Genomic DNA, 57,088 nt, shown 5'->3' with positions numbered 1-57,088 from the left:
CGGGCCGACCTTGCGCGAGCGCAACAGACGAAGCCAGGAGAACCGGTCCTCTTCCGTGGTGGGTGGGAGTGTGGGGTGATAGGAAGAAAGCTGCTCTTCGGTCATCCGTTGCTCCGCCTGATTGCAGAACTGGTTTACGACTGAGGGGGTTAACAGCTTGTAAATCTTGTCAAATTATTCAGAAAATTTCCCAGAATTGATGGCGTGTTTGGTGTAACCATCAGATAACAAACAGGAAAATAAAAATGCCTGCCCGAAGGAAATTCTCAGGCAGGCATCAATATCGATTGATCGTCCACACGTGGCGTTAACCTTGCTGGTGACCGATTCTGTGTCAGGCAGCTGATCCGCCGACGGTCAGGCCGTCCATCAGAACGGTTGGCTGGCCGACACCTACCGGCACCCATTGGCCGTCTTTCCCACAGGTGCCCATACCCGGATCAAGCGCCATATCATTGCCCAATCCCCGGATGCGGTTCAGGGCGGAGGGTCCGTCGCCGATCAGGGTTGCACCCTTGACCGGGGCACCAATCTTGCCGTTTTCAACGCGGTACGCCTCGGTGCAGGAAAACACGAACTTGCCGTTGGTGATATCCACCTGCCCACCACCAAAGCCCACGGCCCAGATACCGTCTTTGATTTCGGCCACAAGCGAAGCAGGATCGGCGTTGCCGCCCAACATCACCGTATTGGTCATTCGTGGCATGGGCTTGTGCGCATAGCTTTGCCGCCGCCCGTTTCCGGTGGGCGCAACATTCATCAAACGCGCATTCTGACGGTCCTGCATATACCCAGTCAGAACGCCATCCTCGATCAGCACTGTCCGCGAACTGGGCGTGCCTTCGTCATCTACAGTGATTGAACCGCGTCGGTCGGCAATCGTGCCGTCATCCACGACGGTGACGCCTTTTGACGCGATCTGCTGTCCCATCAGGCCCGCGAAGGCCGAGCTGCCCTTGCGATTAAAGTCGCCTTCCAGCCCATGTCCGATGGCCTCGTGCAGCAAGATACCGGGCCAGCCGGGGCCCAGGGCCACCTCCATCACGCCCGCCGGGGCAGGGATGGCGTCCAGATTGACCAAAGCGATCCGCAGCGCCTCGCGTGCTTTGTTCTGCCAGTCTGTCGGGTCGATGAGGCCATCCAGACCAACGCGTCCGCCACCCCCGGCCGAGCCGCTTTCACGGCGGCCGTTCTGTTCGACAATGACCGAGATGTTCAGGCGGGTCATCGGACGCACATCGCGCACCAGAACCCCGTCGGGGCGCAGAATCTCGACCTCTTGCACAGCGGCTGCGATCGTGGCGCTGACTTGCACGACGCGAGGGTCGAGGTCGCGGGAAAAGGCGTCGATTTCGCGCAGGGTTTCAATTTTCACCGGGAAACTTGCCGATTCGATCGGATCTTCGTCCGTATAAAGCCGCGTGTTGGTGGCGCGGGGCGCCTCGGCCAAGGTGCCGCCGCCGTCGCCAACAGCCAGACGCGCGGTTTCAGCGGCGCGCTTCAATGCCGGGATCGAAACGTCGGTAGAATGGGCATATCCCGCTACCTCACCTTGCACCGCGCGCAGGCCGAATCCTTCGGAGGCGTCATAGGACGCCGTCTTCAAACGCCCGTCGTCAAAGACCAGAGACTCGGATTTTCGCCGCTCGACAAACAGCTCGCCATCCACGGCCCCGGCGGTGGCCGACTGCAAAACTGCAAGCGCTTCGTCCTGCGGAAGAACGCTTTCAAACGGGCGAAACGGGTCGTTGGGCATCGGTTGGGACCTTTCCGGTTTGATCCAGATCAAAAATAGCGTCTGTTTGACGCAAGCATTTTGCTTTATCTACCCGCCGGAATATGGTTTTTAACGCGGCCAAAGACAACGGGAGAGGTGCGACTGATTCACACCTTTTCGCCAGAGAAGCTAAGATCAGACGATCAGGACAGAAAATGAAGAACGCTTTGATGCTTTCCGGGCTTGCAACAGCCCTCTCCAGCCTTCCCGCCATGGCTCAGGAGCTTGAGATTATTGGCAAGCCGGTTGCCGGCGGTGTAAATTTCCAGCCTGCAGCTACAGACCTTGCCGTGGGGATTCACAGACTGGACGCGATGATTCTGGTGATCATTACCGTCATCTGTCTGCTGGTCGCGGGCCTACTGGTTTACTGCATCATGCGTTACAATCAGCGCGCAAACCCGACACCGGCGCGATTCTCGCACTATACCCCGGTTGAAATTGCTTGGACCCTTGGGCCGATCCTGGTTCTGGTCTTTATCGGTGCGTTCTCACTTCCGGTTCTGTTCAAACAGCAGGAAATTCCCGAAGGTGACGTTGTCATCAAGGTGGTGGGCAACCAGTGGTACTGGACCTACGAATATGTTGATCACGATTTTGCGTTCGACAGCTATCTGCTGGGTCACCCCGCAACTCTGGACGAAGGTGCCCGCCCGGCGGATGCCGACGTAACGCCGTTCGTTCTGGATGATGCGATGCGCGCTAAGCTGGCCGATTCCGGTTACAGCGATGATGAGTGGCTGTTGGCCACCGATACGGCCGTTGTTGTGCCGGTCGGTAAGATCATCGTTATGCAGGTGACTGCGTCGGACGTGATCCACTCTTGGACCATCCCGTCCTTTGGCGTGAAGCAGGACGGCGTACCGGGTCGTCTGGCCGAGCTGTGGTTCCAGGCTGACAAGGAAGGCATCTATTTCGGTCAGTGTTCTGAACTGTGCGGAAAGGACCACGCTTACATGCCGATCACTGTCAAGGTTGTCAGCGAAGAAGCCTATGAGCAATGGCTGCAAGGCGCTCTGGAAGAGTACGCAGGTCAGCCTGCGGCCTATCAGGTTGCTTCGAACTGATCCGGGCATTGGCCGGATGAATACATGATGCAGGCTGCGCGGTGATCGCGCAGTTTTCGCCCCAAAAGGACCCGACATGAGCGACGCAAGCTTAAATGCCAGCACCGTGACCGCGCAGACCCGCGTGGACGAGGCCAGCTTTGGCGATTATTTCACCCTGCTGAAGCCGCGGGTCATGTCGTTGGTGGTGTTCACGGCGCTTGTCGGTCTGCTGGCGGCGCCTGTGCCGGTCCATCCCTTTGTCGGCTTCTGCGCCATCTTGTTCATTGCCATCGGCGGTGGTGCCTCGGGTGCGCTGAACATGTGGTGGGACGCTGACATTGACAAGGTGATGAAGCGCACCAAAGGCCGTCCGATTCCGTCCGGCAAGGTTGATGCGGGCGAGGCCATGGCCATTGGGCTGGCGCTGTCTGGCCTGTCGGTGATCATGCTGGGTCTGGCAACGAACTGGTTTGCCGGAGCCTTCCTGGGTTTCACCATCTTTTTCTATGTCGTGGTCTACACGATGTGGCTAAAGCGTTCGACGCCGCAGAACATCGTGATCGGTGGTGCGGCAGGGGCTTTCCCTCCGGTAATCGGTTGGGTCGCGGCCACGGGGTCGATGACGCTTGAGCCGTGGCTGATGTTTGCCTTGACCTTCATGTGGACTCCACCGCATTTCTGGGCTCTGGCGCTGTTCATGCGCTCGGATTACGACGATGCGGGTGTGCCGATGCTGACCGTGACACACGGCCGCCGCGCGACGCGCTGGCACATTCTTGTTTACACCGTACTGCTGGCGCTGCTGGCGGTTGGCACGTCCTTCTCGGGCATCGGTGGCCCGATCTATCTGACCGTTGCTGTCGTGATGAACGCCCTGTTCCTGCGCGGAGCGTGGCAGATCTCGCGCCGCACAGAGGATGACTCAGAGGCAGATAACTTCAAGGTCGAGCGCTCATTCTTTAAGCTGTCGCTGCTCTACCTGTTCCTGCACTTCGGCGCGATTCTGGCTGAGGCGTTGTTGAAACCCTATGGATTGGGAGGTTGGTCATGAGTCTGCGCAAAAGCCATGAACTGCACCAGCGCCGGTTCAACCGCAATCTGGGGGTGGGTCTGACGCTGGCTGCCTTCATTGTGATCATCTTTGGGCTAACGATCGTAAAAGTCTCGGGCACTGGCCTGGGTCAGCCGACACAAGAGGTTCAGAACTGATGGCCTTGTCCGGTCCGCAAAAAACAGTGATGCAGACGGTCAGTGTGGTCGTGCTGATGGGCGGTTTGGCCTGGGCGGCGGTGCCGTTTTACGACTGGTTCTGCCGGGTCACTGGTTTTGGCGGTACGGTTGGTGTGGCCGAAACCGCGCCCGAGGATATTCTGGACCGCAAGGTCACTGTCCGCTTTGACGCCTCGAAAGCCAAAGGCATGGCGTGGGAGTTCAAACCGGTCGAGCGTGAGATGGAAGTGCGCATCGGTGAGACCGGATTGGCCTTTTACGAAGCCCACAACCCGACCGACCGTCCGATTGCCGGGCAGGCGTCTTACAACGTCGCGCCGTATTCGGCCGGTGGGTATTTTCAGAAAATCGCCTGTTTCTGTTTTGAAGAGCAGGTGCTGCAACCCGGTGAGCGGGTACAGATGCCGGTAACCTTCTTCGTCGACCCGGAAATCGTCGAGGATCTGGAAGCCAAGTATGTGCATACGATTACTCTGTCGTATACATTCTACGAAATAGACCTGCCCGAGGGCTACGCCGCCCTGGATGAGCAGGCAGATACAAACACGAACTAACGCCTGTAGGTGAGGGACGCTGATGGCACACGCTAAAAACCATGATTATCACATTCTGGCCCCGTCGATCTGGCCGCTGATCGGCGCGATCGGTGGCTTTGTGATGCTGTTCGGGGCCGTCCTTTGGATGCACGGTGTTACACCGTTTGTGTTCTGGGCCGGTCTGGTGGCCGTTCTTTACACCATGTTCGCCTGGTGGTCCGAGGTTGTGGCCGAGAGCCGCGCTGGCGACCACACGCCGGTTGTGCGCATCGGTCTGCGTTACGGCTTTATCCTGTTCGTGATGTCCGAGGTGATGTTCTTCTTCGCCTGGTTCTGGTCGTTCTTCAAACACCGCATGTATCCGATGTACGACTATGCTGGCACCGAGTACATCCAGCCGGATATTCACGCGGTTGACCCCTTCCACCTGCCGCTGATCAACACGCTGGTTCTGCTGTTGTCGGGCTGTGCGATCACCTGGGCGCACCACGCGCTGGTGCATGACAATGACCGCAAGGCGCTGATCAACGGTCTGGCTATCGGTATCGTACTGGGTATCGCATTTACTGCCCTGCAGGGCTTTGAATATTATGAATTGCTGGCGCACGAAGGCTGGAAATTCGGCGACGATCAGTTCTATTCTAACTTCTTCATGGCCACCGGGTTCCACGGTTTCCACGTGATCATCGGTACCATCTTCCTTTCGGTCTGCCTGATCCGGGCGCTACGCGGTGACTTTACCCCTGAAAAACACGTCGGGTTTGAAGCGGCAGCCTGGTACTGGCACTTTGTGGATGTCGTCTGGCTGTTCCTGTTCTTCGCCGTCTACATCTGGGGTCAGGCCCCGCTGATTTAACGCCGGTCAGGCGATCCAATTGCAAAAGCCGCCCCAAGGGGCGGCTTTTTCTCTATCCAGGGCGCAAGATTGCGCCCGATACAATTGCGTGGTTGCAATCTTGCACGTGGCACCCTTAACAAGGCGCCGGTTCAACCCGAGCCTTTAGGTAACGAAATCTGGTCCCGATATGCGCCGCATCCTGTTCCTGCTGATATTTGGTATTGCCGGTGTGGCGATCCTGTTGTCTCTGGGCTTCTGGCAGATGCAGCGACTGACATGGAAACAGGGTGTTCTGTCCGAGATTGATACCCGCATCACGGCAGCACCGGTTGCCTTACCCGACAGCGTTTCTCCTGAGGATGACAAGTACTTGCCGGTAACGATTTCTGGTGAGATGGAGCCCGGGGAAATCCATGTTCTGGTTTCGGTCAAACTTGTCGGCGCAGGTTACCGCATTATTCAGCGTTTCAGCACTGAAGGCCGAACAATTCTTGTAGACCGGGGGTTTGTTCCGACCACTGCCAAGCAGGCTGAACGGCAGGTGGGTCAGATGGAGGTAACGGGTAATCTACATTGGCCCGATGAGGTCGACGGGTACACACCCGAACCGGACATGGAAAGCAATATCTGGTTTGCCCGCGACGCGCCCAATCTGGCCGCTGCTTTGGGGGCTGAACCGGTGCTTCTTATCGCCCGTTCACAAACTGACCCGGGCGTGACGCCCCTGCCTGTCGACTCTGCGGGTATTCCCAATGACCACCTGCAATATGCAATCACATGGTTTGGTCTGGCTCTGGTCTGGGCCGCGATGACCGGTTATTTCCTGTGGCGCAATCGCGCCCCTTCTGAAAGTGAAGAGCAATGAAATACATCTCGACCCGTGGCCAAGCGCCTGAACTGACCTTTGAAGAGGCGATGCTGACCGGGCTGGCCCGCGATGGTGGCCTGTACCTGCCTGCCGAAATTCCGGTTATGAGCCAGGAAGAGATCGCAGCATTGGCAGGGTTGCCCTATGAGGAAATCGCGTTCAGCGTGATGTGGCCCTATGTCAGCGGGTCCTTTGCCGAGGATGAGTTCAAGGCGATCATCGCCCGCGCCTACGAAGGCTTTGGTCATGATGCCCGTGCGCCACTGAAGCAGCTGAACGAAAACCACTTCCTACTGGAGTTGTTCCACGGTCCGACACTGGCGTTCAAAGACTTTGCCATGCAACTGATCGGGCAACTGTTTCAGGTGGCCCTGAAGCGGCGCGGTGAACGTGTGACCATCGTGGGCGCAACCAGCGGCGATACGGGCTCGGCCGCGATTGAGGCGTTCCGGGGGCTGGATGCCGTGGACGTGTTCATTCTGTTCCCCCATGGTCGTGTGTCCGAGGTGCAACGCCGCCAGATGACCACGCCGGCAGACAGCAATGTGCATGCATTGGCCGTTGATGGCGACTTTGACGATTGTCAGGCTGCCGTGAAGGACATGTTCAACGATTTCGAATTTCGCGATGGGGTGAAACTTGCGGGTGTGAACTCGATCAACTTTGCCCGCGTGTTGGCGCAGGTGGTCTACTATTTCTCGGCTGCGGCCAGCCTGGGGGCACCGCATCGCAAGGTCAGCTTCACCGTGCCTACCGGCAATTTCGGTGACATCTTTGCCGGTTATATCGCCAAGTGCATGGGGCTGCCCATTGATCGGTTGGTTGTGGCCACAAACCAGAACGACATTCTGCATCGCTGCCTTTCGGGGCAGGGGTATTTCAAGGGTGACACCATTCCCTCGATCAGCCCGTCGATGGATATTCAGGTCAGCTCGAACTTTGAACGTGCGCTGTACTATGCCTACGGTGAGGATGGCAGCGCTGTATCGCAGTTGATGGATGAGCTGAAGAATGGCGGCTTCAACGTCAGTCAGGGCGCAATGGAAGCACTGCGCGAGAATTTCGACTCGGGCCGGGTGTCCGAGGATGAAACACTGGCCACCATCAAATCCACACTGGCCCACAGCGCCGAGCTGGTTTGCCCGCACACCGCGGTCGGTATCAAGGTCGCCGAAGATCACCGTGTGGCTGACGTTCCGATGATCACTTTGGCTACTGCGCACCCAGCAAAATTCCCGGCGGCGGTTGAGAAGGCGAGTGACGTACATCCGCCTCTTCCCTCTCGCATGTCTGATCTGTATGAACGTCCGGAACGGGTGACCCGCATCGCCAATGATCTGGGTGCCATTGAGGATCATATCAAAAGGCATATTGCTGAGTGACTGTCAGACAAGACCAACTGAAGAACGGCTTTCGTATCGTCAGTGAACATATGCCGGGGCTGCAATCGGCGGCCATCGGCATTTGGGTAACCGCCGGTGGGCGGCATGAACGGATCGAGCAGAACGGTATTGCCCATTTCCTTGAACATATGGCGTTCAAAGGAACTGAGCGCAGGTCTGCGCTGCAGATCGCCGAAGCGATCGAGGATGTGGGCGGGTATATCAACGCCTATACCTCGCGCGAGGTGACGGCCTATTACGCACGCGTTCTGAAAGACGATGTGGCGCTGGCGATGGACGTGATCGGTGACATCGTTCTGAACCCTGTCTTTGACCCGCGTGAGATCGAGGTTGAACGCGGCGTGATCCTGCAGGAAATCGGTCAGGCTTATGACACGCCAGACGACGTGATTTTCGACTGGCTGCAAGAGCAGAGCTATCACGATCAACCGCTGGGACGCACCATTCTGGGCCCGACTGAGCGGGTCAGCGCGTTTTCGCGCGAGGACCTGTCGGGTTTTGTCGCCGAGCATTATGGCCCCGAGCAGATGATCCTGTCTGCCGCGGGTGCTGTGGATCACGATGCGCTGATGAAAATGGCCGAAGAGATGTTTGGCCATCTGCAACCGCGCAAAGGGCTGGTTCCTGAAACGGCCCGCTTCACCGGCGGCGAAGCGAGACAAGAGAAAGAGCTGGAACAAGCCCATTTTGCACTCGCGCTGGAAAGCCCCGGCTACCGCGACGATGAGATCTATACGGCACAGATTTACTCCACCGCTTTGGGTGGCGGCATGTCCTCGCGCCTGTTTCAGGAGGTGCGCGAGATACGTGGCCTATGCTACACGATCTTTGCGCAGACCGGGGCCTATGCTGATACCGGAACAACAACGATCTACGCAGGCACCTCGGCGGATCAGGTCGCAGAGCTGGCCACGATTACCATCGATGAGATGAAGCGTGCCGCCGAAGACATGAGCGCCGAAGAGGTTGCCCGCGCCCGCGCGCAGATGAAAGCCGGGATGCTGATGGGGCTGGAAAGCCCATCAAACCGGGCGGAACGCCTGGCGCGTCTGGTTCAGATTTGGGACCGGGTGCCGTCGCTTGAGGATACGGTCGCCAAGATCGATGCGGTCAGCACCAGGGATGTTCGTGCGTTTGCGGAAAAGATGGCGCTTCAGGCGCCGGCGGCCTTGGCGCTCTACGGCCCAGTTTCCGCCGCGCCCACGCTGGCAGAATTGCAGGAGAGGCGTGCGGCGTGATGCTGTTGGGCAGACGCAAGCTGAAACTCGAGACCGAGCGCCTAAGCCTGCGCCCGCCCGTTCACTCTGATTTCAACGATTGGGCGGCGCTGCGGCGAGCGTCCCAAGAATTCCTTACCCCGTGGGAGCCGATCTGGGCTAAGGATCATCTGACGCGCAAATCTTTCACCAATCGCGTCTACTGGGCGCAGCGTTCAGTGGCCAGTGGCACAGCGATTCCTTTGTTCCTATTCCGTCGATCCGATGATGTGCTTCTGGGGGCGATCACGCTGGACAACGTGCGCCGCGGCCCGGCGCAGGCCGGTACGCTGGGGTATTGGACCGGTCAAACCTTTGCCCGCAACGGGTATATGCGCGAGGCGATTGGCGCGATAGTCCACTATGCCTTCACCCGCTTGGATCTGAGCCGGATCGAGGCCGCCTGCCTGCCCGAAAACAAGCCCTCTCGCGGGTTGCTGGAAAGCTCGGGCTTTAAATATGAAGGCGTGGCGCAGTCTTATCTGCAGATCAACGGGCGGTGGCGGACGCATGTCCTGTATGCCAGCCTGCGGTCGGATCGGCGCGGCAAGACGGACGCGGGCTAGGGGCTCTGCCCCCGGCGCGGCCAGCCGCGCCTCCCCCGAGATATTTTTGGCCAGATGAACAAGGGGCATGACTTGTTGGCGTTCTGCGCTACACTTGCCCCATGCGCTGGATTGTTGCGGTATTGATGGTGATCTCGGGCGGGGCTGTGGCGCAGGAGCGGCGGCCGAGCCATTGTATCGCCATCGCGGATGCCGCGCCGGGGATCGAGTATATTCACAAGGCGGCGTGGCAGGACCCGATCCCGGAATTTTCCGTGCGGATCAGCTATATCGCCCATGCCTCTTTCCTGATCCAGACGCAGGGCGGGTTGAACGCAGTGACGGATTTCACCGGCTTTATCGGTAGTGCCGATTTGATCCCGGATGTGGTCACCATGAACCATGCGCACAGTACTCATTGGACCGCTCATCCCGATCCTGCAATCCCGCATGTGTTGCCGGGGTGGGGCGAGTTTGGGCTGGGGATCGATCATTACCTTGATCTGGGCGAGATGCTGGTGCGCAATGTCTCGACCGATATCCGATCTGCGTATGGCGGCGTTGAAGAGCGCGGCAATTCGATCTTTGTGTTCGAGGTGGAAGGGCTGTGCATCGGCCATCTGGGCCATTTGCACCATATACCATCCGATGAACAATTTGCGGCGTTGGGGCGGCTGGATGTTGTCATGGCGGCGGTGGATGGGGGAACGACGATGCCTCTGCCCGAGATGATCTCGGTCCTCAAGCGGCTGAAAAGTTCCGTTATCATCCCGATGCACTGGTTTTCCGGCTTTTCGCTGGACCGGTTTTTGGTCGATATCCGCAATGATTTTCCGGTTGAACGCAAGGGAGCGACCGAAATCACCGTGTCGCTGCGTACTCTGCCAAGTCAGCCAACAGTGGTCGTGCTGGAGCCGCAGTATCTGATCGAACTGGAATAGGGCTTGTCCGGGCGCGTTCGCTTGGGCAATGAGGTGGCATGACACTGAATCCTGCCGATGAGAAACTGGCCCGTCTGATCCGGGCTGATCTGGGTGAAGATATTATGCGCCCGGTCACGGAACGCTATCTGGAAGAGCCACGGGGGCGTTTTACCGGACATGCCGGTTTGTTGGCCTTACCGCGAACGGTTGATGAAGTAGCAGCGCTGGTTCGATTGGCCTTGGATAAGCGGGTACCGGTAGTGCCTTACGGTGGTGGCACAGGGCTGGTAGGCGGACAGGTAATGCCGGACGGGCCAGCGCCCCTCTTGATCTCGTTAGAGAGGATGACCGCGATCCGGGCGGTTTACCCGACCGAAAACATTCTGATTGCCGAGGCAGGTGCCATTCTGGCTGATGTACAAACCGCCGCGGAAGAGGCGAACCGGTTATTCCCTCTGGCTCTTGCAGCGCAGGGATCGTGCCGGATCGGGGGCAACCTTGCTACCAATGCGGGTGGGGTCAACGTGTTGCGCTATGGCAATGCGCGCGACCTTTGTTTGGGGCTTGAGGCGGTTCTGCCCAGCGGTGAAATCTGGAACGGGCTCAGCCGGTTGCGCAAGGACAACACCGGCTATGATCTTCGTAACCTGCTGATAGGTGCGGAGGGTACATTGGGGATCATCACCGCCGCCTCGTTGAAACTTTCTCCGCGGCCCGAGGCGGTCGGAACCGCGATGGTTCAGGTCGCTTCGCCCCAAGCGGCGATCGATTTACTATCATTGGCCCACGACCAACTGGGTGAAGCGGTCAGCACCTTTGAGCTGATCCACAAGCAGGGGCTGCAATTCCTGACCGAGGTTTTGCCAGATGTGCGCCAGCCATTTGAGACCCAGCCTGAATGGTGCGTTCTGATCGAGCTTGGATTGTTTGCGGGGCACTCGCCCGCCGACGCGCTGGAAACGCTGTATATCGAAGCGGACAAAGCTGGCCTCGTCGGGGAGGCGGTTATTGCGCAAAGCGAGGCGCAGCGTATGGACCTATGGGCCGTGCGCGAGCGTATCCCCGAGGCCAACCGGCTGATCGGGTCGGTGTCCAGTCACGATATCTCGGTCCCGATTTCCCGATTTCCCGAATTCATTCAACGCGGGGCCGAGGTCGTGGCCGCGCTTGGGTTGTTCCGCATCAACTGTTTTGGTCACGTTGGTGATGGCAATCTGCACTACAACGTGTTCCCGCCCTTGGGCCACAGCCGTTCGGAGTTTGATGGCGAGAGACAGGCCGTCAAACACGCTGTGCATGATCTGGTGGAGGCCTTTGGTGGCTCGGTCAGTGCCGAGCATGGGGTAGGGCGTCTGAAAGTCGATGATCTTGAGCGCTATGGCGGCGCGACAAAGCTGTCTGCAATGCGTGCCATCAAAGCTGCGCTGGACCCGCAGGGGATCATGAATCCGGGTGCGGTTTTGAGGGCGGATTGATCGTGCCGCTTCCCGCGCCTTGCCTTTGGGAAATTGAATGACGGGCGTTTACAGCCCTTCGAATTCGCACAGAACGTGCACATCCATACCCATGTCTTCCAACGCCTTGCGGCCGCCCAGTTCCGGCAGGTCGACAATGAACGAGCATGATACGATCTCACCCCCCAGCCGTTCAATCAGCTTGATCCCGGCAGCGGCGGTGCCGCCCGTTGCCAACAGATCGTCGACGACAAGGATTTTCTCGCCCGGTTGAATGGCGTCATCGTGAATCTCGACGATGGCCTCACCATATTCCAGTTTGTAATCCTGGCTGATGGTTGTGCCGGGCAGTTTGCCCTTTTTGCGGATCGGCACGAAGCCAACACTCAGCTGATGGGCAATGGCACCGCCCAGTATGAAGCCGCGCGCCTCGAGGCCCACGACTTTGTCGATCTGCTCACCCGCGTAGGGGTGCAACATCTGGTCGATTGCCATACGAAAACCGCGCGGATCAGCGAACAGTGTGGTGACGTCGCGAAACATGATCCCCTCATGCGGGAAATCGACGATGGTTCGGATGTAATCCTTGACCGACTTGTTTCTGGACATTGCCAATCCCTCTGACGTCAAAACACGCGGGCGTATTTGGCCCATTGAGGACAGCCTTGCAAGGAAAGATTATCGCTGACTTCCCGACAGGGAGCGGAATTGAGCTTTGATAATACGAAATAGAGATGCTGTGCGGTGGGTGACCACGATGGACGCGCCGGACTGGTAAATGGAATGCCTGAGTCGCGTGAAGGTTGATTGCCAAAACTCTGTTTTGTTGGTAGGTCGCCGGTACCTGAATTTGCTATGCATTGTATATGCGGTGTATCGCTTGTGGATTTAGGCATTGAACAGGGTGTGCGGGAAAGATGGACAGCAAGGTATCTGCCAAGAAAAACAGCCAGTTGGTCCTGCGCCTGGACAAGGATGAGCGGGACGCATTTGTTGAATTGTGCAGGGAACTGGATACATCAGCCGCTCGCGAAATACGACGTTTTATCCGTGGGTTCATGAAAGAACACGAAGTGAGCTGAACCCTCAGGCCGGGCGGCGCAGCACGGCGGTTGCAACCCCCATTCCAATCAAAGTCAGCCCTCCGAACCGGGTCATCGCAGTGATTACCCCGGCGCGTCCGATCATCCGGCGCAGCCGGTCAGCCAGCAGCGCATAGGCCAGCGCGTTCAGCCAGGCCAGACCCACGAAAGTCGCGATCAGGATAGCGAATTGCGGGCCCAATGGGTCCGCCGGACGCAGGAATTGCGGTACGAAGGCGATGAAAAAGGCAATGGATTTCGGGTTCAGCGCCGTAACGGCGGCGGCATGGCCAAAGACACTTTGTGCGGTGACATTTCGCCCGGTCGCTGGCGCCTCTAACCCGCCCGAGGGCGCGCTACGCAGCAGCTTGATGCCCAGCCACACAAGATAGGCCGCACCCACCCATTTCAGCACAGAAAACAAAGTAGCCGAGGCCAGCACCAGCGCCCCCAGCCCCAGTAGCGAAGCGGTCATTGCAACCAGATCCCCTACCGCCACCCCTGTGGCCGAGGCCACGGCGACGCTGCGCCCTTTTGATAAGGCATAGCTAAGCACCAGCAACACAGTCGGGCCGGGGATAAGCAGCAAGGCGGTCGATGCGGCCACGAAAGCCAGCCAAAGTTCAAAAGACATGGGGTTACCCGTTTGGTTTCGCCCTCACCAAGCCCCGCCGCGACGGTGAGGTCAAGCCTTTCGTGGCTCGGTGACGCGACGCATCAATGCCTCAAGTGGGCCGCGCTTGAACCGGCGGAACCACAATAGGGCAAAACCCGAGGACAAAGCGCAGAACCCGAGCGCGTAAACCACGATCTGTGTTGGTTTGAGTGTGCCATTTAGCAAACCAAGCTCCTCCAGCAATCCCATCCCGATCAGGATATGCGCCACATATAGGGTCAGGCTCTGCCGTCCCGGAGCGGTCAGGGCAGAGCCAAAGCGCAGTTTTTCGATCTTCGGCCATAGCTTCAGCAACAGTCCGATCACCACGCACGCCGATCCGGTGCTGGCCAGGATATAGAACGGCCCTGGGGGAATCGACGCAGTGCCTAGATAGGCAACCAATTCCGGTTCGGACATCAACCTTTGTGGAATAAGGGCCAACACGGCAGCGCCAAATCCCCACATGATCAGGCGGTGTTGAATGCAGATCGTTCGAAGCTGTGATCGCCCGATGGCCATGCCGATCAGCAGGAAAGCAGCCCAAGGTAAAACCGGGTGCCAACCGTTGAAAATTGCATTTCGTAAAAAGCCGGGCAGGGTCCAGAGGTCGGTATAGCTGAGCGTGGACCAATCCCAGCCCCGCTCATAGTCAAAGATAAGGTTGGCCAAAACGGCCAGCGCAACAATCCCCAACGCCCCCAGCCACAACAAACGTCCCGAGGCCGAAAGAAACACAGCCCCCACCACAAAATACAATGCATAGAAATGCAGAATGTCGGCGTCGAACACGGTCATGTTGATCAGGCCGAGAACGAACAGAAAGGCCGCGCGCCGTAGCAGCACACCAGCGGGGATGCTCGACAGACCCAATCCTACACCGGCCAGAATGACGAACAGTGCGGCGGCCCTCCCCTCCAATGCGTCGACAAAACCCGACGCCCAGTCTTGGCCCGGCGCAACTTGCGCCGCGATGCGGAAGTTCACCAGCACCATGCCGCAGAAAGCAAAAAAGCGGGCGGCGTCCAGGGCTTCGAGTCGTTTCATGGTGCTCCTCTGTTTGGGGTGTACTGAAATGATTTTGTGGCACAAATGCGGTTCTGTGGCGTGTTTAAGATAAACAAATTGCGAGGATCAGGGCGACCTTGCCACCTTCATCGGTCACAATGTGCCCGAGTTGAGTAAGTTAAAGATTGTGTTAAAGCGTGCGTACCGTCCTTGAAACGCCGGTCTGGCCCTACAACCTAGGGCATATCAAAGGATCGGAGGCGAAGGTGACGCAGACACATCCCGACTATACAAAAGCGTTCAAGGACATGTCCCGCTCAAACGACGGGCGGTTGAAACGTGTGCTGATCCTTCTGATCCTGATCAGCGTCGTGATTTACGCCGGGATCGTGGGGTACATGTACGCTAATCAGGATGAGCTGCTATACAAACCGTCCGGAGAATTGCCCGCCCCCAATGAGGTTGGGCTGGCGGATGTTGACTTGATCTCTCTGCCCATGTCTGACGGGGTTGTTCTGACAGCGTGGTCGGCGCCGCCGGCCACCGATGGCGCGCCGACGGTTTTGTTCTTTCACGGTCAAAGCGGCAATCTGGGTGACCGGGCAGACCGGCTGCGGGAAATCCTCAACAGCGGCTTTGGTCTGTTCGCCCCCAGCTATCGCGGTTTTCCGGGCAGCGGAGGTGAGCCCTCGGAACTGGCGCTAATCACGGATGGGATACAGATGTTCGACCGGTTGGATACCGAAGGCGAAGCTGTCGTCCTGCACGGTCAAAGCCTTGGAACCGGCGTCGCGGCTGCCGTCGCCGCCGAGCGCCCAAATGCGCAGCTTTTGGTGCTTGAGGCACCTTTCACTGCAACCGTGGATGTGGCGGCCGAGCGGTATCCGTTCTTGCCGGTCTCAGCCTTGATGAAGGATCAGTTCGCAACCCGCGACTTTATCGGCGACGTTACGGTGCCCATACTGATCTTCCACGGTACCCAGGATGAAACCGTCCCGCTGCATCATGGCCAGGCGCTGGCGGCGATGTCGGGCGACACCGCCGAGCTGCATGTCATCCCCGACGGCACCCATAACGACCTCTGGTCGCATGGGTTGTGGGATGAGGTGCAGCAGACCCTTGCGCAATAGCGTAGGTTAAAGAATTCGCCCAGCGACTGCATCCAGCTTGGCCAGCAGTGCTGGATCGCGTTTCTCGGGTGCGGTTAGGATTGCGAATTCCAGTGCCCGGTCACAGCCATGGGGGCAGGGCGCGCGCTCGGCCCCCAGCAGGTCAGGCAGGCCTTTTACCATTGCCCGGCCTTTTTCCGCATTCCCGGTAAGGGTGGCGATAATGGCGGTTACGTCGACTTCGCCGTGATCCGGGTGCCAGCTGTCATAATCTGTAACCATGGCGACTGAGGCATAGCAGAGCTCGGCCTCGCGGGCGAGTTTCGCCTCGGGCATATTGGTCATGCCGATCACGTCGCAGCCCCAATGTTCGCGATACATCTTGGATTCCGCCAGGGACGAGAATTGTGGCCCCTCCATCGCCAGGTAAGTACCGCCGCGATGAATGGTGATGCCAGCAGCTTTGCCTGCGGTTTCACAAGCGTCCGACAAGCGTGGGCAGGTCGGATGCGCCACGCTGACATGGGCAACGCAGCCCGTGCCGAAAAAGCTTTTTTCGCGCGCAAAGGTCCGGTCAATGAACTGGTCGACGATTACGAAATCCCCCGGCGCCATATGCTCGCGGAAAGATCCGCAGGCGGAAACCGAAATCACATCCGTCACACCCAATCGCTTCAGCGCGTCGATATTGGCGCGATAAGGCACTTCGGTCGGTGAATGTATGTGGCCGCGCCCATGGCGTGGTAAGAAGGCCATGCCGACGCCATTCAGAGATCCGGTCAGGATCTGGTCCGAGGGCGCACCCCAAGGCGTTTCAACCGTAACCCATTCTGCATTTTCCAGCCCGTCGATATCGTAGATACCTGATCCACCGATGATGGCGATTTTCGTCTGGGTCATGGTTGTGCTCCACTTGAAAAATACGTTGCAAACTGTCTGAGGGGCGGCAGAGGATTTGGCAAGTGGGTTCAACGGTTTGTGTTGGCTGATGGTCCGGTATGCGCGTGGTGCATATCTGGGTCCCACCTGACGCGGTATCTCAAGTGGGGCTTGGCCGCTAAAAGACCCCTTTCGCGCGAAACTCAAAAAACCCAACAGGACCGTCCCATGCCCCGAGCCATGCTGGCAAGCTTTGCCAATCGTATCGCCAAACCCGATCTTCGTTGGGTGCCGGACGAAGGGCTGACCGCCTCGCGCCTGCGGATCGAACTGCTGTCGGGTCTGACTGTGGCGCTGGCGTTGGTGCCCGAAGCGGTGGCCTTTGCCTTTGTGGCCGGTGTGCATCCGCTGGTTGGTTTGTACGCGGCCTTTATGGTTGGTCTTATTACGGCGTTGATTGGTGGCCGTCCGGGCATGATTTCGGGCGCGACCGGGGCGCTGGCCGTTGTAATGGTGGCGCTGGTAGCCCAACACGGGGTTGAATACTTGTTCGCGACCGTGGTGTTGATGGGTATCCTGCAAGTGATCGCTGGGGCCATGCATTGGGGCCGGTTCATCCGGCTGGTGCCGCATCCGGTGATGCTGGGCTTTGTGAATGGTCTGGCTATCGTGATTTTTCTGGCGCAGTTGGGTCAGTTCAAAGTGCCTGGCACCATGGAAAACACCGGCCATGGCGTAGGTGGCGGCGAATGGCTTTCGGGTCTGCAGCTTTACACGATGCTGGGCCTGGTCGCACTGACCATGGCGGTGATCTGGGTCATGCCGCGTATCACGCGCATCATTCCTGCGCCGCTAGCCGGTATTTTTGTCGTTGCCGCGCTGGTGATTGGCTTTGGTTTGGATGTGCCTCGCGTCGGTGACCTGGCGTCTATCGAGGGAGGTTTGCCGCCGTTCCACATCCCGATGGTGCCGCTGACCTGGGAAACTTTTGAAATTATCCTGCCCTATGCCGTCATTCTGGCAGCAATCGGCCTGATCGAATCCCTGCTGACGTTGAACCTTGTTGGAGAGATCACCGGTAAGCGCGGCGGGGCTTCGCAGGAATGTATCGCGCAAGGCGTTGCCAACGTCGCCACCGGTTTCTTCGGTGGCATGGGCGGCTGCGCAATGATTGGTCAGTCGATGATCAACGTGAAGTCCGGTGGCCGGACCCGTATCGCCGGTATCGCGGCGGCACTATTCCTGCTGGTGTTCATCTTGTTTGCCTCACCGCTGATCGAGCAAATCCCGCTGGCCGCACTGGTCGGGGTGATGTTTATGGTGGTGATCGGTACATTCGCCTGGAACTCGTTCAAGATCATGCGCAAGGTGCCGTTGACGGACGCGTTCGTGATCGTTCTGGTGACTGTGGTGACGGTGATGGAAGACCTTGCGGTCGCGGTTGTGGTTGGTGTCATCGTCTCCGCGCTGGCCTATGCGTGGAACAACGCCAAGCGTATCCATGCCATCACGCGTGAATCGGAAACCGAAAAAGGCGCAAAAGTCTACGAAATCCAAGGGCCTCTGTTCTTTGGTTCCTCCGAGGGTTTTGTCGAGTTGTTCGATGTGCCAAGTGATCCTGACACGGTGATCGTGGATTTTGCAGAAAGCCGGGTTGTGGACCAGTCCGCGCTGCAGGCCATCGAAAACGTCGCGTCGAAGTACGAGGCCGCAGGCAAACGCGTCATGCTGCGCCACCTCAGCCGCGATTGCCACAAGCTGCTGAACAAAGCAGGGCATCTGATGGTCGACAGCGATGATGACCCCGATTACCAACTGGCGGTGGATTATTCTGTTCGCACCGGCATTCTGGGCGGCCACTGAGTGTTTTGCGAGGCTCTGCCTCGCGCTCCGAGGTATTTGCGACCAGATGAATACAGGATCCCCTGCTTCATCTGGCTGAAAATACCTCGGGGGAGGCGCCCAAAGGGCGGCGGGGACAGCGCCCCCCTGTAATTCCTAATCGTCTGGGCGACTAAGCGAGAACAACTCGGTTACGACTGAATAGTCCCGATATCCAAGCCGGGCGAGCGGGTTGAAGGTCGTCACGTCGAATATTCCATCCCTCAAACAATCGTCTCGCAGGTGGACACCGGTTACTTCTCCGAAAACAACCCGATTTGCCTCGCCCGGCAGATCGACAATCTTGGTCAATTTGCATTCCAGAGCAGCCGGGACGCCCTCGACTCGAGCGCAGGGGATGGTTTCGCATCCAACCGGTGTCAGGCCAGCATGTTCGAATTCATCGTGATGTTTGGGCAGGCCTGCGGAACTGGCGTTCATCGCATCGCGGTGTGCGTGTGCCACCACGTTCACGCAGAACACACCGGTTGCTTCGATGTTCGAAACACTGTCCTTACCGCCGTCCTGATCGTGTTTGGTGCCCGTTGAAGCGAACATCACCTGTGGGGGCGTGTAGGCGACCCCGTTGAAGAAGGAATAAGGTGCTAGATTGTTGATCCCATCGGGGCTGCGGGTGGAGATCCAACCGATCGGGCGGGGGGTAATAACAGCGTTGAATGGATTGTGCGGCAGACCATGGCCGTCTTCGGGTCGATAGAACATCTCTACTCCAAGCGTTTGCCCAAGGCGTAGCGAAGTGCTAGGGCGAATGCCAGCAAGGAAAAGAGGGCTGAGGTGCAGCAGTTCGGGATCAGGCCGGAAGAGCCGGATGATTGGTGGGAGGTCGAAGCCCTCTATGACCTGTGTTTTGCGCCAGGGCGCGAGGCGCTGTCTTCGTATCGTCTGCGCGATGATGTGCCGCCGGTTTCAGGCTTGTCTTTGGTTGCGCGTGACGGGCAGGGCATTCTGGCTGGGGCTATTCGGTTCTGGCCGGTGCATGTGGGTGATCACGATGCCTTGCTGCTGGGGCCGGTAGCCGTACACCCGACCCATCAAGGCGAGGGCCTTGGGGGTTTTCTGATCCACGAAGGTATCGAAGCTGGCCGGGCGATGGGCTGGGATCGGGTCATGTTGGTTGGTGACGCACCCTATTATGCCCGGTTCGGGTTTTCCCGTCTGAATGGGGTTGAAATGCCCCCTCCGACCAACCCGGACCGAATTCTGGGGCTGGAATTATCCTCGGGTGTTTGGGACGGAGTGGATGGGCTTGTCACCCGTTGGACCCGCTGAACTATTGAAACCTTGGCTATAAACCCCGATGTCTAATGGGCAGGAGGGTATTTATGCAGGACGTGGTTCTTGTTGAAAAGCTGGATGCTGAGGCGGAACTGGACCGATTGGCGGGGTACTACCGAACGGCCGGAGGGCCGGGCGTCAAGCTGTTGAATAGCCTCGGAGGTTCGGCAGAATCCTTGTTGGAGCAATTGCCCGAACCGATCAGGCAGGGCCTGACGGGTGCGACGGAACAGGCCCTGTGGTTGGCAATGCATGCTGCCGAAGGGTCAAGACGGGCTGTGCCGGACCAGCATCCCTGGGTCAACACCGCAGTAACCACGGCCATGGGTGCAGCCGGAGGGTTGGGCGGAATGTCCACCGCATTGATGGAATTACCTGCGACGACCGCGATGCTGTTGCGTGCCATACAAGGGGCGGCTGCGCGCGAAGGGTTTGATCCGTCGGAAGATGGTGTGAAATTTGATTGCGTGCGTGTCCTGTCCGCCGCCGGGCCTTTGTCCAATGACGACGGTGCCGATCTGGGGTTCTTCTCGGTCAGGTTGACCTTGACAGGACCTGCCATGCAGAAATTGATCGCAGCGGTCGCTCCGCGGCTGTCAGTTGTGTTGGGGCAGAAATTGGCGGCGCAATCCGTGCCGGTATTGGGCGCCATTGCCGGAGGCGGCACCAACTATGTCTACACGCGGTATTACCAGCAGATTGCCCGCGTGCATTTCGGCCTGCGCCGTTTGGCGGTCGATGCCGATATTCCCCACGATGAACTGGTGCGCAAACTTGCCGCCCGAATGTGATTTTTCTTCAAAGGCTTGGAGAATTTCACCGCATATGGTATTGATGATTTGAGCGTCCGCTAAATAAACCAAAACAACGCGGGCAAACAGGCAAATATCCATATGAAAGGCGGCTCGGCGTGATTGACGCAAGGCTTTCGCCTCATGTTTCCAACATTGCCCGGCACCTGCCGGTGCTGCAGCAATCGGCGGCTTTGTGCTATCGTGTTGAGCAAGGGCAACCCGAAGTGCTGTTGATTACAACGCGCAAATCACGCCGTTGGATCATTCCCAAAGGGTGGCTGATTGATGGGCTGACTGCGTCTCAGACCGCAGGCCAGGAGGCGTGGGAAGAGGCCGGCATTCGAGGAGAGTGCGACACGCAGGCAATGGGGCAGTTTTGCTATCGAAAACGTCATCAGAAAAAAGGCGCAGTATTGTGCGTCGTGGATGTCTTTCCGTTATTGGTGACATCGGTTGCTGCGTGTTTTCCCGAATTCAAACAGCGGCAGAGACAATGGTTTGTGCCGAAAAAAGCCGCAGTTCACGTCAATTTCCCCGAACTTGGGCAAATGTTTCAAAAACTTGAGCCAATCATGCGCTAAGATGCCTCTGGTAGGGCTTGATATTGCCATGTCTGTGGTTATCAATTCGACAACCGACATTTGGACGGATCATGATTCAATACGCATTGAAATGCAGCAACGGCCATACATTTGACAGTTGGTTCCAATCGGCCGCCGCTTACGACAAACTGGCATCCACGGGCATGGTGACTTGCGCTGTGTGTGGATGTGCGGATGTTGAAAAGGCTATCATGACCCCACGTGTCCGCCCGGCCCGTGAGGCCGTGGCAAAGACCATCGCCCCCATGCCCGAGGCTGAAACGATAGATGTGGCCGCCCCTGCGCCAGACATTGAAAAGGTGCTGGCCGAGCTGCGCCGCAAGGTCGAAGAGAACTCGGACTATGTGGGTAAGGATTTTGCCAGCGAAGCGCGCAAAATCCACCTTGGTGATGCGCCCGAGCGTGCGATCTATGGTGAGGCCAAGCCGGACGAAGCGCAGGCCCTGATCGACGATGGGGTTCCAGTGGCACCTTTGCCTTTTGTTCCCAGCAGAAAGACAAATTAAGCCGTGCATGTAGTTATTACGGGGGTCAATCGTGGCATTGGCCGAACGCTGGCCGACAATTACCGGGCTCGCGGGGATAAGCTGACCGGCACCGCGCGGGATGGCAGTGCGCAGGTGGTTCTGGATGTCACCGACCCTTCGCAGCATTCCGACGTGGCCACGTATCTGGCAGATCAACCCGTCGATTTGCTGATCTGCAACGCCGGGGTCTATCTGGACAAAGGGCAGAGCATTAACGGCTATCCCGCCGACATGTGGGCGCAAAGCTTTGCCATCAACGTGACAGGCGTGTTTCTAACCGTTCAGGCATTGTTGCCGAACTTGCGGGCCGCACGAGGAAAGATTGCGATTATTTCATCGACGATGGCCTCGCACACCCGCGCGCCGGGGGGCAGCTATATCTACCGCGCATCAAAGGCCGCAGCCTTGAGTCTGGGACGCAATCTGGCCACGGATTTGCGCGATGATGGAATCGCCGTAGGTATCTATCACCCGGGCTGGGTGCAGACCGATATGGGCGGGCCCGAAGCCGATATCACCCTGGATCAGGCCGCAGAGGGCCTGATTGAAAGGTTCGATGCGTTGTCACTGGAAACAACGGGTTGTTTCGAAAACTGGGACGGTCGCCCCCACGCTTACTGACGTATCAACGCTGCGGTGGGGATTTCATAGACCTCATCCGGGTCGATGAAAATCACGGTCAGGTCGCCACGTGTTTCATGGCTGATCTTGGCAGGTGAACTGCTGGAATTCGGCACGCCATCGGTGAAATAGATGCTGCGCACTTCACCGCCGCCCAATGAAACAGCCAACGTCGTCGTGCCGTCGTCATGGTGGCGCAATTCGGCATGGCAGCTGTCGAGCGGTGCGCCGCCCGAGGCGCAGGGCACAGTGCCCAAAGCATTCTTGCCGTCAGTTGCGGCCAGAGTTGAAACCTGTGCAAGGGCAGGGGAAGACAGCAGGACAACTGCGAGGGCAAGGCGGAGCATGGAAAACCTCTTGGAAAATTCGATGACTAAGGCTGACAGCCTCGCTGCCGGATGTAAAGCAGCCCCATGCGGCATTCGGGGCGGTTTTGAACCCTTGCCCTTGCGGCCCCCCTCGCATAAGACGCACGGAACCTGAATTCCAAGGCGCGGAGAGACCACCCCCATGCCCGTACTCGTAATGAAATTCGGTGGCACGTCGGTTGCCAACCTTGACCGTATCCGCCGCGCGGCGAAACGCATCGGTGTTGAGGTGGCCAAGGGTTATGACGTGATCGTCATTGTCTCGGCAATGTCGGGCAAGACCAATGAGCTGGTGGGATGGGTCAACGAAACCTCGCCCCTATTTGATGCGCGTGAATATGACGCCGTGGTCTCCTCGGGCGAGAATGTGACCGCCGGTCTGATGGCGCTGACATTGCAGGAAATGGATATTCCCGCGCGCAGCTGGCAGGGCTGGCAGGTGCCGCTGATGACCACCAGTGCCCACAGTCAGGCCCGGATCGAAGAAATTCCGACCGAAAATCTGACCCAAAAATTCGACGAAGGCATGAAAGTGGCCGTTGTCGCAGGCTTTCAGGGCATCAGCCCCGAAGGGCGCATCACCACGCTGGGCCGGGGCGGTTCGGACACCACCGCCGTGGCCTTTGCCGCCGCGTTCGGCGCCGAGCGTTGCGATATTTATACGGATGTGGACGGCGTCTATACCACCGACCCGCGCATCTGTGAAAAAGCGCGCAAACTGGACCGTATTTCGTTCGAAGAGATGCTCGAACTGGCCTCGCTGGGGGCCAAGGTGCTGCAAACCCGCTCGGTCGAGCTGGCGATGCGGTATAAGGTGAAACTGCGCGTTCTCTCAAGTTTCGAGGAACAATCCGACGAGGCCGGAACGCTGGTCGTTGACGAGGAGGATATCATGGAATCCAATGTTGTGGCCGGTGTGGCCTATTCCCGTGACGAGGCTAAGATGACCGTCGTTTCGGTGGCGGACCGACCCGGTATCGCCTCGATCATCTTTACCGCGCTCAGCGATGAGGGCGTGAACGTGGACATGATCGTTCAGAATATTTCGGACGAGGGGCGCACCGACATGACCTTCTCGTGCCCGACCGATCAGGTCGCGCGTGCCGAGAAAGCGTTGTTGGCGATCAAGGACGCGGGTGAGCTGAACTATGCCGAACTGGTTGCGGACGAAGATGTCTGCAAGGTCTCGGTGGTGGGCATCGGAATGCGTTCTCAGTCGGGTGTTGCGGCCAAAATGTTCAAGATACTCTCGGATGAGGGGATCAACATTAAGGTCATTACAACCTCTGAGATAAAAATTTCCGTCCTTGTGGATCGGAAATACATGGAACTTGCGGTTCAGGCACTGCATGATGCCTTTGAACTGGACAAGGCGGCCTGAGCATTTCAGCCAAGGATTTCGCCTGACACAATAATTTGGTTGGGCCATGGCGGACGGCACCGAAACAGAATCCCGCAAGCTGCTTGGGCGGCTGCGCGAAGAAATGGCGAGCGAAGCCGCCGGTCAGGAACGTCTTGACCGGATTACGCATCTGATCGCCGACAGCATCCGGGCCGAGGTCTGCTCGGTCTATCTGTTTCGCGACGAAGACACGTTGGAGCTGTGCGCCACCGAAGGCTTGGCACCCGAAGCGGTGCACAAGACCCGGATGCGTATGGGCGAAGGTCTGGTTGGCCGCGTCGCCCAATCTGGCAAGGTCGTGAATACCCCTGACGCGCCGTCGGCCAAAGGCTTCCGCTATATGCCGGAAACAGGCGAAGAACGGTTTTCGTCCTTTCTGGGCGTGCCGGTTCAACGGCTGGGTGAAAAACTGGGCGTTCTGGTGGTGCAATCCCGCGAGGCGCGCCAGTTTTCGGCGGATGAGGTTTATGCGCTGGAGGTCGTCGCCATGGTTCTGGCCGAGATGGCCGAGCTGGGCGCCTTTGTCGGCGAGGGTGCGGCCCTGTCGCCCCTGCACCAGCAATCAGTACAGCTGAGCGGTGGTCCCGCACAGGAAGGATACGCCGAAGGTCATGTCTGGCTGCATGAGCCCCGCGTCGTGGTCACCAACCCGATTGCCGATGATCCACATCGCGAACGTGAACGCCTGAATGAAGCGGTCGAAGAGCTGCGCGTTGGCGTCGACAAGATGCTTGAAATCTCGCAGGGCGGCGACAAGGAACAGCTTCAAGTCCTTGAGGCTTATCGCATGTTTGCCAATTCCAAAGGCTGGATGCGCCGGATGGAAGAGGACATCGCCCTGGGCCTAAGCGCCGAGGCAGCGGTTGAAAAAGAACAATCGCAGGCCCGCGCGCGGATGGGGCAGGTAACCGATCCGTATTTGCGTGAACGGCTGGCTGATCTGGATGACCTGTCCAACCGGTTGCTGCGCATTCTGACAGGCCAAGGCAATACAAATGGCGCTGACCTGCCACCTGATCCGATCCTGATCGCCCGCAATATCGGTCCCGGAGACCTGCTGGAATACGGACGATCACTGAAAGGCATCGTGCTTGAGGAAGGCTCGGTCGGCAGTCATGCCACTATCGTGGCACGTGCGTTGGCTATTCCGTTGGTGGTACATGTGGGCCGGATCACGACCGAGGCGCTGAACGGCGACCATATCCTGGTAGATGGGGATCAGGGCATTGTCCATCTGCGTCCCGAAGACACCGTGGCAAACGCTGTGCGAGATAAAATCGCGATGCAGGCCAAGGCGCAGGAACGCTATGCCTCAATCCGTGAAACCCCGACAGTGACGCGGGATGGGGAGCGGATCAATCTGGTAATGAATGCAGGGCTGATGGCCGATCTACCCTCATTGAATAATTCCGGGGCCGAGGGCGTGGGCCTATTCCGAACCGAGCTGCAGTTCCTGATCCGCAACCAGATGCCCAAGCGGTCAGAATTGGTGACACAATATCAACGGGTTCTGGACGCTGCTGAAGGCAAGCGCGTGATCTTTCGCACGTTGGATATCGGGTCCGACAAGGTTTTGCCCTACATGAAGCACGTGGCGGAACCGAACCCGGCGCTGGGCTGGCGCGCAATCCGCGTCGGTCTGGACAAACGCGGCGTGATGCGTATGCAGTTGCAGGCCCTCTTGCGTGCCGCCAATGGCCGCCCCTTGTCGATCATGTTCCCCTTCGTGGCGCAAGCCGACGAGTTTTACGAGGCCCGCTGGGAGGTCAATAAAACCATCGAGCGTGAAAAGCGTCTGGGTCATATCCTGCCCGAAACGCTTGAGGTTGGGGCGATGCTGGAAACCCCATCGCTGGCCTTTGCGCCGCAAAAGTTCTTTGACGAGGTCGATTTTGTCTCGGTCGGAGGCAATGATCTGAAGCAGTTCTTCTTTGCTGCTGACCGTGAAAATGAACTGGTACGTCGTCGCTATGACACGCTGAATGTCAGCTTTCTGAGTTTCATCGCGCAGATCGTTGAGCGCTGCAACTCCTCCAATACGCCGCTTTCGTTCTGCGGCGAGGATGCCGGTCGCCCGGTTGAGGCGCTGTGCCTGGCCGCGATGGGTATTCGGACACTGTCCATGCGTCCGGCCTCGATCGGTCCGGTCAAAAGCGTGTTGCTGCGGGCCGATCTGCAATCTTTGCGCAAGATCATCGCGGATGCGCGGCACCGGGGTGAGCAATCGGTGCGCCCCGCCGTCATGGAGTGGCTGCGCAATCAGGGCTGACATCCCAAATCCGGGCTTGCTTTCTGCATCTGCATTGCCTATGCAATTTGCAAATGTTAGCGTTAACATCACTCAAACCACAAGTGCTGCGACTTTCTGGTGCTATGTTGGCAAAGGTAGAACTGAAGGAGCCCGTCGATGGTTTCACGCGTAATTCCGGTTAACCCGTTCGATCTGGTGTTGTTCGGTGCGACCGGCGATCTGGCGCAACGTAAAATCCTGCCGGGCCTGTATCACCGCTTTGAGGTCGGGCAGATGCCCGAGGACGCCTGCATCATCGGCTCGGCGCGATCGGACATGGACAGTGATGCGTTTCGCGATCAGATACGCGCCTCGATGGCGGAGTTTGCGCCGGAATTCAAAAAGGACGTTCTGGATCGCTTTCTAAGCCGGGTTTCGTATGTCCCTGTTGATGCGTCAGGCGATGCCGGCTGGTCGAATTTGGCCAAAGCATTGCGCCCTGACGTCGTGCGTGCGTTCTATTTGTCGGTGGGGCCTGGCTTGTTTTCGGGCATTGCGCACCGGCTGAACCAACACGGGTTGGCCACATCGGACAGCCGCATCGTGGTGGAAAAACCCTTTGGTCATGATCTGGCGTCCGCCAAAGCGTTGAACGAGGGGCTGCGTACCTGCTTCGAAGAACACCAGATTTACCGGATCGACCACTATCTGGGCAAAGAGACGGTTCAGAACCTGATGGCCCTGCGTTTTGCCAATTCCCTGTTCGAACCGCTATGGAACTCGACCCATATTGACCACGTACAGATCACGGTTGCTGAAACTGTGGGCGTTGAAGGGCGCGGCGCTTATTATGACCAGTCCGGTGCCATGCGGGACATGATTCAGAACCACTTGGTACAGCTTTTGTGTCTGACGGCGATGGAACCGCCGTCGAAATTTGCGCCCAACGCTGTGCGCGATGAAAAGGTCAAGGTGATCGAAGCGTTGGAGCCTGTTGAGCAGAAAGATATCGCGCGCGGCCAATACCGCGCCGAACACGGGCAGGGTGGTTATGTCGATCACGTTGGCAACCCCGGCAGTCGTACGGAAAGCTTCATCGCGCTGAAGGTACATCTGGGCAACTGGCGGTGGGCGGGTGTTCCGTTCTATCTGCGCACCGGCAAGCGGCTGCGGGCGCGGGAATCCGAGATTGCCGTGTTCTTTCGTGACCCGCCGCATACGATCTTTCCGAATGTTGGCCCGCTGCACGGGAACGTGCTGGTGATCCGCCTGCAACCGGACGAGGGCATCACCCTACGCACCACCATCAAAGATCCAGGCCCAGGCGGGTTCCGCCTGTCTGATGTGGCGCTGGACATGAGTTTTGCCGACGCTTTGGGCGTCGAGGCCAGCGCGCCGGATGCCTATGAGCGGCTGATTATGGACGTCATACGTGGCGACCAGACCCTGTTCATGCGCGGAGACGAGGCCGAGGCCGCCTGGGCTTGGGTCGATCCCATCATTCAAGGCTGGGAAGATCGCGGCGATCGCCCGGCACGCTATGATCAGGGCAGTTCGGGCCCCGAAGAAGCATTGATGCTGATGCACCGCGACGGACGTCGCTGGCGTCAGATCGGAGGTTAACCATGGTTCATTCTGTTATCACTGACGTCACCCAGCGGATCATCGACCGCAGCGCCGACCTGCGTGGCCCGCATCTGGAACGGATGGAACAGGCCAAATCCAAAGGCCCGGCTCGCGCGCATCTGTCCTGCAGCGGTCAGGCCCATGCTTATGCTGGGGCGGGGACAGATCAACAGGCGATGGCGACCGGCGCCGCCGGAAACCTTGGTATTGTGACCGCTTATAACGACATGCTTTCAGCTCACCAGCCGTTTGAACGCTACCCTGGCCTGATCCGCGATGCGATCCGCACTGCCGGTGGCACTGCGCAAGTTGCAGGTGGTGTACCTGCCATGTGCGACGGCGTCACCCAAGGCGAGGCCGGGATGGAGCTGTCGCTGTTTTCGCGCGATGTGATTGCATTGGCCACGGGCGTCGCGCTGAGCCACAATACCTACGACGCAGCTGTTTTCCTTGGCGTTTGCGACAAGATTGTTCCCGGTCTGATAATTGGGGCGCAGGCCTTCGGCCATTTGCCCGCCGTGTTCCTGCCCGCAGGCCCGATGACCAGCGGCCTGCCCAATGATGAAAAGGCCAAGGTGCGCCAGAAATTCGCTGCCGGAGAAATTGGCCGCGATGAGCTTATGGCCGCCGAAATGGCTGCTTATCACGGCCCTGGCACCTGTACCTTCTACGGTACTGCCAACACCAACCAGATGCTGATGGAGTTCATGGGGCTGCACCTGCCGGGCTCTAGCTTCATCAATCCGAACACGCCGCTGCGGGATGCCTTGACCGAAGAGGGTGCGCGCCGTGCCCTGTCACTCAGCGCGTTGGGCAATAACTACACGCCGGTTTATCAGGTGTTGGATGAGCGAGCCTTCGTGAATGGCATCGTCGGGCTGATGGCTACCGGTGGCTCGACCAACTTGCTGATCCACCTGATCGCAATGGCACGGGCGGGTGGTATCGTTTTGGATTGGCAGGATTTTTCCGATATTTCCGCCGTCGTCCCACTGGTCGCGCGGGTCTATCCCAACGGTTTGGCGGATGTGAACCATTTCCATGCAGCTGGTGGTTTGGGGTATTGCATCGGCACGCTGCTCGATGATGGGCTTTTGCACCCGGACACCCTGACAGTCGCAGGGCAGGGCCTGCACAATTACACCAAGGAACCCAAGCTGAAAGACGGCGATCTGGTCTGGGAAGAGGGCGCGGGCCACAGCCTGAACGACAAGATTGTCCGCCCCGCCAAAGATCCTTTCCAGCCCACCGGTGGACTGTCACGCCTGACTGGCAATCTGGGCACCGCCGTTATGAAGGTTTCCGCAGTCGCGCCCGAACATCAGATCGTCGAAGCGCCCGTGCGTGTTTTCCATGATCAGGCCGAGGTCAAGGCGGCCTTCAAGGCGGGCGACTTCACCGGGGACGTGATCGTTGTGGTCCGCTTCCAGGGACCAAAGGCCAATGGCATGCCCGAATTGCATTCACTGACGCCAATCCTGGCGATCCTCCAGGGCAGGGGCCAAAAGGTGGCGTTGGTCACGGATGGCCGTATGTCAGGTGCCTCGGGCAAGGTTCCCGCCGCGATCCATGTCTGCCCCGAGGCGCTGGAGGGCGGTGCAATTGCCTATCTCCAGGATGGTGATGTGCTGCGCGTTGACGCAGTGAAAGGCGAATTGGAAATCCTCACTCCGGGTGTGCTGGACCGCGCCCCGGTCACTGCGGATCTGTCCGCCAATCAGCACGGGGTCGGACGGGATCTGTTCGCTGCTTTCCGCAACAATGTCGGGTCCGCCGACGCCGGTGCTAGCATTTTCGGAGTGTAATCTTCATGTCAAAAACCCAACGAACCCGCGATATCTGCGGGCTTGCACCTATCGTTCCGGTTCTGGTCGTCGATGATGCCGCGCAAGCCCGGCCTTTGGCCGAGGCGTTGGTGGCAGGTGGCTTGCCCGCCCTGGAGGTGACCTTGCGTACTCCGGCGGCACTGGATGCCATCCGGGCTATGGCGCAGGTGCCCGGTGGGGTGGTGGGCGCAGGCACGCTGGTCACCCCCGAAGACGTACGCGCCGCAAAAGAGGCGGGCGCGCAGTTCGGTGTTTCGCCCGGCGCAACAGACGTATTGATTGCGGCGTGTGAGGCCGAAGGCCTGCCTCTGCTGCCCGGCGCGGCCACGGCCAGCGAGGCGATGCGCCTGCTGGAAAAAGGCTATGACATGCTGAAGTTCTTCCCCGCCGAGGCGTCTGGCGGCGCGCCCGCGTTGAAAGCCATCGGCGCGCCGCTGCCGCAGATCACGTTCTGTCCGACGGGTGGTGTTTCGCCAGCCAATGCCAGCGATTACCTGTCGTTGACGAATGTCGCCTGCGCTGGCGGCAGCTGGGTTGCGCCCAAACAGATGGTGCAGAGCGGTGATTGGGCCGGGATCGAAGCCCTTGCGCGTGACGCCTCAAAGCTGATGGATTGACGCGGCTTTTTGCTGCGCTAGGTTGGGCGTCAATTCAAACAGGTTGATCCCATGACAAACCATCTCTCTCTTGCGCAGGGGCGCGAATATCTGGCGATTCCCGGACCCTCAGTCATGCCTGACGCTGTGCTTCAGGCCATGCACCGCCCGTCACCCAACATCTATGACGGCGAGCTGATCGAGATGGTGCCGACCCTGACACGCGATCTGAAACGCGTGGCGGGCACGGATCACAACGTCGCCATCTATATTGCCAACGGCCATGGCACTTGGGAAGCCGCCCTGTCCAACGTTATTGCAGCGGGGGAAACGGTGCTTGCCCCGGCCTCGGGCCTGTTCACCCACGGATGGGCCGAGATGGCGCGCGGAGTTGGCGCCGAGGTCGAGCTGATCGATTTCGGTGCATCCTCGCCTTGGGATATGGATCGCATCGCCGATAGCCTGCGTGCTGACACGGCTCATCAAATCAAGGCCGTGCTGGCGGTTCACGTGGACACGTCCAGCTCGATCCGCAACGATATCCCGGGGCTGCGGGCGTTGCTGGACGATCTGAACCACCCGGCGTTGTTGATGGCGGACTGTATCGCCTCGCTGGGCTGTGATCGGTTCGAGATGGATGCCTGGGGCGTCGATGTCATGGTGTCGGCCTGCCAAAAGGGGTTGATGACCCCGGCGGGCGTGGGTTTTGTGTTCTTCAATGACAAAGCACAGGCCAAACGGGCAACGATGCCGCGCGTCTCGCAATACTGGGACTGGCAGCCGCGTGTGAACCCGCAGGTGTTTTACCAATACTTCAACGGCACAGCGCCGACGCATCATCTGTATGGTCTGCGGGCAGCGCTCGACATGATCCATGCTGAAGGGATCGAGAATGTCTGGGCTCGCCATGATCACCTCGCCAAGGCCATCTGGGCGGCATGCGAGGTCTGGGCAGAAGGTGGCGCGCTTGAGATAAACGTAGCCAACCCCGCCCATCGCAGCCACGCGGTTACCGCCTTGCGTCTGACCGATGGGCGGGGAACACCACTGCGCCAGTATACCGAGCGCCAGCTGGGCCTGACCCTTGGCATTGGGCTGGGCATGGAGGATCAGAACAGCTGTTTCCGTCTGGGGCATATGGGCCACGTGAACGGCCAGATGGTCATGGCGATGCTGGGAGGGGTGGAAACCGCCATGGCCGCCCTGAACATCCCGCGCGGCTCGGGTGCGCTTGAGGCCGCTGCTGCCGCGTTGGCCGCTGAACCCTCCAAATCCCGGGTCAAATCGTGGCCTTCGCAGTGGCCAGCGCCTTTGGCAGAGCTGCAGCAAAGGCATCCAGATCCGTAACCGTACCACAACTGACGCGGATACAGCGGTTCTGCGGAGCGGCAAAGGGCATGCGCACAAATATCCCTTGTGCCACTAACCCCTCAAGCACCGCTTTGGCAAACGCTCCATCGCCACCGCAATCAATCGCCACAAAATTGGTGGCCGAGGGCAAGGGTACCAAGCCGTTTTCCCGTGCGATCTGGCCGATCCGGTCGCGTGCCTTAGCGATCTGTGCCTGAACTTGCGACAGCCAGTTGGCATCCTGCAAGGCCGCCAAGGCCCCCGCTTGTGCAGCCCGGTTCATTCCGAAATGGTTGCGGACCTTGTTGAAAGCTTCGATCAATCCCGGCGCGCCGATCGCATAGCCAACCCGCGCCCCGGCCATGCCATACACCTTGGAAAATGTGCGCATCCGGATCACACGCGGATCATCGGCTGAAACCGGGGCTGCGGTGCCTTCTGGCGCGCATTCCACATAGGCTTCGTCCAGCACCAGCAGGCATCCCGCAGGCAGGGCCTCCATCGCGGCCAGGATATCCGCGCCTTTATGCCAACTGCCCATTGGGTTGTCGGGGTTCGCCAGATAGACCAGTTTTGCGTCCACCTCGACGGCTTTGGCAAACAGCGCCGCGGGGTCCTCGTGATCGTCACGATAGGGCACCTTGTGCAACGCGCCGCCAAACCCGGCCACGTGGTAGTTGAAGGTCGGATACGCCCCGTCCGAGGTCACAACTGTATCGCCGGGGCCAACCAGCAACCGCACGAGGTAACCCAGCAGGCCATCAATGCCTTCTCCGACCACGATGTTTTCCGGCTTTACACCGTGATGATCGGCCAGTGCATGTCGCAGGTCGTGGCTTTCGGGGTCACCATATTTCCAGATGTCCGTTGCTGCCATCGCCTCGATAGCGCGGGGGGAGGGGCCAAAGATGCTTTCATTCGCCCCCAACCGGGCGACAAAGGGCGCGCCGCGCTGACGTTCCTGCGTTTCCGGCCCGACAAAGGGCACGGTTGCAGGCAGTGACAGGGCAAGCGGAGTATAGCGTGGGTCAGTCATGGTGCGAGATAACCCCATGCCCACCCGTCAGGCAACCATCTGCGACGCGCAGCCACAAGTGCCCCAACGTTGAGGTGGAACTTGGCAGACCTTCCGGGCATGGTTGGGTCAACAAGATCAGGAGGCCCGCATGACCCGCGTATCCGTCGAGTACAAAGACCACATCGCCCATGTCACGCTGACACGCGGCGACAAGATGAACGCGCTGGACGACGCGATGATCAAGGCGCTGCTGTCTGCCGGGCAAGAGGTCGCAGCCTCGGACGCACGCGCCGTGGTCCTGTCGGGCGAGGGCAAGAGTTTTTGCGCCGGGCTTGATATGGCCAGCTTTGCCAAGATGGCGCATATGGACCCGACTGAGTGGCTGATGACCCGCAGCCACGGGGATGCGAATGAAATGCAAGAACTTGCCCTGATCTGGCGGCGTGTTCCAGTTCCGGTGATCTGCGCCATTCAGGGCGTTGCTTATGGTGGCGGGCTGCAAATCGCGCTTGGCGCGGATATTCGCATCGCACACCCCGACGCCAAGCTGGCGGTGATGGAGATGAAGTGGGGCATTATCCCCGACATGGGTGGGATGGTTTTACTACCACATCTGGTGCGCTCGGACGTACTGCGCCTGCTGACCTACACCGCGCGTCCCATCGGCGCGCAGCAGGCGGCGGACTGGGGGTTGGTGACGAAACTGTCAGACGATCCACTGACCGAGGCATTGGCGCTGGCCGAAGACATCGCGGGCAAAAGCCCCTCGGCCATTCGCGCCGCCAAGCGTCTGATCGAAGTGGCCGAAACCAAGACCCGCGCCGAGGTTCTGTTGGAAGAATCCGCCGAACAGGTCGAACTGATCGGAAAACCTGATCAGATGGAGGTTGTGATGGCGCAGATGCAGGGGCGAAAACCTGAATTCAAGTAGCTAGCGCATAAAGGCCCGTCGCGCATCTCGGGCCATGTTGTACCGCATCTCCAACTCGGCGATGCGCGCCATGGCAGCTTTACGTGCATCTGCATCGGTCAACTTGGCGTAATCCTTTCGGGCAGCATCAAGCTTTTTCCTGATCTCGAACTCTTCCGGCAGCACACCGGCCTGCGCCATGATCCGGTGCCCAGCGGCGATGGCCGGATCACTCTGCGCCTCACCCGACCGATCCGGCAAAGGTTTGCCTTCACCCTCGAGCCCCTGCAACTGGCCCTCGGCCTGTGCCTTTTTGATCTGGCGTTCGATCAGTTTTCCAAGCGATCCGAGCATGATCAAACTATATCCCAAGCCGAGTGAGCACCGCTAGCGAATTCGCTTCGTGACCAGATACGCAATGCCACCAGCCAGCAAACCCCAGACTGCCGCGCCCAGACCAAAGACCGAGATACCTGAAGCGGTGATGGCAAATGTCAAAATAGCGGCTTCCCTCTCCGCTGGAACATCAAGCGCTGCGTGGGTGGCGTTGGCAAGCACTCCGATCAACGCAATCCCTGTCAGGGTGCCCATCAGCAGCGGATCAGCATGTACGGCAAACCCGGTGATGGCCACCGCGAATACACCAAACAGGCAATAGAATACGCCTGCCATCACCGCCGACCAATACCGTTGGGCCGGGTTTGGGTGGCTGTCTTCGTTGGAACACATGGCGGCGGTGATCGCTGCAAGGCAGGTGGCCGGCGCCCCAAACGGGGCCGACAGGATGCTGGCCGAACCGACCGAAGAGAACAACCTGCCTGGGGCGGGGGAGTAGCCAAAGCTGCGCATCACCGCGATACCGGGGATGTTCTGCGTCGCCATGGTGACAATGAACAGCGGCAGGCCAATACCGACGGCAGAGGCCAGCGAGAAGGTTGGCATTGTCCAGACCGGTGCGGCGACAAGATGGGTTGGCGTGACGGACGTGTCGCCCGCATTCAGAACCACAACAATTGCTGCGGCGACAACCGCTGCCGGAACCGCAAACAAGCGGTTTACCCGCCCTGCGATGAACCAAGTCAGGATCACCGGCAAAGCCTGCCAGGGCAGTTCAACAGCGGCCTTGAAGGGCAAGATGCACAGGGGCAACAGAACACCACCCAGCATTGCCTGCGCCAATGTTGTCGGGATGGCCGCCGCCAGCCGTCCCAAAGGTCGCCACAGCCCGGCCAGCACGGTCAGCGCTCCCGCGCACAGGAACGCGCCGACCGCGTCAGAAAACCCTGCTGCAGGCATCGCTGACACGGCCAACAGCGCAACGCCCGGAGTGGACCACGCAACGCTGATGGGTTGCCGATACCACAAGCTGAGACCGATGGCCGTCACTCCCATGGCAATGGCCGCCATCATCAGGCCCGACGCGGAGTCCTGCGCCGAGGCCCCCATGGCCGCCAGTCCCTGCAACACGATAGGGAAAGAGCTGAAGAACCCGACAATGGCGACCACCAGCCCGGTTGAGATGGTTTGGATCGGGGGGAATGCGCGTGCCATCTGAGTCCTCGGGGTTATATCCGCCTTTGCTAGCAAGGGCTTGCAAGTGGGGGCAAGGGCCGTGTGTGCAAAAGTAAACCCCACCGTGGCAAACGCGGCGGGGTTTGGGATTTGAGTATTTTTGAAAAGATGAATATTAGGCGATTTCGGCTAGGCGGGCCAGCGCCTCGTTCAGCTTTTCTTCTTCCTCTTCGCGGGCGGCGAGATTGGCCTTGGCTTCGGCAACAACCTCCTCCGGGGCCGAGGCCACGAATTTCGGGTTGTTCAGACGTCCACGCAGACCGCCCAGTTCTTTAGCCAACTTGCCCTTGGCTTTTTCCAGCCGTTCCTTTTCAGCACCGATGTCGATGATATCCGCCAGTGGCAGGCCGAAAGTGGCGCCCGGTGCGGCAATGGAAATCGTTCCTTTGGGTAGGTCGTCGACCTTGGTCAGGCTGTCGATCCGTGCGAGACGCTTGATCAGCGCCTCGTTGCGGTCCCACGCTGCCTGTCCGTGGGCGTCGATCTCGGTCACCAACATCGGCACATAGAGCCCTGCGGGAACCCGCATCTGCGCACGGGCCGAGCGAGTATTTTCAATCACCGAAATTACCCAGTTCATCTCACGATCCGCATCAGCGTCGATCAGGTCGGCGGCGGCGTAAGTCGGCCAGTCGGCGTGGACGACCATCTTGGCGCGGTTGCCGGTTAGACCCCACAGTTCTTCGGTGATGAAAGGCATAATCGGGTGCAGCAGGACCATGCACTGATCCAGAACCCAGCGCATTGTGGCGCGGGTTTCGGCTTGCGCCTTGGCGTCATCGCCTTGCAACAAAGGTTTAGAGAGTTCCACATACCAGTCGCAGACCTTGCCCCAGACAAAGGCATAGAGCCCATTGGCCGCGTCGTTGAAGCGGTAGCTTTCCAGCGCCGCGTCGACCTCGGCCCGCACACGGGCGGTTTCGCCGATGATCCAGCGGTTGACGGCGGCTTTGGGTTTCAAGTCGGCTACGTCCAGTTGCGGCACGGCGTCGGTGAAGACCTCGTTCATCTCGGCAAAGCGGACGGCGTTCCACAGTTTGGTGCCAAAGTTGCGATAACCAGTGATGCGCTCGCGGGACAGTTTCAGCACGCCGCCAATCGCCGCCATCGAGGCGTTGGTGAAACGCAGCGCGTCAGCGCCGAATTCGTCGACGATCTCCAACGGGTCGATGACGTTGCCGGTGGTTTTGGACATCTTCTTGCCCTTCTCGTCACGGACGAGCTGGTGCAGGTAGACGGTGTGGAACGGAATCTGATCGACCACGGCCAGCTGCATCATCATCATCCGGGCGACCCAGAAGAACAAGATATCGAAGCCGGTGATCAGCACATCCGTGGGGAAGTAGCGCTCCAGTTCCTCGGTCTGCTCGGGCCAGCCCAGGGTGCCGATGGGCCAGAGACCTGATGAGAACCAGGTGTCGAGGACGTCGGGGTCGCGCCACACCGGATAGACAAGCTTGGTCGGGTCTTGGTCGACAGCGTATTGAGCAAGGCTTTCAGCGAACTGATGGATCGCTTCCTGTTTGTCTGCGACTTCGATAACGGTCGCGTGGCTCAACGGGCTGGGGATGTTGGCATTGTCGTCGAGGAATTTTTCTGTAACGGCCTCAAGGCTCGCCGCGCATTCCATGACATTTCCACGGTGCAGCATGCCGCCTTCGTTCAGCAAACGGCCTAACTCGACCAGATCAAGATCGCCGTCGTTCTCGTCGTCTTTGAACCCTTCTGCGGACAGGTCGATCCCATACCAAACCGGAATCTGGTGCCCCCACCACAGCTGACGCGAGATGCACCAGGGCTCGATGTTTTCCAACCAGTGATAATAAGTCTTCTCGCCTGACTCGGGGATGATCTTGACCGTGCCGTCTTTGACCGCGTCCAGCGCGGGGCCGACAACCTTTTCGGCGTCGACGAACCACTGGTCGGTGAACATCGGCTCGATGACAACTTTCGAGCGGTCGCCGAAGGGCTGCATGATTGGTTTGCTCTCGACCAGCGGGACCAGCTTGTCGGCACCTTCATGCTCGGGCTTCAGCGCGGTCGAACCCAGACGTGCGTCATCGGCGCGGCACAAGACGGCCAGTCCATCGGCGGTGATTTCTTCGACCACTTTCGCGCGCGCCTCAAACCGGTCGAGGCCACGCAGGTGATCAGGGACAAGGTTGATTGCGTCGATTTCGTTCTCGGTAAATTTACGCCCACGCGCGTATTCCTGCGCTTTCCCTGCTTCGTCTGCGTAAGGTGCGCCATCGGCCCGCATCGCACCTTTGGTGTCCATCAGACGGTACATCGGTATGCCGCCGCGCTTGGCAACCATGTTGTCGTTGAAGTCATGCGCACCGGTGATCTTCACCGCGCCCGAGCCGAAATCAGGATCAGGGTAGTCGTCGGTGATGATCGGGATCTGACGGCGGTGTTCTTTCGGACCAACCGGGATTTCACATAGTTTACCGACGATTGGCGCGTAACGTTCATCCGACGGATGAACAGCAACCGCGCCGTCGCCCAGCATGGTCTCAGGGCGCGTTGTGGCGATTGAGATGTAGTCGCGCTTTTCCTCAAAGACGATATTCCCGTCCTCATCCTTCTCGACGTAGGTATAGGTCTCGCCACCAGCCAGCGGGTATTTGAAGTGCCACATATGACCCGCGACCTCGATATTCTCGACTTCAAGGTCCGAGATCGCGGTCTCGAAATGCGGGTCCCAGTTGACCAGTCGCTTGCCGCGATAGATCAGGCCCTTTTCGTACATGTCGACGAAGACCTTGATGACTGCATCATGGAAATTGGCGGAGTTCTCGTGCCCCGTGCGTGGATCGCCCGCCGCACCGGCCATCGTGAAGGCATTGCGCGACCAATCGCAGGATGAGCCGAGACGCTTCAACTGCTCGATGATCGTGCCGCCGTATTCGCCTTTCCATTCCCAGACTTTCTCAAGGAACTTCTCACGGCCCAACTCGCGCCGTCCGGGCTGTTGGGTCGCAGCCAGCATCTTTTCCACCTGCATCTGGGTGGCGATACCGGCGTGGTCCTGACCCGGCTGCCACAGCGTGTCGAAGCCACGCATTCGGTGCCAGCGGATCAGAATGTCCTGCAGCGTGTTGTTGAAGGCGTGGCCCACGTGCAGCGCGCCCGTCACGTTGGGCGGCGGGATCATGATGGTAAAGCTTTCGTCGCGCGATTTGTTTGCGCCTGCCTTGAAGGCTCCGGCCTGTTCCCAGGTCTCGTAAATGCGGGCCTCAGCCTCGGCCGCGTTGAATGTCTTTTCCATCGCCATGGGGTGCGTCCTGCGTCATCAATCTTGGGTCAGCGCCTGCAATAACGAATGCGCAGGGGAAGGGGAAGGGTCTGCGGGTACTCTGGACAACGAACCGGTGCAGCCTAAAGTCGCCCCTACAGGCCGAGGCAGGAGCATCCAATGGACAAGTTCGGAAAAAGTCAGCCGGTCAAACGGACCGAGGATCAGCGGTTTCTAACCGGGAAGGGGCAGTACATCGACGATGCTGTGCCCGGCGACGCCCTGTTTGCGGCGTTTTTTCGCAGCCAGGTTGCGCATGGGCGGATCACCGCGCTGGATCTGGATGCCGCGCGTGAGGCGAATGGCGTGCGGCTGGTCATGGCGCTGGACGAACTGACTGAGGCCGGGATCGACACGGTTTTAAACGCGGCGCTTGTGTCGAACCGGGACGGCTCGAAAGCGGCGGCGCCGGATCGCCACATGCTGGCCAAGGACCGCGTGCGTTTTGTCGGTGAGCCGGTCGCGGTGGTCATCGCCGAAACGAAGATACAGGCCCGTGATGCAGCCGAGTTGATCTGGATGGAAACCGAGGATCTGCCCGCCAAGCTTGATCTGGAGGTGGGCGGCGAACCGCTGCACATCGAAGCTCCTGACAACCGTGCCTTTGACTGGGGCATGGGGGATGAGGCAGCGACCGAGGCGGCATTTCAGGACGCCGTGCACAGAGTGCAACTGAACGTTGCGGATAACCGGGTGATCGTTACATCGATTGAGCCGCGCGGCTGTCAGGCTGCTTGGTCCGACGGGCGGCTGCACTTTGCCTATAGCGGGCAGGGCGTCTGGGCGATGCGCGGGCAATTGGCGCAGAAGCTGAATCTGGAACCTGAATTCATTAGGGTCACCACGCCCGACGTGGGCGGTGGTTTTGGCATGAAGGTGATGCCGTATCCCGAGTATTTCTGTGTCGCCGTCGCTGCGATGAAACTGGGCCAACCTGTTCACTGGATGTCGGACCGATCTGAGGCGATGCTGTCTGATCACCATGGGCGCGACCTGACTTCGCTGGCTGAGCTGGCCTTTGATGAAGACCACCGAATTACCGCGTACCGCGTGCATAGCAAGGTCAATCTTGGGGCCTATAACAGCCATTTCGGTCAGGCAATCCAGACAAATCTGTTCAGCAAAGTTCTGATGGGCGCCTATGATGTGCAGACCTCTTTTCTGCGGGTCGAAGGGTTCTTTACCAACACAACGCAGGTGGACGCTTATCGCGGCGCTGGTCGGCCCGAGGCTATCTATGTGCTTGAACGGGCTATGGACCGCGCCGCGCGTGAATTGGGCGTCGATCCGTGGGAGTTGCGGCGCAAAAACTTCATCCGGCCTGAAGCTTTCCCTTACAAAACGACGACTGGTGAGGTCTATGACGTCGGCGATTTCGACATGGTCCTGAGCCGCGCGAGTGAACAGACATTAGGTTTTGCTGCCCGTAAGGCGGCTGATGCCGAACGTGGCCTGATCCGGGGGCAGGGCATCTGTTACTATATCGAAAGTATTTTGGGCGACCCTTCCGAGAACGCAAAGATCGCATTCTGCGAGGATGGCACCGTGAACCTCTATGTGGGGACGCAATCAAACGGCCAGGGCCATGAGACGGCCTATACCCAGTTTTTGTCGGATCAGATCGGTGTTCCGTTGGATCAGATCAATGTCATCCAGGGGGACAGCGATCAGTTACCTGCCGGAGGAGGGACAGGAGGATCGCGGTCCGTTACAGTCCAAAACACGGCCACCCTGGCCACAATCGACGTCATGATCGCCGCATTCGCGCCTTATCTGGCCGATAAGATGGGGGTCGAGGAGGCTGACGTGAATTTTGATCACGAAACATTCCGCGCACCAGGGTCGAACCTGACGCCTACATTGATCGAAGCGGCCGAGATGGCCCGCGCCGATGGCCGAACCGATCTTCTGCAACATGAGGCGCGCATTACGCTGGACGCACGCAGTTATCCGAATGGCGCACATGTTGCCGAAATCGTTATTGATTGTTTCACCGGTGAAACATGGGTCGACCGCTACACCGTAGTTGACGATTTCGGCAATCTTATCAACCCGATGTTGGCCGAGGGGCAGGTGCATGGCGGCGTGGCGCAGGGCATTGGTCAAGCCCTGTCCGAGCGTGTTGAGCATGATGCGCAGGGGCAACTGCTCACGGCTTCGTTGATGGACTACGCCTTGCCCCGTGCGTCTGAGATACCCATGATAAAGTTTACCTCGGCGCCGGTTCCGTCAACTTCGAACCCAATGGGTATGAAAGGATGCGGAGAGGCCGGCACCGTGGGCGCGCTGGCCGCTGTGGCGAACGCGGTGCAGGACGCGCTTTGGGAACATGGGGTACGGCAGGCGGATATGCCATTCACACCCCTAAGAGTTTGGGAATTGCTGACGCATGGTTCTGTCACGGCTAAGTAAAAAGATACTTGGATGGCTCGGACGGCCTTTGCGGTCCGAACATTCGGCCGAGGCGCTGCACCGTGAACCTATTAGTCATGTCATTATCCTTGACGGCACCATGTCGACGTTGGAGCCGGGGTTTGAAACTCATGCGGGTCAGACCTACCATCTGTGCCGCGAGATGGGCGGCAAGGTCTCAGTCTTTTACGAATCCGGTGTGCAGTGGGAAAGCTGGAAAACCTCTCTGGACGTGATGATGGGGCGCGGCATCAACCGACAAATCCGGCGGGCCTATGGCTATCTGGCGTCACGCTACAAACCTGGTGATAAGATATTTTTCATCGGCTATTCGCGCGGCGCTTACGGCGTGCGCAGCCTTGCGGGCGTGATCGACATGATCGGTCTGCTCAAGGCCGAACACGCGACCGAGCGCAACATCAAGCAGGCCTATCGCCACTATGAATGTACGCCTAGCGGCGAGGCAGCCTGTGAGTTCCGCCAAAAATTCTGTCATAACGAGCTCGCAATTGAAATGATCGGTGTCTGGGACACCGTCAAGGCGTTGGGCCTGCGTCTTCCGCTGCTGTGGCGCTGGGCCGAAGATAAGCACGCGTTTCACAACCATGAACTTGGCCCCGCCACCCGGCATGGCTATCACGCTATGGCGCTGGACGAGACGCGCGAGGTGTACGAGCCGGTTCTGTGGAAATGTACGCCCGAGTTTAAGGGCCACGTTGAACAGGTCTGGTTCCGTGGCACACATGGTGACGTGGGCGGGCAATTGAACGGGTTTGAAGAGGCGCGTCCCCTCAGCAATATTTCCCTGATCTGGATGCTGGACAAGGCCGAGCAGCATGGATTGCCGCTGCCCGAAGGCTGGCGCGACCGGTTCCCAACTTCAACTACTGCAACTTCGGTCGGGACCTGGCGGGGGTGGGGCAAGGTTTTCCTGCTGCGCAAGCATCGCAAAGTCGGGATGGACCAGTCCGAGCAACTGCATGTCTCGGTCGCCCCCGATGAACTGCCGGGTTGGGTACCGATGCCGGATTCGTCCTCGCACCCGGCGCAATAGGTCAATCGAACAGAGTTTGGGATTGGTCTGTTGAATGGGCGCGGAACGCTGCTGTGACATCCGCGTGAATATTTCGTGCCAAAGATAGTGCAGGTATTTTGTCCGGGGGAAAGAAGGCCGCGTCGCTGGTCTCGGCACCCGGCTGCGGGGCGTCCGTGCCATCCTCATCGCACAGGAAGAAAAGTTTATAAAAATCTCGCGAATCCGGCGGGTAGGGATGCCTTGCCTTATGGCGCAGAGCATAGAGGTGTCTGGCACGGACCTGCAGCCCAGCCTCTTCCCAGACTTCACGTTCCATATTTTCCGCTGGAGAGCTGCCAATGTCTGCAAAACCACCCGGCATGGCCCACAGCCCGTCCAGTCGTTCGCGGACCAGCAGAATGCGGCCATCACGGATTACAGCGCCGCGAATGTCGATGCTGGGCGTGGCATAACCACCAGCATGATCCGAGATCAGCCCCTCGATCCGCGATAGGGGCACCCGGCCCAAATCGGCCAGCATGGCGCGGGCCATGGCTGCAATCTCGTCATAGCGTTCGCGATCAAATGGGTCTTTGGTGAAATGCTGGCCGGTTTCGGCCAGCGCCAACAAGCGCTTTGCCCGTTTCAGCCAGGCATCCTCCAGTGCAGTCGGATCCTGGCGCATCTTCCTTACCGCCGACGGTCGCGGCGCGAGCTCATGGGTTGGAAGGCCACGCCCACATGCGCCTCACAATAAGGTTTGCCGGCTTCCACAGGCAGGCCGCAGAACCAGAAATCCTCGGTCGCGGGGTCGCCGACGGGCCATTTGCAGGTCTTCTCGGTCAGTTCCATCAACGTCAGTTTCTTGGCCTTCTTCTCGATCTCATTGACCTTGGCCAGGGCCTCGGGGCTGATTTCATTGGCCGAAGGCTGCGGTGGCAGCGGCTGACCGGCCGGAATGATCTGGCGGCGGGCAGGCACGGCGGGCTTGGCCTCGGCCGCAGGTGCGGGGGCCGGGCGGGCCGGTTCGGTTTTGGGTGTCGGTTTCGGCTTGGCCTCGGCCTTGGGCGCGGGGGTCGGTTTTTCCTTGGGCTCGGCCTTGACCGGGGATGCACCGGTGGCACGGTTCGACAGGCCCAGACGGTGCACCTTGCCGATTACGGCGTTGCGGGTCACCCCACCCAGTTCCTTGGCGATCTGGCTGGCCGACTGGCCTTCGCCCCACATTTTCTTCAGCAGCTCTACACGCTCGTCAGTCCAGGACATCATTTGCCTTTCAAAAGCGGAAAGCGGCCCCGGATTCGGGCCGCCTTGGGAAATCGTCTCAGCCCCCTATTCTAATCACTGCGCCCCGAGTTACAAGCAGTCTTCGAATCAGGTTGAGGTCAGATGATGCGGATACCCCTTGAGCAGAATGAACACCGTTTCGGAGCGGTCAACTGGATGGGTCTCTATACACTGGCCCAACGCGAGACCCTGCGCTTTCTGGCGGTCTGGACCCAGACCCTGTTGGCGCCGCTGGTGACCGCGGGTCTGTTTCTGCTGATCTTCAACATCGCTATTGGCCCCAGCCGACCCGACGTGATGGGGGTGCCGTTCCTGACCTTTTTAGCGCCGGGTATCATGATGATGACCGTGATTCAGAATGCTTTTGCCAACACCTCGTCTTCGATGGTGATTGCCAAGGTACAGGGCAACATTGTTGATACGTTGATGCCACCACTGTCTCCGTTGGAAATTCTGTTGGGCTATCTGGCGGGAGGCATCGTGCGTGGTGTTCTTATCGCCTGTGTGGTTGCCGTTGCGCTGGCGCTGGTGCTGGGGCTGGTGCCGCGAAACCCGTTGATTGCGCTGCTGTTTGTTGTTCTCGGCGGTGCTTTCATGGGGGCGTTGGGCCTGTTTGCGGGAATATTCGCCAACAAGTTCGATCAAATGGCGGCGATTACCAATTTCATCGTCACGCCGCTGGCCTTCCTGTCGGGTACATTCTATTCGGTCGAGGCATTGCCACCTGTTCTCAACCGCCTCAGCCACGTGAACCCGGTATTCTACCTGATTGATGGATTGCGAAATGGCATGATCGGGGTGTCTGACAGCTCGCCCGCACTGGGTTTCGCGGTTTGCAGTGGCGCAACGTTGATTGTCTGCGCCATTACCTGGCAGATGCTGCGAAAGGGATACAGGCTGAAAGCATGACGGTGCAGGTTTTGGATCCCGAAATCCCAAAAAACGCCGAGCTAGGCGATTCTGACGCGTGCCTCGCGCCAGACAAGGATTAGTCCGCCCGTCAGAATGATTGCAGAACCGATTTGGCTAACCACATCCGGGATAACGCCAAACACCGCAAAGTCATAGAGGGCGGCAAAGATCAGTGTGGCATAGCTGATTGGCGCCACAAAGGATGCATCCGCGCGCGCCATCCCGTTGACGAAACAGGCTTGGGCACAGGCCATCAGCACCCCGATTGCCACCAGCGCGATCCATTGTTCGGGCGTTGGCATCTGGAACACAAAGCTGACGGCGAGCGAGGCGATGGTCAGCCCCATCGCATTGTTGATCAACAGAATCTGGATGGGAATTTCACGGCCCGAAAGCTTTTTGATAAAGATTAGCTCCATCCCGATCACAGCCGCCGCCGTCAGGGCAAGCAACGCCGCAGGTTGGAAGCTGGCCGGTGTCGGACGTAGCAGGATCAATGCACCGGTCAGAGCAACAGCAGCGGCCAGCCAGCGCCACGGCCCAACGCCCTCTTTCAACAGCGGGATGGCCAGGACCATGCCAAAGACGGGGTTCAAAAAGGAAATCGCAGTGGCATCCGAGATCGGGATGAACGCGACCGAAGCGAACATCAGCGTAATCCCCACCCAGCCAAAGCTCGTCCGCCCAATATGCAACCCCCAATGCGGGCGGCTTAACCGTGGGCGCAACACGCCCACCGCGCTGACGATCACCAGAAACGCGAACAGGAACCGCCCGTGGCTGATCTGCATCGGATGCAACGCCGGGCCTAAGGTATCCGTCCCCAACGCTTTGGCCAGAAGTGTGGTGGCGGCCAGAAAGGCGCTGGCGGTGACGATCAGCAAAGCCGCAAGGGCAGGGTTCTGGCGCGCGGGTGTCATGACCCAGCGGTGCGTCACTGCGCCCTAAATGGCAAGCGATAAAAGCTGAGTTTCAAAGTGAAGTTTCTGATTTTGGAAATTCGGGGTTTTCAGAGGTCAAACACCCGGCTATACGGCCCCGCATGATCAAACACGCACATATCCTGCGACTCCGACGCCGACGCATTACTGCGTAACCGGCCTGTTTGATCCATTGCGCGCTGTAAATCCGCGAAAATCCCACCAAATCTGTTGACGAATCCGGCCTTCGTGTATCACTCACGGGGCTTAACCTAACGAAAAGGATGATCCGATGATCCCGTCCGTTCTGCCGACCTATAATCGCGCGCCCCTGACTTTCGTGAAGGGCGAAGGCGCCTGGCTGACCGAGGCGGATGGCCGACGTTTCCTTGACCTAGGTGCCGGGATTGCGGTGAACGCGCTTGGCCACGCACATCCGGCGCTGGTCAACGCGCTGACTGAACAAGCGCACGCACTTTGGCATGTCTCGAACCTGTACAACATCCCGCAGCAGCAAGCGTTGGCGGATAAGTTGGTTGAACATACCTTCGCCGATACGGTTTTCTTCACAAACTCGGGCACGGAATCCTGTGAGCTGGCCGTGAAAATGGCCCGCAAGTATTTCTATGACAAGGGGCAACCCGAACGGGTCGAGATCATTACCTTTGACGGCTCGTTCCATGGCCGGTCGTCGGCTGGTATCGCGGCGGCCGGATCTGAAAAGATGACCAAGGGCTTTGGCCCGCTGTTGCCCGGGTTCGTGCATGTCACATTCGGCGATCTTGACGGCGTTACCAATGCGATCACGGACAAGGCCGCCGCGATCCTGATCGAACCGATTCAAGGTGAGGGCGGCATTCGTCCGGTGCCCGACGCGGAACTCAAAGCCCTGCGTCAGATATGCGACGACAATGGCCTGTTGTTGATTTTGGATGAGGTGCAATGCGGCGTTGGCCGCACCGGCAAGTTGTTTGCCCACGAATGGGCGGGTATTACCCCCGATATTATGATGGTTGCCAAAGGCATCGGCGGCGGCTTCCCCTTGGGCGCGGTGCTGGCCACCGAAGACGCGGCCAGCGGTATGACCGTGGGTACCCATGGCTCGACTTATGGGGGCAACCCGCTGGGTTGCGCCGTGGGTTGCGCGGTAATCGATCAGGTGGCAACGCCTGCTTTCCTTGAAGGCGTGAACCGCAAGGCGGGGATGCTGCGCCAGAAGCTCGAAGGCCTGATCGCCGATCACCCCGACGTGTTCGAAGAGGTTCGCGGTACGGGCCTGATGCTGGGCTTGAAATGCAAGGCGACCAATACCGATGTGGTTAACGCGGGCTATGACAATGAGGTCATCACCGTTCCCGCCGCCGACAATGTCATCCGCCTGTTGCCACCCCTGACGCTGACCGAGGATGACATTGCTCAGGCCATGATCCGCCTCGACAAGGCTGCCGCACAAGTCGAAGCCAGCCTCGAATCCGCGTAATCCTCATCTTTTTCTAAATACTCCGGGGGGCCGGGGGCAGCGCCCCCGGCGACCGACAGCCAAAAGCGAAACGATATGAACCATTTCCTCGATATCCACAAAACCGATGCAGGCGATCTGCGGACGATGATCGATCAGGCCGGCGAAATGAAACAGGCCCGTCTGGGTCGCCCCAAAGCCGCGCAGGATGATGATCAGCCGCTCAAGGACCGCATGGTCGCACTGATCTTTGAAAAACCCTCGACCCGAACGCGCGTGTCCTTCGATGTGGGCGTACGGCAGATGGGCGGGCAGACCATGGTGTTGTCGGGTAAGGACATGCAACTGGGCCACGGCGAAACCATTGCCGACACGGCCCGTGTCCTGTCGCGTTATGTCGACATGATCATGATCCGGACGTTCGATGAAACCATCCTGACCGAGATGGCTGAATATTCCGACGTGCCGGTGATCAACGGCCTGACCGACCGTACGCATCCCTGCCAGATCATGGCTGACGTGCTGACTTTTGAAGAACATCGCGGGCCGATCAAAGGAAAAAAAGTGGTCTGGACCGGAGACGGCAACAACGTCTGCGCCTCGTTCCTGCATGCGGCGGGCCAGTTCGGATTCGATCTGACCTTCACCGGTCCCGCTCAGTTCGACCCCGAGGAAGAATTCATGGGGTTCGCTCGTCAGAAGGGTTCGAAAATCGTGGTCGAGCGTGACCCTTACAAAGCGGTGGAAGATGCCGATCTTATAGTGGCCGATACTTGGGTCTCGATGCACGATTCCCAATCGGCCAAAGAGCGTCGTCACAACCTGCTGCGCCCCTATCAGGTGAATACCGAGTTGATGTCTCATGCCAAGCCGGATGCGCTGTTCATGCATTGCCTGCCTGCGCACCGCGAGGAAGAGGCGACATCCGAGGTCATGGACGGACCGAACTCGGTAATCTTTGACGAAGCTGAAAACCGTCTGCATGCCCAAAAGGCGGTCATGCGCTGGTGTCTGGGCGTTTAACTGCGCCGCCGGATATCCCACACACGCAATCTGGCGAGCGTTCGGACGCTCGCCAACAGAACCAGAACGCAGAGGGCGGTTTTGGTCATGATCTCCATCGTCCCTTCAATCAGCATCGCATGCACGACACTGCCGACAATGGTTATGGCGGCTAACCCTGTGTGACCCAGCCTCCAGATACGGTACCGCGGGGCCAGACGCTGCCGAAAGATGCCCAGACAGGCGGCAGCGAAGGCGGCCCACATCGCAACGACGCCCCAGGCTGAAAACGGGGTGGGTGAGACGAGCAGCAACGCATCCACAACATCCGGGGGGCTGGTGATCCACAAGCCGCCCACATGCACCACAAGGGCGATGATCAGAGTGATGCCAACCCGTCGATGCCAGCGCCGGCTGGCCAAAGGCAGTAATCCAGCCAAGTCGCGCCCGGCCAGCAAGGGTTGCAGCAACAACAGCCCCATACTCAGCACTCCGGCAAACCCGGCCACGATGTAGACTGGGTCGCGCCACGCCAATAAAGGGCTATGCGCCGCCGCAATCAGCGGCACAGCTATGGCGGCGATCACAGCCGCCCAGATCAAAAGGCTGCGGATCACGTAAATCAGGCGGGTTGCAGGACGAAATGCGCGGCAAGGGTCTGGTCTTTTGAACTTGCCATGATCGGACGCAGGAATACCGTCTCAAACTCGCCGCTGTCATAGGCCAGATGCCCGTGCGGCTGGCCAAAGGCGGGCACGATCTGCGGCATCTCCAACCGGAACTCACCATTGGCGTCGGTCAGTGTAGCACCATGGCTTTGCGGATCCCGCTCATGCCCTTCGGTTGTGTGAGCCCAGATTTGGATACGTTGGCCGGGCAGAGGGGCACCGTCCCCAGCCCGCCGCACAGTGCCGGTCATCCAGAACCCACCGCCGCCGATCCGCTCGACGATGGGTGCGCCGGGGCGGTAGTTGTTCGACCCGCCGCGCATGGACCGTGTCGGGGCCAGCCCGGCGGCGCGTGCGGGCATCCGCAAGCCCGAACCGCCAGTGACCAGAGCAGCCCCGCCCAGCGCCATTACGGATCTACGAGACAAGTGTGAATTCGTCATGTCGGGACCTCCTGCAAGGTAACATCCATAGCAACCTGAGCGCGCCACAGCGCAAAGATAGCACGGTTCAGATCAATTCCGAGGCGATCTTCACCACTCTGTGATCACCCCAAGCCCCAGCGAATTTCTTTGACCCTGTGCTGGTTGCGGTGCCATCGTCGGTATAACGATGCGAAAGGCTGAAAAATGGACAAGACACAATCGGTTTCGCCCGACGAAATTGCAGCCTTCAAGCGGGACGGTGCCGTTGTGCTGCGCTCGAAATTCTCGGATCATTGGTTGGACTTGTTGCGCGAAGGTATCAGTGCGGACCTGGCCAACCCGACCGACAATTTCACTCGTCACACCAAGGACCCAGACGCCCCTGCTTATTTCGAGGATTTCTGGGCGTGGAACAAGATTCCGCAATTTAGGGATTTCGTGCATCACTCGCCGTGCGCCCCACTGGCTGCGGGTTTATTGGATGCGCCGTCGATCAACCTTGTGATGGATAACTGGTTCCTGCGTGAGGCCGGATCGACCTCGCGCCCACCCTTTCATCAGGACCTGTCCTATTTCGATTTCGAAGGCACTATGTGCGTCCTTTGGCTGCCTCTTGAACCGGTGACTAAAGAAAACGGCATTGCCTTCGTCAAAGGCTCGCATCTGTGGGACAAGCTGTTCATGCGGGTTCGGTTTGCGGATGGTCATCCCAGTCTTGGGGCCACTGAGGTCGCAGGCCGAACGTATCACCAGCCCCCGGATATCAACGCCGATCCCGGCGCCTATGACTTGTTGCAGTGGGATATGGAATTAGGGGATTGCATCTATTTCGATATGCGAACACTGCATGGTGGTCTGTCCTCGGTCACGCCGACGGAAACAGTGCGTCGGTTTAGCCTGCGGATGACAGCGCCGGACGGGATTATCCGATATCGCGGAGATTGGGCGAAAGACGAACGTGCGCAGTTCGAGGCCGCCGGTTACAGCGAAGGCGACCGCATCGACGGGCCGTTTTTCCCCCGGCTTTGGCCAAGAGAGGCACTTTGAGCAATGGGATGAAATAACATAACATCGAAATTGCACTTAATCTGTGCGAAATGGCGAATACTCAAGCTGAAAATACCGTGTATTCTGCGATGGTGAACGCAACTACCTGATCGCAGGAGCGCAGCAATGAGTTGGAACCCGACCCAAAGCCTCGAATCTCTGTCACACAACACGGCGCTGGACACATTGATCATTCCGCGCGCTCGTGATCTGGGCGGGTTCGAAGTACGTAGGGCGCTGCCCTCGAGTAAACGGCAGCTGGTTGGGCCATTCATCTTTTTTGACCAAGTAGGTCCAGCCGAATTCCTGACTGGTGACGGCATCGACGTCCGACCACACCCGCATATCGGTCTTGGGACGGTGACGTATCTCTATCAAGGAGAGTTCGAGCATCGCGACAGTCTTGGCACGCATCAAATGATTTACCCCGGCGAGGTCAACTGGATGGTTGCCGGGCGCGGGGTGACTCATTCCGAAAGGACCAGTCAGAAGACACGAGACAAGAAACACAGCCTGTTCGGCATCCAGACCTGGATAGCATTGCCCGAAGCGCATGAGGATATGGCTCCGGATTTCGAGCATCACAAGCAAGGTGCGCTGCCACATATTCAGGACCAAGGTGTCAGCGCCCGTTTAATCCTGGGGTCAGCTTATGGTGAAACCAGCCCGGTTACGATGCTGTCCGAGACCTTCTATCTGGACGTGCGACTTGATCCCGGCGCGTCGTTTCCTTTGCCGGATGACCATGAAGACCGGGGTGTTTATGTCACCCAAGGTTCCGTCGAGATCGCAGGCGATACGTTCACACAGGGCCGTATGATGGTGTTCCGCCCCGGCGATCCCCTTTCGGTCAAGGCTGGGCCGCAAGGCGCGCGGTTGATGCTGCTGGGCGGTGCGACATTGAACGAAGAGCGCTATATCTGGTGGAATTTTGTGTCATCTTCGAAGGAAAAGATCGAGGCCGCCACGCGTGAATGGAAAACCGCCGATTGGGCAAAAGGTGCGTTCCACCTGCCGCCGGGTGATGATCAAGAGTTCATACCGATCTCGGATGAACTGGAACGGACACGGCCAAGGCGCGCACGCTGACCAGACGTCAGGGGGTCTTGTCCGTGCCCTCGTTCCCGGCGATCCTTTGCGCCGGGAGGGATGCCATGAAAATCGTGATCGCGGGTGCAGGCAGTATCGGATGCTATTGCGGGGCATTGTTGGCGCATTCAGGGCATGACGTTACCCTTTTGGGCCGTCCACGCATATTAGATCCGATCCAAGAACAAGGACTGACGATTTCGGATTTTTCGGGCCTGACCCGGCATGTGGCCGCGCAAGATTTGACCCTGACCGAAGATGCAACCTGCCTGGCCGGTGCCCAGGTCGTCATCGTGACCGTTAAATCAGGTGCCACAGCGGAAATGGCTGCGCAGATCGCGGAATACACGCCCATCTCAATTCCGGTGGTATCGTGGCAAAACGGTATGGAAAACGCCCGTACATTGCGCATGGTTCTGTCAGAGCATGACGTGCGCGCCGGAATGGTGCCGTTCAATGTGGTGCCGACTGAACCTGCCAGCTTTCATCGCGCCACCTCTGGTGAGATCGTCATCCAAAGCGGTCCCGGTGCGCTGGGTCAGAAGCTGAGTAGCGCTGACATGCCGGTTGTGGAAAGCGATGATATCGAAGCGGTCCAATGGGGTAAGCTGGTGATCAACCTCAACAACGCGCTGAATGCGCTGTCAGGGCTGGCGTTGAAAGATCAACTGCTGGACCGGAACTGGCGACGCCTGATGGCGGATCAGATGACCGAGGCTCTGATGGTGTTGAACGCCGCGAACCATCCGGTCGCTTCGACTACTCCGCTGCCTGCGTGGATGACGCCGCATATCCTGCGCCTGCCAACGCCGATCTTTTCCAGGATCGCTGCGCGAATGCTGACCATTGACCCCAGCGCGCGCACCTCGATGGCCTTTGATCTGATGGCAGGTCGCCCGACCGAAATCGACAGTCTTCAGGGTGAGATCATTCGCCTGGGCGCGCAAATTGGCGTCGAAACCCCGATCTGCGCCAAGATACGAGATTTGATCGAGGACGCGCCTGAAACCGCGATTTCTGTGGATCAAATTGCGTCTTAGGCCGGATTAGGCGAAGGCCGTCAGGATTAGAAATATTGTCGCTGACATCGCCGCGGCTGCGGGGACCGTGATCACCCAGGCCGCCACAATGGTCATGAAATGTGAACGCCGCACCAGCTTGCGGCGCTGATGCTCTTCCCGGGCCAGCCGCTGTTCGACCGGACGCTGGCGGTTGGAGTGTTTCCACCGGCGATCTGAATGCCATTCACGATAGAAACCAACCCCAAAAACGCCGCCTACAGCAATATGAGTTGAGCTGACCGGCAGGCCAAGCCAGCTGGCCACGATAACGGTAATGGCTGCGGACAGCGCCACGCAGAAGGCCCGCATTGGGTTCAGTTTGGTGATCTGACTACCGACCATGCGGATCAATTTGGGCCCGAATAGAAACAGGCCGAACGAAATTCCAAAGGCTCCGATCACCATGACCCAGTTGGGGATCGCAACTTTTGCGGCAAAGTCACCGAATTCCGCTGCGTGTACGATAGCGGCCAGGGGGCCGACCGCGTTGGCCACGTCATTGGCGCCATGCGCAAAGCTGAGGAATGTGGCCGAGATGACCAGCGGCAGGCCAAACAGAGTTTTCAGTGATTTGGTGCGGTTTTCCATCCCCTCGGATTTGTGCCGTACCCAGGGCACCGTGACCGACCAGACCAGGAACCCCGTTGCAAGGCCGATCAGCAGCGCCACCTCAAGCTCAATCTTAACGATCCGCTTAAGACCCTTAACGGCCAGATAGGTGGCAAACGCCGCAGCCATTACGGCCACAAGGATTGGAAGCCAGCGCCGTGCTGCCGCTATTTTATCGTCCTGATATTGAATCTTGGCTTTGATCAGTGCCAGAAACCCAGCCGCGATCAAGCCACCCAATACTGGCGAGATTACCCAGCTTGCGGCAATCGCGCTCATTGTGCTCCAGTTGACGGCGCTCAGGCCCGCTGCGGCGATGCCGGCCCCCATCACGCCGCCGACAACCGAGTGCGTCGTTGACACCGGTGCCCCGACCCATGTGGCCAGGTTAACCCATAAGGCCGACGAAATCAGCGCAGCCATCATTGCCCAGATGAATACATTGCTGGTTTGAACCGAGGCCGGATCGATGATCCCCTTAGAGATGGTCGAAACGACATCTCCGCCTGCCAACAGGGCACCGGCGCTTTCGGCAATGGCGGCGATGACGATAGCACCACCCATGGTCAGTGCGTTGGCACCAACCGCGGGCCCCATGTTGTTGGCCACGTCATTGGCACCGATATTGATCGCCATATAGGCCCCAAAGGCGGCTGCCGCAGCAACGATCAGGCCGCCATCCGCCAGCCCGAACACTATCGCCGCCGACAACCCGGCCAGCGCAATAAAGGCCAGCGAAATACCAGGGGCCAACAGCGGGCGCGCCACATGGGCGTTGGCATTCTCAACACGCGAGATACGGTGAAGGTCGCTGTCCAGAGCCTGCCAGCGGGATTTCGAGGTCAAATTCGACATGATCTTTTTTCAAGCAGCCAGTGCATTTCGGCACGCGGCTAGACGGTTTCCCCCCTCGGGACAACAGTTATGTTATCAATTTTTTGCGAAACTATCACACTTGCAGCAGTAAATCGCGCAATTCCGGCTCGTTAACACGATCAGCCGCAGTTGAGGGCGAAACCCAGACCCGCTCGCGTTTGCCAGCTTCGGGAAAGTCATCTTCCAGATCCTGAACATCAACCCGATAGACACTGGTCAGAACGGGATAGGCCGTGCCATCGTTCAGGATTTTGTCGTAAGTATAGTGCCCGATCGGTTCCTTGGAGGGGTTCGGCGCCCGCACGCCTGCTTCCTCCCAAGCCTCCTGCAGTGCAGTTTCAGCACCGTCCATGCCATCAACCGGCCAACCTTTGGGAATGATCCAGCGCCCGGTGTCGCGACTTGTGATCAATAGAACCTCTGGTCCGCTTGGGGTTTCACGGGTGCAAAGGGCTGCAAACTGCACCCGTTGCGGGCGCAGGAAAATTGGTCGGGCGACCTCGTCCCAGATTTTTCGCAGCCATTTCGTCATTGGTCGATCGATCCTGTGCTTTTCTTGCCTGAAACGTCGGCACATAACAGTGAAATAGGGCTGATACAAACAATTGCCTGAACCAACTCTATCACGAATGTCGGGGTCGTGGTTATTTCCGCCGTTTGGCGCGCAGGGTTGGGTCGGCCAGTGTCGGGTCTTCGGGCCAGGGATGCTTGGGGTATTGCGCGCGCATATCCTTGCGAACATCGGCGTAAGAGCCCGCCCAGAATCCCGGTAGATCACGGGTGATCTGGATCGGTCGTTGCGCAGGAGAAAGCAGGGTGATTTTCAACGCCTCGCCCCCCACAACCGGATGCTGCGTGACGCCAAACAACTCTTGCAGGCGCACGGAAATCTCAGGCACCGCGCCGCCATAATCAATCGGCACCTTTCGGCCCAGCGGTGTTTCGAACGATCCGGGCGCGCGGCGATCCAGTTCTTGCGTCTGGATCCAGTCTAGCCGGGCGCACAGAGCGGGCAGCAGGTCAAACCGCTTCCACTCTTCGGCGTTGCGTACGCCCGAGAGCATGGGCAGCAGCCAGTCCTCAAGCGACTCTGTTAGCCCTTCGATGGTAAAGTCAGGCAGATCAGCCCCTTCGGTCCGCACCAATTCAACGCGCGCCGCCAACCGCGCCGCCGCCCCGTCCAGACGCAATCCAAGATCGCGCACGCCATCCAGCATGGCCTGCGCCACGGCATCGTCCGGCACGTCCTTCCACAGACGGTCGCTCAGCGTTATCGCGCCGAACCTTTCCTGTTTGCGCGCCACCACCCGGCGGTCGCGTTTTGACCAGGCGCAGCTGTCGACCCAGCTGATTTGCCCGGAAAACAGATCGCGAATTTCGCCTTCGCTGATCTGGGCGGCCATGCGCACCCGTGCTTCGCGCGGATTACCGTCGGTGTCCGTGACCACCAGATAAGGTGCCGCGGCCAGCGTATCGCCGCTGTCCAGCACCACCCCTTTGCCGCCTGACAGAACATAGCGGGGAACGTCACCCTTGCGGCGCTGTCCGATGCGGTCGGGATAGGCCGACGCGGCCATGGCGGCGGGGCTCAGATCACTGGCCTGGCCCTTGGTACGCAGACGTTTGGTTTCGGCTTTGATCCGATCCACTGCGCCCGAATTCACTTGCCAGACGCGGTTGCGTTGAAACGCGCGGATGTCGCGCAGCGCCTCTAGCCGCAGCAAAAGGTCTGACGGCGCGCCCTTTAGCGGATCGCGTTCGGCCATCAATGCGGCCAAAGTGGCGGCACCGGAACCGGCAGACACCAACATATGACCCAGACGCGGATGCAGGGGCAGGGCAGCCAGGGCGCGCCCGTGTTCGGTAATCCGCCCCTTGGCATCCAGCGCGCCCAGCATCGTCAGCAGAGCCTTTGACTCGGCCATCGTGCCTTCGGGCGGCGGTGTCAGAAAGGCCAGATCGCCCGGTTCGGCACCCCACAGCGCCAGCTCCAATGCCAAACCTGTCAGGTCCGCGGCCTCGATCTCGGCCGGAGGATAAGCAGACAACGCACCTTCTTCACCCTTGGACCACAACCGATAGCACTTGCCCTCGGCCACGCGGCCTGCGCGACCGGCGCGCTGGGTGGCTTCGGCGCGGGTTACACGCTCGGTTACCAAACGGGACATGCCCGAACCGGGATCGAACCGCGCCCGTCGCGCTTGCCCCATATCAACCACGACCCGAATGTCGGGAATGGTCAGTGAGGTTTCGGCAATCGACGTGGCCAACACCACTTTGCGCCCTTGATCCACCGGCGCAATCGCAGCGCGCTGGGCGGCAAAAGGCATGGCCCCGAATAGGGGGCGCAGCACGCAGTTCTCCGGCAGGCGCGCGGACAAGGCGGCCTCGGCCCGGCGAATTTCACCCTCACCTGGCAAGAACACCAACACCCCGCCGCCGGTTTTGCGCGTGTCCCTTTCAGCCTGAACAACCAGATCGACCAGAGCGTCCAGCCGCCGTGCCTGCGCCCCCAAAGGGCGGTCCAGCCAGTGTGTTTCGACCGGAAAACTGCGCCCTTCGGAGGTGACCATTGGCGCGCCCATCAACCGTCCAACCGGCTCGGCATCCAACGTTGCCGACATGGCCAGTAGCATCAGGTCATCCCGCAGAGCGCCGGTGACTTCCAAACAAAGGGCCAATCCCAGATCGGCGTTCAGGGATCGTTCGTGGAATTCGTCGAAAATCACGGCGTCCACACCCGGTAAGTCGGGATTGGATTGCAACATCCGGGTCAGAATGCCTTCGGTCACGACCTCGACCCGGGTTGATTTTGAAACCTTGGCTTCGCCCCGCACCCGATAACCTACGGTCTCACCCGCGCGTTGGCCCAAAGTGTCGGCCATCCTTTCGGCAGCAGCGCGCGCGGCCAATCTGCGCGGCTCCAACATCACGATCTTGCCTTCGCACAAGCCCGCCTCGAGTATCGCCAGGGGAACTCGTGTTGTTTTACCTGCCCCCGGAGGGGCCTGAAGAACAGCGCGGCCTGAATCCTGGAGGGCCGCAAGCAGGTCTGGGATGGCGTCTTCAATGGGCAGTCGTGTCATGCGGGCTTTATCCGCCAACGAAACGGCAAGGTCCAGTTCCGCCATGTGCGCGGCGCGAACAGGAGTAGCGCAACCGCTAACAGCGGAGGAACGGCAACACATGGGTGCGAATAATTGGTGTGCGGCGTATTTCCGCAGCGGTCCAGTCTGGACAAACAGTTTGTCGGGGCGGCAAGTAGTCGTGCCGCAACACATCGAGGATGAAATGGACATAGACAGCCTGAGCGACAGGATTTTGAACGGTGAGCGGCGCGCACTTGCCCGCGCCATCACTCTGGTCGAAAGCGGCCGTGAGGATCACCGGGCACAGGCGGCCGAATTGCTGGCGCATCTGGCTAAATCCAAACGGCAATCGCTGCGTATCGGCCTGTCAGGGACGCCAGGGGTTGGCAAATCCACCTTTATCGAAAGCTTTGGCATGATGCTGATCGCCCAGGGGCTGCGGGTGGCGGTGCTGGCGGTTGACCCTAGCTCGTCCCGCTCCGGAGGCTCGATTCTGGGCGACAAAACCCGGATGGAACGTCTGAGCCGCGAGAGAAACGCCTTTATCCGCCCATCCCCCAGCCAGTCGCATCTGGGTGGTGTGGCCCGACGTACGCGCGAGGCGATTGCCCTGTGCGAGGCCGCCGCTTTCGATGTGGTGCTGATCGAAACCGTGGGTGTGGGCCAGTCGGAAACCGTTGTGTCCGAA

At 59.2% G+C, this 57,088-nt stretch carries 55 protein-coding genes (2 of these 55 only partly in view); 35 read left to right on the top strand and 20 right to left on the bottom strand.

The genetic code is table 11. The features are described 5' to 3' along the window. Together dprA and tldD are read right to left on the bottom strand one after the other, a co-directional pair. Positions 1-105: the beginning of a DNA-processing protein DprA gene (gene dprA / locus ACR0AL_RS19775; protein WP_480664373.1), read on the bottom strand. 1,023 nt of this gene lie to the left of the window's left edge; the window shows 105 of its 1,128 coding nt (coding positions 1-105); it begins with the start codon at positions 103-105; the stop codon falls past the left edge of the window. 229 nt (positions 106-334) lie between these two features. Continuing rightward, entirely contained in the window at positions 335-1,756 is a 1,422-nt protein-coding gene (gene tldD, locus ACR0AL_RS19770; protein WP_170507548.1) for a metalloprotease TldD, read from the bottom strand. 176 nt (positions 1,757-1,932) lie between these two features. Between tldD and coxB the strand changes: the two genes are divergently transcribed. From coxB to ACR0AL_RS19715, 11 genes are all read left to right on the top strand, one after another. Next, positions 1,933-2,844 (top strand): cytochrome c oxidase subunit II, encoded by a 912-nt coding sequence (coxB, locus tag ACR0AL_RS19765; protein ID WP_170351431.1) that lies wholly within the window; start codon positions 1,933-1,935, stop codon positions 2,842-2,844. A 76-nt stretch (positions 2,845-2,920) separates the two neighbouring features. After that, positions 2,921-3,877: a heme o synthase gene (cyoE, locus tag ACR0AL_RS19760; RefSeq protein ID WP_480664371.1), complete on the top strand. Its 957-nt coding sequence runs from the start codon at positions 2,921-2,923 to the stop codon at positions 3,875-3,877. After that, complete coding sequence (locus ACR0AL_RS19755; protein WP_170351427.1) at positions 3,874-4,035, top strand: hypothetical protein; 162 nt, start codon at positions 3,874-3,876, stop codon at positions 4,033-4,035. Before cyoE ends, ACR0AL_RS19755 begins: the two co-directional genes overlap by 4 nt. Beyond that, entirely contained in the window at positions 4,035-4,610 is a 576-nt protein-coding gene (locus ACR0AL_RS19750; RefSeq protein WP_170351425.1) for a cytochrome c oxidase assembly protein, read from the top strand. The genes ACR0AL_RS19755 and ACR0AL_RS19750 overlap by 1 nt, the downstream gene beginning before the upstream one ends. A 22-nt stretch (positions 4,611-4,632) precedes the next feature. Next, complete coding sequence (locus tag ACR0AL_RS19745; protein ID WP_170351424.1) at positions 4,633-5,448, top strand: cytochrome c oxidase subunit 3; 816 nt, start codon at positions 4,633-4,635, stop codon at positions 5,446-5,448. Between the two features lie 169 nt (positions 5,449-5,617). Further along, complete coding sequence (locus ACR0AL_RS19740; RefSeq protein WP_480664369.1) at positions 5,618-6,295, top strand: SURF1 family protein; 678 nt, start codon at positions 5,618-5,620, stop codon at positions 6,293-6,295. Continuing rightward, complete coding sequence (thrC, locus tag ACR0AL_RS19735) at positions 6,292-7,680, top strand: threonine synthase (protein WP_480664367.1); 1,389 nt, start codon at positions 6,292-6,294, stop codon at positions 7,678-7,680. The genes ACR0AL_RS19740 and thrC overlap by 4 nt, the downstream gene beginning before the upstream one ends. Further along, positions 7,677-8,939, top strand: coding sequence for a M16 family metallopeptidase (locus ACR0AL_RS19730; RefSeq protein ID WP_480664365.1), 1,263 nt, complete (start codon positions 7,677-7,679; stop codon positions 8,937-8,939). The genes thrC and ACR0AL_RS19730 overlap by 4 nt, the downstream gene beginning before the upstream one ends. Then, entirely contained in the window at positions 8,939-9,523 is a 585-nt protein-coding gene (locus ACR0AL_RS19725) for a GNAT family N-acetyltransferase (RefSeq protein ID WP_170351416.1), read from the top strand. Before ACR0AL_RS19730 ends, ACR0AL_RS19725 begins: the two co-directional genes overlap by 1 nt. A 101-nt stretch (positions 9,524-9,624) precedes the next feature. Further along, a complete protein-coding gene (locus tag ACR0AL_RS19720; RefSeq protein WP_170351414.1) occupies positions 9,625-10,443 on the top strand; it encodes an MBL fold metallo-hydrolase in 819 nt (272 codons plus the stop codon). A 38-nt stretch (positions 10,444-10,481) separates the two neighbouring features. Further along, complete coding sequence (locus tag ACR0AL_RS19715; protein ID WP_480649050.1) at positions 10,482-11,900, top strand: FAD-binding oxidoreductase; 1,419 nt, start codon at positions 10,482-10,484, stop codon at positions 11,898-11,900. A gap of 48 nt (positions 11,901-11,948) precedes the next feature. Here the strand turns inward: ACR0AL_RS19715 and ACR0AL_RS19710 are convergent, their stop codons facing one another. After that, positions 11,949-12,488: an adenine phosphoribosyltransferase gene (locus tag ACR0AL_RS19710; protein ID WP_170351410.1), complete on the bottom strand. Its 540-nt coding sequence runs from the start codon at positions 12,486-12,488 to the stop codon at positions 11,949-11,951. A gap of 308 nt (positions 12,489-12,796) precedes the next feature. On the opposite strand from ACR0AL_RS19710, the gene ACR0AL_RS19705 reads away from it, so the two are divergent. Continuing rightward, entirely contained in the window at positions 12,797-12,961 is a 165-nt protein-coding gene (locus ACR0AL_RS19705; protein WP_170516929.1) for a hypothetical protein, read from the top strand. A 4-nt stretch (positions 12,962-12,965) separates the two neighbouring features. Here ACR0AL_RS19705 and ACR0AL_RS19700 read toward each other — a convergent pair whose 3' ends face one another. Both ACR0AL_RS19700 and ACR0AL_RS19695 read right to left on the bottom strand, forming a co-directional pair. After that, a complete protein-coding gene (locus tag ACR0AL_RS19700; protein ID WP_170379113.1) occupies positions 12,966-13,595 on the bottom strand; it encodes a LysE family translocator in 630 nt (209 codons plus the stop codon). Between the two features lie 51 nt (positions 13,596-13,646). Beyond that, the gene (locus ACR0AL_RS19695) at positions 13,647-14,663 is read right to left on the bottom strand and encodes a DUF418 domain-containing protein (protein ID WP_170351405.1); all 1,017 of its coding nucleotides are present in this window, start codon (positions 14,661-14,663) and stop codon (positions 13,647-13,649) included. Between the two features lie 227 nt (positions 14,664-14,890). On the opposite strand from ACR0AL_RS19695, the gene ACR0AL_RS19690 reads away from it, so the two are divergent. Next, positions 14,891-15,754, top strand: a complete 864-nt coding sequence (locus ACR0AL_RS19690) for an alpha/beta hydrolase (RefSeq protein WP_368040153.1) — start codon at positions 14,891-14,893, stop codon at positions 15,752-15,754. A 6-nt stretch (positions 15,755-15,760) separates the two neighbouring features. On the opposite strand, the gene ACR0AL_RS19685 is transcribed toward ACR0AL_RS19690, so the two are convergent. After that, a complete protein-coding gene (locus tag ACR0AL_RS19685; RefSeq protein ID WP_170351403.1) occupies positions 15,761-16,633 on the bottom strand; it encodes an S-methyl-5'-thioadenosine phosphorylase in 873 nt (290 codons plus the stop codon). A gap of 207 nt (positions 16,634-16,840) precedes the next feature. Between ACR0AL_RS19685 and ACR0AL_RS19680 the strand changes: the two genes are divergently transcribed. Continuing rightward, positions 16,841-18,475 carry a SulP family inorganic anion transporter gene (locus ACR0AL_RS19680; protein ID WP_170351401.1) on the top strand — a complete coding sequence of 545 codons (1,635 nt, stop codon included), beginning with the start codon at positions 16,841-16,843 and terminating at the stop codon, positions 18,473-18,475. A gap of 135 nt (positions 18,476-18,610) precedes the next feature. On the opposite strand, the gene ACR0AL_RS19675 is transcribed toward ACR0AL_RS19680, so the two are convergent. Then, entirely contained in the window at positions 18,611-19,216 is a 606-nt protein-coding gene (locus ACR0AL_RS19675) for a flavin reductase family protein (protein ID WP_170351399.1), read from the bottom strand. A 72-nt stretch (positions 19,217-19,288) separates the two neighbouring features. Between ACR0AL_RS19675 and ACR0AL_RS19670 the strand changes: the two genes are divergently transcribed. The 5 genes from ACR0AL_RS19670 (at position 19,289) to ACR0AL_RS19650 (ending at position 22,333) form a co-directional block, all read left to right on the top strand. Next, positions 19,289-19,783 carry a GNAT family N-acetyltransferase gene (locus tag ACR0AL_RS19670; protein WP_170362527.1) on the top strand — a complete coding sequence of 165 codons (495 nt, stop codon included), beginning with the start codon at positions 19,289-19,291 and terminating at the stop codon, positions 19,781-19,783. Positions 19,784-19,836: 53 nt separating this feature from the next. Continuing rightward, positions 19,837-20,580, top strand: a complete 744-nt coding sequence (locus ACR0AL_RS19665; RefSeq protein ID WP_170379120.1) for an EcsC family protein — start codon at positions 19,837-19,839, stop codon at positions 20,578-20,580. A 119-nt stretch (positions 20,581-20,699) separates the two neighbouring features. Further along, a complete protein-coding gene (locus ACR0AL_RS19660; protein ID WP_170351393.1) occupies positions 20,700-21,164 on the top strand; it encodes an NUDIX hydrolase in 465 nt (154 codons plus the stop codon). Positions 21,165-21,235: 71 nt separating this feature from the next. Further along, positions 21,236-21,691, top strand: coding sequence for a DUF1178 family protein (locus ACR0AL_RS19655; protein WP_170351392.1), 456 nt, complete (start codon positions 21,236-21,238; stop codon positions 21,689-21,691). A gap of 3 nt (positions 21,692-21,694) precedes the next feature. Then, positions 21,695-22,333: an SDR family oxidoreductase gene (locus ACR0AL_RS19650; RefSeq protein WP_170414319.1), complete on the top strand. Its 639-nt coding sequence runs from the start codon at positions 21,695-21,697 to the stop codon at positions 22,331-22,333. On the opposite strand, the gene ACR0AL_RS19645 is transcribed toward ACR0AL_RS19650, so the two are convergent. Beyond that, the gene (locus ACR0AL_RS19645) at positions 22,327-22,680 is read right to left on the bottom strand and encodes a hypothetical protein (protein WP_480664363.1); all 354 of its coding nucleotides are present in this window, start codon (positions 22,678-22,680) and stop codon (positions 22,327-22,329) included. The genes ACR0AL_RS19650 and ACR0AL_RS19645 overlap by 7 nt on opposite strands. Positions 22,681-22,843: 163 nt before the next feature. Between ACR0AL_RS19645 and ACR0AL_RS19640 the strand changes: the two genes are divergently transcribed. The 6 genes from ACR0AL_RS19640 (at position 22,844) to ACR0AL_RS19615 (ending at position 31,728) form a co-directional block, all read left to right on the top strand. Beyond that, positions 22,844-24,082, top strand: coding sequence for an aspartate kinase (locus ACR0AL_RS19640; protein ID WP_170351389.1), 1,239 nt, complete (start codon positions 22,844-22,846; stop codon positions 24,080-24,082). Positions 24,083-24,128: 46 nt separating this feature from the next. Then, the gene (gene ptsP / locus ACR0AL_RS19635) at positions 24,129-26,372 is read left to right on the top strand and encodes a phosphoenolpyruvate--protein phosphotransferase (RefSeq protein ID WP_480664361.1); all 2,244 of its coding nucleotides are present in this window, start codon (positions 24,129-24,131) and stop codon (positions 26,370-26,372) included. Positions 26,373-26,510: 138 nt separating this feature from the next. Beyond that, positions 26,511-27,956: a glucose-6-phosphate dehydrogenase gene (gene zwf, locus ACR0AL_RS19630; RefSeq protein ID WP_170362532.1), complete on the top strand. Its 1,446-nt coding sequence runs from the start codon at positions 26,511-26,513 to the stop codon at positions 27,954-27,956. A gap of 2 nt (positions 27,957-27,958) precedes the next feature. Beyond that, on the top strand, positions 27,959-29,764 hold the full coding sequence (gene edd, locus ACR0AL_RS19625; protein WP_480664358.1) for a phosphogluconate dehydratase: 1,806 nt from the start codon (positions 27,959-27,961) through the stop codon (positions 29,762-29,764). A gap of 5 nt (positions 29,765-29,769) precedes the next feature. Beyond that, a complete protein-coding gene (gene eda, locus ACR0AL_RS19620) occupies positions 29,770-30,402 on the top strand; it encodes a bifunctional 4-hydroxy-2-oxoglutarate aldolase/2-dehydro-3-deoxy-phosphogluconate aldolase (RefSeq protein WP_170398895.1) in 633 nt (210 codons plus the stop codon). 51 nt (positions 30,403-30,453) lie between these two features. Further along, positions 30,454-31,728, top strand: a complete 1,275-nt coding sequence (locus tag ACR0AL_RS19615) for a pyridoxal-phosphate-dependent aminotransferase family protein (protein ID WP_170398892.1) — start codon at positions 30,454-30,456, stop codon at positions 31,726-31,728. Here the strand turns inward: ACR0AL_RS19615 and ACR0AL_RS19610 are convergent. Beyond that, positions 31,661-32,767, bottom strand: coding sequence for a pyridoxal phosphate-dependent aminotransferase (locus ACR0AL_RS19610; RefSeq protein ID WP_170398889.1), 1,107 nt, complete (start codon positions 32,765-32,767; stop codon positions 31,661-31,663). The two genes, ACR0AL_RS19615 and ACR0AL_RS19610, sit on opposite strands and share 68 nt — an antisense overlap. 130 nt (positions 32,768-32,897) lie before the next feature. Here ACR0AL_RS19610 and ACR0AL_RS19605 point away from each other — a divergent pair, with 130 nt between their 5' ends. Then, positions 32,898-33,680, top strand: coding sequence for a crotonase/enoyl-CoA hydratase family protein (locus tag ACR0AL_RS19605; protein WP_170351378.1), 783 nt, complete (start codon positions 32,898-32,900; stop codon positions 33,678-33,680). Here ACR0AL_RS19605 and ACR0AL_RS19600 read toward each other — a convergent pair whose 3' ends face one another. From ACR0AL_RS19600 to ACR0AL_RS19590, 3 genes are all read right to left on the bottom strand, one after another. Continuing rightward, entirely contained in the window at positions 33,681-34,013 is a 333-nt protein-coding gene (locus ACR0AL_RS19600; RefSeq protein ID WP_480664356.1) for a DnaJ family domain-containing protein, read from the bottom strand. A 33-nt stretch (positions 34,014-34,046) separates the two neighbouring features. Beyond that, the gene (locus tag ACR0AL_RS19595) at positions 34,047-35,210 is read right to left on the bottom strand and encodes a benzoate/H(+) symporter BenE family transporter (protein ID WP_480664354.1); all 1,164 of its coding nucleotides are present in this window, start codon (positions 35,208-35,210) and stop codon (positions 34,047-34,049) included. Positions 35,211-35,346: 136 nt separating this feature from the next. After that, on the bottom strand, positions 35,347-38,508 hold the full coding sequence (locus ACR0AL_RS19590; protein ID WP_480664352.1) for a valine--tRNA ligase: 3,162 nt from the start codon (positions 38,506-38,508) through the stop codon (positions 35,347-35,349). 141 nt (positions 38,509-38,649) lie between these two features. Between ACR0AL_RS19590 and ACR0AL_RS19585 the strand changes: the two genes are divergently transcribed. Both ACR0AL_RS19585 and ACR0AL_RS19580 read left to right on the top strand, forming a co-directional pair. Beyond that, positions 38,650-40,941, top strand: coding sequence for a xanthine dehydrogenase family protein molybdopterin-binding subunit (locus ACR0AL_RS19585; RefSeq protein ID WP_480664350.1), 2,292 nt, complete (start codon positions 38,650-38,652; stop codon positions 40,939-40,941). Beyond that, positions 40,919-41,995: a DUF2235 domain-containing protein gene (locus ACR0AL_RS19580; RefSeq protein ID WP_170398871.1), complete on the top strand. Its 1,077-nt coding sequence runs from the start codon at positions 40,919-40,921 to the stop codon at positions 41,993-41,995. Before ACR0AL_RS19585 ends, ACR0AL_RS19580 begins: the two co-directional genes overlap by 23 nt. Position 41,996: 1 nt before the next feature. Here ACR0AL_RS19580 and ACR0AL_RS19575 read toward each other — a convergent pair whose 3' ends face one another. Together ACR0AL_RS19575 and ACR0AL_RS19570 are read right to left on the bottom strand one after the other, a co-directional pair. Next, on the bottom strand, positions 41,997-42,641 hold the full coding sequence (locus ACR0AL_RS19575) for an NUDIX hydrolase (protein WP_425082186.1): 645 nt from the start codon (positions 42,639-42,641) through the stop codon (positions 41,997-41,999). 5 nt (positions 42,642-42,646) lie between these two features. Next, entirely contained in the window at positions 42,647-43,222 is a 576-nt protein-coding gene (locus ACR0AL_RS19570; RefSeq protein WP_480664389.1) for a GcrA family cell cycle regulator, read from the bottom strand. Positions 43,223-43,348: 126 nt separating this feature from the next. Between ACR0AL_RS19570 and ACR0AL_RS19565 the strand changes: the two genes are divergently transcribed. Next, positions 43,349-44,152, top strand: coding sequence for an ABC transporter permease (locus ACR0AL_RS19565; RefSeq protein WP_170414448.1), 804 nt, complete (start codon positions 43,349-43,351; stop codon positions 44,150-44,152). Positions 44,153-44,193: 41 nt separating this feature from the next. Here ACR0AL_RS19565 and ACR0AL_RS19560 read toward each other — a convergent pair whose 3' ends face one another. Next, positions 44,194-45,075 carry a DMT family transporter gene (locus ACR0AL_RS19560; RefSeq protein WP_480664348.1) on the bottom strand — a complete coding sequence of 294 codons (882 nt, stop codon included), beginning with the start codon at positions 45,073-45,075 and terminating at the stop codon, positions 44,194-44,196. A gap of 292 nt (positions 45,076-45,367) precedes the next feature. Here ACR0AL_RS19560 and ACR0AL_RS19555 point away from each other — a divergent pair, with 292 nt between their 5' ends. Together ACR0AL_RS19555 and argF are read left to right on the top strand one after the other, a co-directional pair. Further along, positions 45,368-46,555 (top strand): acetylornithine transaminase, encoded by a 1,188-nt coding sequence (locus ACR0AL_RS19555; RefSeq protein WP_480664346.1) that lies wholly within the window; start codon positions 45,368-45,370, stop codon positions 46,553-46,555. A gap of 75 nt (positions 46,556-46,630) precedes the next feature. Then, the gene (gene argF, locus ACR0AL_RS19550) at positions 46,631-47,557 is read left to right on the top strand and encodes an ornithine carbamoyltransferase (protein WP_480659299.1); all 927 of its coding nucleotides are present in this window, start codon (positions 46,631-46,633) and stop codon (positions 47,555-47,557) included. Here the strand turns inward: argF and ACR0AL_RS19545 are convergent. Beyond that, a complete protein-coding gene (locus ACR0AL_RS19545; protein WP_437440783.1) occupies positions 47,554-48,150 on the bottom strand; it encodes a ferric reductase-like transmembrane domain-containing protein in 597 nt (198 codons plus the stop codon). The genes argF and ACR0AL_RS19545 overlap by 4 nt on opposite strands. A gap of 8 nt (positions 48,151-48,158) precedes the next feature. Further along, positions 48,159-48,647 (bottom strand): peptidase associated/transthyretin-like domain-containing protein, encoded by a 489-nt coding sequence (locus ACR0AL_RS19540; RefSeq protein ID WP_170414356.1) that lies wholly within the window; start codon positions 48,645-48,647, stop codon positions 48,159-48,161. Between the two features lie 186 nt (positions 48,648-48,833). Between ACR0AL_RS19540 and ACR0AL_RS19535 the strand changes: the two genes are divergently transcribed. From ACR0AL_RS19535 to ACR0AL_RS19525, 3 genes are all read left to right on the top strand, one after another. Further along, positions 48,834-49,676, top strand: coding sequence for a phytanoyl-CoA dioxygenase family protein (locus ACR0AL_RS19535; protein WP_170414358.1), 843 nt, complete (start codon positions 48,834-48,836; stop codon positions 49,674-49,676). A 126-nt stretch (positions 49,677-49,802) separates the two neighbouring features. Continuing rightward, positions 49,803-50,765, top strand: coding sequence for a pirin family protein (locus tag ACR0AL_RS19530; RefSeq protein ID WP_170351367.1), 963 nt, complete (start codon positions 49,803-49,805; stop codon positions 50,763-50,765). A gap of 65 nt (positions 50,766-50,830) precedes the next feature. After that, positions 50,831-51,805: a 2-dehydropantoate 2-reductase gene (locus ACR0AL_RS19525; RefSeq protein WP_480664344.1), complete on the top strand. Its 975-nt coding sequence runs from the start codon at positions 50,831-50,833 to the stop codon at positions 51,803-51,805. A gap of 6 nt (positions 51,806-51,811) precedes the next feature. Here ACR0AL_RS19525 and ACR0AL_RS19520 read toward each other — a convergent pair whose 3' ends face one another. The 3 genes from ACR0AL_RS19520 to hrpB all read right to left on the bottom strand — a co-directional run bounded on the left by ACR0AL_RS19520 (position 51,812) and on the right by hrpB (position 56,397). Next, positions 51,812-53,290, bottom strand: a complete 1,479-nt coding sequence (locus ACR0AL_RS19520) for an inorganic phosphate transporter (protein WP_170351365.1) — start codon at positions 53,288-53,290, stop codon at positions 51,812-51,814. Between the two features lie 94 nt (positions 53,291-53,384). Next, entirely contained in the window at positions 53,385-53,843 is a 459-nt protein-coding gene (locus ACR0AL_RS19515; RefSeq protein ID WP_170351364.1) for an NUDIX hydrolase, read from the bottom strand. Between the two features lie 112 nt (positions 53,844-53,955). Further along, positions 53,956-56,397 carry an ATP-dependent helicase HrpB gene (hrpB, locus tag ACR0AL_RS19510; protein WP_480664342.1) on the bottom strand — a complete coding sequence of 814 codons (2,442 nt, stop codon included), beginning with the start codon at positions 56,395-56,397 and terminating at the stop codon, positions 53,956-53,958. 205 nt (positions 56,398-56,602) lie between these two features. Between hrpB and meaB the strand changes: the two genes are divergently transcribed. Next, positions 56,603-57,088 carry the start of a methylmalonyl Co-A mutase-associated GTPase MeaB gene (gene meaB, locus ACR0AL_RS19505; RefSeq protein WP_480664387.1) on the top strand. The gene runs 492 nt beyond the window's last position, so 486 of the gene's 978 nt are visible here — the first part of the coding sequence; its start codon is at positions 56,603-56,605; its stop codon lies beyond the right edge, outside the window.

This window comes from Ruegeria sp. BB1, from assembly GCF_056539465.1.
Note: the sequence above shows the minus strand (reverse complement) of the source record. Positions and strands in the feature narration are given on the sequence as shown.

Coding starts and splice junctions, on each gene's coding strand:
- tldD (WP_170507548.1), bottom strand. CDS start 1,756: ATGCCCAACGACCCGTTTCGCCCGTTTGAAAGCGTTCTTCCGCAGGAC.
- coxB (WP_170351431.1), top strand. CDS start 1,933: ATGAAGAACGCTTTGATGCTTTCCGGGCTTGCAACAGCCCTCTCCAGC.
- cyoE (WP_480664371.1), top strand. CDS start 2,921: ATGAGCGACGCAAGCTTAAATGCCAGCACCGTGACCGCGCAGACCCGC.
- ACR0AL_RS19755 (WP_170351427.1), top strand. CDS start 3,874: ATGAGTCTGCGCAAAAGCCATGAACTGCACCAGCGCCGGTTCAACCGC.
- ACR0AL_RS19750 (WP_170351425.1), top strand. CDS start 4,035: ATGGCCTTGTCCGGTCCGCAAAAAACAGTGATGCAGACGGTCAGTGTG.
- ACR0AL_RS19745 (WP_170351424.1), top strand. CDS start 4,633: ATGGCACACGCTAAAAACCATGATTATCACATTCTGGCCCCGTCGATC.
- ACR0AL_RS19740 (WP_480664369.1), top strand. CDS start 5,618: ATGCGCCGCATCCTGTTCCTGCTGATATTTGGTATTGCCGGTGTGGCG.
- thrC (WP_480664367.1), top strand. CDS start 6,292: ATGAAATACATCTCGACCCGTGGCCAAGCGCCTGAACTGACCTTTGAA.
- ACR0AL_RS19725 (WP_170351416.1), top strand. CDS start 8,939: ATGCTGTTGGGCAGACGCAAGCTGAAACTCGAGACCGAGCGCCTAAGC.
- ACR0AL_RS19720 (WP_170351414.1), top strand. CDS start 9,625: ATGCGCTGGATTGTTGCGGTATTGATGGTGATCTCGGGCGGGGCTGTG.
- ACR0AL_RS19715 (WP_480649050.1), top strand. CDS start 10,482: ATGACACTGAATCCTGCCGATGAGAAACTGGCCCGTCTGATCCGGGCT.
- ACR0AL_RS19710 (WP_170351410.1), bottom strand. CDS start 12,488: ATGTCCAGAAACAAGTCGGTCAAGGATTACATCCGAACCATCGTCGAT.
- ACR0AL_RS19705 (WP_170516929.1), top strand. CDS start 12,797: ATGGACAGCAAGGTATCTGCCAAGAAAAACAGCCAGTTGGTCCTGCGC.
- ACR0AL_RS19700 (WP_170379113.1), bottom strand. CDS start 13,595: ATGTCTTTTGAACTTTGGCTGGCTTTCGTGGCCGCATCGACCGCCTTG.
- ACR0AL_RS19695 (WP_170351405.1), bottom strand. CDS start 14,663: ATGAAACGACTCGAAGCCCTGGACGCCGCCCGCTTTTTTGCTTTCTGC.
- ACR0AL_RS19685 (WP_170351403.1), bottom strand. CDS start 16,633: ATGACCCAGACGAAAATCGCCATCATCGGTGGATCAGGTATCTACGAT.
- ACR0AL_RS19680 (WP_170351401.1), top strand. CDS start 16,841: ATGCCCCGAGCCATGCTGGCAAGCTTTGCCAATCGTATCGCCAAACCC.
- ACR0AL_RS19675 (WP_170351399.1), bottom strand. CDS start 19,216: ATGTTCTATCGACCCGAAGACGGCCATGGTCTGCCGCACAATCCATTC.
- ACR0AL_RS19665 (WP_170379120.1), top strand. CDS start 19,837: ATGCAGGACGTGGTTCTTGTTGAAAAGCTGGATGCTGAGGCGGAACTG.
- ACR0AL_RS19655 (WP_170351392.1), top strand. CDS start 21,236: ATGATTCAATACGCATTGAAATGCAGCAACGGCCATACATTTGACAGT.
- ACR0AL_RS19645 (WP_480664363.1), bottom strand. CDS start 22,680: ATGCTCCGCCTTGCCCTCGCAGTTGTCCTGCTGTCTTCCCCTGCCCTT.
- ACR0AL_RS19640 (WP_170351389.1), top strand. CDS start 22,844: ATGCCCGTACTCGTAATGAAATTCGGTGGCACGTCGGTTGCCAACCTT.
- ptsP (WP_480664361.1), top strand. CDS start 24,129: ATGGCGGACGGCACCGAAACAGAATCCCGCAAGCTGCTTGGGCGGCTG.
- zwf (WP_170362532.1), top strand. CDS start 26,511: ATGGTTTCACGCGTAATTCCGGTTAACCCGTTCGATCTGGTGTTGTTC.
- edd (WP_480664358.1), top strand. CDS start 27,959: ATGGTTCATTCTGTTATCACTGACGTCACCCAGCGGATCATCGACCGC.
- eda (WP_170398895.1), top strand. CDS start 29,770: ATGTCAAAAACCCAACGAACCCGCGATATCTGCGGGCTTGCACCTATC.
- ACR0AL_RS19615 (WP_170398892.1), top strand. CDS start 30,454: ATGACAAACCATCTCTCTCTTGCGCAGGGGCGCGAATATCTGGCGATT.
- ACR0AL_RS19610 (WP_170398889.1), bottom strand. CDS start 32,767: ATGACTGACCCACGCTATACTCCGCTTGCCCTGTCACTGCCTGCAACC.
- ACR0AL_RS19605 (WP_170351378.1), top strand. CDS start 32,898: ATGACCCGCGTATCCGTCGAGTACAAAGACCACATCGCCCATGTCACG.
- ACR0AL_RS19600 (WP_480664356.1), bottom strand. CDS start 34,013: ATGCTCGGATCGCTTGGAAAACTGATCGAACGCCAGATCAAAAAGGCA.
- ACR0AL_RS19595 (WP_480664354.1), bottom strand. CDS start 35,210: ATGGCACGCGCATTCCCCCCGATCCAAACCATCTCAACCGGGCTGGTG.
- ACR0AL_RS19590 (WP_480664352.1), bottom strand. CDS start 38,508: ATGGCGATGGAAAAGACATTCAACGCGGCCGAGGCTGAGGCCCGCATT.
- ACR0AL_RS19585 (WP_480664350.1), top strand. CDS start 38,650: ATGGACAAGTTCGGAAAAAGTCAGCCGGTCAAACGGACCGAGGATCAG.
- ACR0AL_RS19580 (WP_170398871.1), top strand. CDS start 40,919: ATGGTTCTGTCACGGCTAAGTAAAAAGATACTTGGATGGCTCGGACGG.
- ACR0AL_RS19575 (WP_425082186.1), bottom strand. CDS start 42,641: ATGCGCCAGGATCCGACTGCACTGGAGGATGCCTGGCTGAAACGGGCA.
- ACR0AL_RS19570 (WP_480664389.1), bottom strand. CDS start 43,222: ATGTCCTGGACTGACGAGCGTGTAGAGCTGCTGAAGAAAATGTGGGGC.
- ACR0AL_RS19565 (WP_170414448.1), top strand. CDS start 43,349: ATGCGGATACCCCTTGAGCAGAATGAACACCGTTTCGGAGCGGTCAAC.
- ACR0AL_RS19560 (WP_480664348.1), bottom strand. CDS start 45,075: ATGACACCCGCGCGCCAGAACCCTGCCCTTGCGGCTTTGCTGATCGTC.
- ACR0AL_RS19555 (WP_480664346.1), top strand. CDS start 45,368: ATGATCCCGTCCGTTCTGCCGACCTATAATCGCGCGCCCCTGACTTTC.
- argF (WP_480659299.1), top strand. CDS start 46,631: ATGAACCATTTCCTCGATATCCACAAAACCGATGCAGGCGATCTGCGG.
- ACR0AL_RS19540 (WP_170414356.1), bottom strand. CDS start 48,647: ATGACGAATTCACACTTGTCTCGTAGATCCGTAATGGCGCTGGGCGGG.
- ACR0AL_RS19535 (WP_170414358.1), top strand. CDS start 48,834: ATGGACAAGACACAATCGGTTTCGCCCGACGAAATTGCAGCCTTCAAG.
- ACR0AL_RS19530 (WP_170351367.1), top strand. CDS start 49,803: ATGAGTTGGAACCCGACCCAAAGCCTCGAATCTCTGTCACACAACACG.
- ACR0AL_RS19525 (WP_480664344.1), top strand. CDS start 50,831: ATGAAAATCGTGATCGCGGGTGCAGGCAGTATCGGATGCTATTGCGGG.
- ACR0AL_RS19520 (WP_170351365.1), bottom strand. CDS start 53,290: ATGTCGAATTTGACCTCGAAATCCCGCTGGCAGGCTCTGGACAGCGAC.
- ACR0AL_RS19515 (WP_170351364.1), bottom strand. CDS start 53,843: ATGACGAAATGGCTGCGAAAAATCTGGGACGAGGTCGCCCGACCAATT.
- hrpB (WP_480664342.1), bottom strand. CDS start 56,397: ATGACACGACTGCCCATTGAAGACGCCATCCCAGACCTGCTTGCGGCC.